Genomic DNA, 56966 nt, shown 5'->3' on the forward strand with positions numbered 1-56966 from the left:
CATGTGAAGCAGGACGGGAAGTGAACGGAACCTTAGCCGATCCTTCTGACAGCGCGTTTGTGACTAAAAGCCAGCCCTAAGAGCACTAGATCACCAACCAAAGCAAAATCATCACCACGACCAGCGCAATCAACGCCAGCCCCGGTCTCGCGCTCAGCGCCTTTATCGGCTCAATAATTGCGCTGAACATTGGGTTGTAGATCGGCTGAATATCACGCACTTCAAGGGTGGCCGGCTGGCGTTCAGCGCGTTTCAAAAACACCTGGTTAAGAATGTCCTGCACCTGCGCGGTGGTCAGTACCGTTTGCGGCGTGGCCTGGAACCGTTGCTGGCTGTAATCCACCATCTCTTTCCACTCCTGCGGCTCAAGTGGCTGCTTCAGTGCGGCCTGCACGCTGTGCAAAGTAGGGGCGGACTGCTGGCTCAGCGTTTGCCTTGCCTGGAGCCAGGTCGTCAGCGAAGCAAAGTGTTTCGCCGGAATGAGCTCGCCGGTTTTCACGCCGGAAAGCTCAAGCATCGACTGCCAGATTTGTTTCCCTGACTCGCCCGTTGCCGCGGCGAGTTTGGTGACAAGCTGGTTCAGGCTGTTGTGCTCGGCCGGCAGAAGCGGGCGGTCGGTTGCCGGGCGCTGCTGCGGCTGAGGAATCGCGAGCTGGTTGTTTTGCAGCAGCGTCAGCACGGTCTTGAGCTGGTCCGGCGTGAGCTGGCTTAGCGCCGTCTGGCCAAACTGCTGGCGGATAAAGTCGCTCACCGCCTGGCGGTTGTTACCCTGTGGCAGTAAATCGCTCAACTGCTGAATGATCTGGCGCGTTGCCAGCGTGGTTTGCGCGCTGGTCAGGCGTTGATTCAGGTTTTGTTCTGCGGCCGGGAAATGGCGAGACAGCAGCGGCGTCTCGCTTTTGAGTCCCAGATCGTGCTTAAGCCCCGCCCACACTTCAGCGCTCTGCTGTTGGCTAAGCGCAATGATCCGGGTGATCAAACGCTCCAGCACGGTACGTTGCTGGGTGGAAAGCGGCTGTTCGCCCGCGGCAGAAGGTGTGGAGGCTGGTTCCCCCGGAGGACGCGGCGTGGCGCCCTGAATGGGTTGCATTATTAAATGATCCTTAAGTACGACAAAACATTCGCAAGTAGTTCGTTATGCCCGGACGTCAGATTATGGCACACTATCCGGCCTTATCTCGACGATTAACAGACAGGTACTCAGGTGAAAATCCTCGTTGATGAAAATATGCCCTACGCCCGCGAACTTTTCAGCCGCCTGGGCGAGGTAACTGCCGTGCCGGGGCGTCCGATTCCGGTGGATGCGTTAACGGATGCTGACGCGCTGATGGTCCGTTCGGTCACCAAAGTGAATGCTGAACTGCTGGCCGGTAAAGGGATTAAATTTGTCGGGACGGCCACGGCCGGAACCGACCACGTTGATGAAGCGTATTTGCAAAGTGCCGGGGTGGCTTTCTCTGCGGCCCCTGGCTGCAACGCGATTGCCGTGGTTGAGTATGTGTTCTCCTCTTTACTGATGTTGGCCGAGCGCGATGGTTTTGCGCTGAAAGATCGCACCGTCGGCATCGTCGGCGTGGGTAACGTCGGTTCCCGTCTTCAGGCTCGCCTTGAGGCTTGGGGTGTACGCACTTTGCTGTGCGATCCGCCGCGTGCCGATCGCGGTGACGAAGGCGATTTCGTTTCGCTGGAAACGCTGGTGCAGGAAGCTGACATCATCACTTTCCATACGCCGCTGTTTAAATCCGGTGAGTACAAAACGCTGCATCTGGCGGACGAGGCGCTGATTAGCCGCCTGAAGCCTGGCGCTATTCTGATTAATGCCTGTCGTGGCCCGGTTGTGGACAACAACGCGTTGCTGAAATGCTTAAAAGCAGGGCAGAATCTCAGCGTTGTGCTGGACGTCTGGGAGCCGGAGCCGGATCTCAACGTTGAGCTGCTGGACAAGGTAGACATTGGCACCGCGCACATTGCGGGCTATACGCTTGAAGGTAAGGCTCGCGGTACGACGCAGGTCTTTGAAGCCTTTAGTGATTTTATCGGCCAGTCTCAGCAGGTCGCGCTGGATTCACTGCTACCTGCACCGGAGTTTGGCCGCATCACGCTGGCCGGTCCGCTCGATCAGCCCACGCTCAAAAGACTAGTGCATCTGGTGTATGATGTGCGCCGCGACGACGCGCCGCTGCGGAAGGTAGCCGGTCAGCCTGGCGAATTCGACAAGCTGCGTAAGAACTACCTGGAGCGCCGCGAGTGGTCATCGCTTTACGTGCAGTGCGATGACGCGACGGCAGCGAACATGCTGCAAATGCTTGGTTTTAGCGCAATTCATCATCCGCTGAACTAAGTTTTATCTTCTGGCTCCCTGAGGCGCTGTCTCAGGGAGCATCTGTTTTATTTTCTGGAGTAAACCAACATGTCTGAAGGCTGGAATATTGCCGTTTTAGGCGCCACCGGTGCCGTGGGCTCAGCTTTGTTTGAACTGCTTGCTGAACGTCAGTTCCCGGTTGGTGAATTGTATGCCCTGGCGCGGAGCGAGAGCGCCGGTGAAAACCTGCGTTATGAAGGCAAAACCATCATGGTGCAGGACGCGGCAGAGTTCGACTGGACTCAGGCCCAGCTTGCATTCTTCGTCGGGGGCGTGGAAGCGTCTGCTCAATATGTGGAAGAAGCAACCAACTCTGGCTGCCTGGTTATCGACTCCAGCGGCCTGTTTGCTATGGAGCCGGACGTGCCGCTGGTGGTGCCGGACGTGAATCCGTTTGTGCTGAGCGATTATCGCAACCGTAATCTGGTTGCCGTGGCGGATAGCCTGACCAGCCAACTGCTGAGCGCGTTAAAACCGCTGATTGAGCAGGGCGGCCTGTCGCGTATTCAGGTGACCAGCCTGCTGTCTGCTTCTGCGCGCGGCAAAGTGGCCGTAGACGCGCTGGCCGGGCAAAGCGCCCGCCTGCTGAACGGCATTCCTATTGATGAAGAAGATCTGTTTGGCCGCCAATTGGCGTTCAACATGTTGCCGCTGGTGCCGGACGCCGAAGGTAGCGTGCGGGAAGAGCGTCGCCTGGTGAATGAAGTGCGTAAAGTGCTGCAGGATGACGGCCTGATGATCTCCGCCAGCCTCGTGCAGTCGCCGGTGTTCTACGGCCACGCCCAAATCGTTAACTTTGAAGCTCTGCGCCCGCTGGCGGCAGAGGAAGCCCGCGATGCGTTTACCCAGGCGGAAGATATCGAGCTGTCTGAAGAGGGAGAATTCCCGACTCAGGTTGCGGATGCGTCCGGCAGCGGCCATCTTTCTATCGGTTGTGTGCACAACGATTACGGCATGCCGGAGCAAATTCAGTTCTGGTCGGTGGCCGATAACGTTCGCTTTGGCGGCGCGCTGATGGCGATAAAAACCGCTGAGAAACTGGTGCAGGAGTATATGTACTGATGTCCGAAGTGCTAAGCGAAATTCCGCTTCATAAAATCGCGCTCGGCATTGAGTACGACGGCAGTAAATATTACGGCTGGCAGCGCCAGAACGAAGTGCGCAGCGTGCAGGAAAAGCTGGAAAAAGCGCTGTCTCAGGTGGCTAATGAGCCGATTAACGTGTTTTGCGCGGGGCGTACCGATGCTGGCGTTCACGCCACAGGTCAGGTGGTGCATTTTGAAACCAGCGCCGTGCGCAAAGATGCAGCCTGGACAATGGGCGTAAATACGAATTTACCTGGCGACATCGCCGTTCGTTGGGTGAAAGATGTGCCGTCTGAGTTTCATGCCCGGTTTAGCGCCACGGCCCGACGTTATCGCTACGTGATTTATAATCATCGCCTGCGTCCGGCCGTTTTACAGCAGGGAGTAACCCATTTTCACCTGCCTCTGGATGCGGACATAATGCACCGTGCCGCCCAGAGCCTGTTGGGGGAGAATGACTTTACCTCGTTCCGTGCGGTGCAGTGCCAGTCCCGCACTCCGTGGCGCAATATGATGCACATTACGGTAAACCGCTACGGCGCTTACATTGTGGTGGACATTAAGGCCAACGCGTTTGTTCACCATATGGTGCGCAATATCGTCGGCAGCCTGATGGAAGTCGGCTGCGGTAACCAGGCTGAAACCTGGATGGCTGACCTGCTGGCAATGAAGGACCGCACCAAGGCCGCGGCCACCGCGAAAGCAGAAGGGCTGTACCTGGTGTCGGTGGATTACCCTGACCATTTTGCACTGCCGCGTCTCCCGATGGGGCCGCTTTTTTTAGCCGATTGATTGCTGCTTAAGAAAGGAAACTTTGATGGATTTCATCCGTTTTATCATCGACTTCATTTTGCATATCGACGTGCATCTGGCCGAGCTGGTGGCACAATACGGCGTCTGGGTTTACGCTATTTTGTTCCTGATTTTGTTCTGCGAAACCGGGCTGGTAGTGACGCCGTTTTTACCGGGTGATTCGCTGCTGTTTGTGGCGGGCGCGCTGGCTTCGCTGGAAACTAACGACCTGAACGTGCATTACATGGTCATTTTGATGGTGATTGCCGCCATCATCGGCGATGCGGTGAACTACACTATCGGGCGGCTGTTTGGCGAGAAGTTGTTCAGTAATCCGAATTCAAAAATCTTCCGCCGCAGTTATCTTGATAAAACTCATGCTTTTTACGAGCGTCACGGCGGAAAAACGATTATCCTCGCGCGCTTCGTGCCGATTGTGCGAACCTTCGCACCGTTTGTCGCCGGGATGGGGCATATGTCCTATCGCCATTTTGCGATCTATAACGTCGTCGGCGCACTGCTGTGGGTCTTGCTGTTCACCTACGCGGGCTACCTGTTCGGTAACCTGCCGGTGGTACAGGAAAACCTGAAGCTGCTGATTGTGGCAATTATCGTGGTTTCGATACTGCCCGGCGTGGTGGAAGTTATCCGCCACAAACGCGCGGCGTCGCGGCAGTCAAAATAATACGCGGCAGCGGTTCGACCACTTTTTTATCCAAAGTCGCGGGCCGTTGTGTTTTAATGAGCACCATTTATGGTCTGGGGCAGGGAAAACTGCCACAGAAAAGCTGGTATCGACCAGGTTCAAGCAGAAAGGTCATCAATGAGCTGGATTGAACGAATTCTCAATAAGAGCAATATCACTCCCACCCGTAAGGCGAGCATCCCTGAAGGGGTGTGGACCAAGTGCGATAGCTGCGGCCAGGTCCTGTACCGCGCCGAGCTGGAACGCAATCTTGGCGTCTGCCCTAAGTGCGATCACCACATGCGTATGTCGGCCCGCGATCGCCTGCATAGCCTGTTAGATGAAGGCACAATGGTGGAATTGGGGAGCGAGCTTGAGCCAAAAGATTTGCTGAAGTTCCGTGACTCCAAGAAGTACAAAGATCGTCTGGTTAGCGCGCAGAAAGAGACCGGCGAGAAAGACGCGCTGGTAGTAATGAAAGGTACCCTGCACGGTATGCCTGTTGTTGCGGCGGCCTTCGAGTTCTCCTTTATGGGCGGCTCAATGGGTTCTGTGGTCGGCGCGCGTTTTGTTCGTGCCGTTGAGCAGGCGCTGGAAGACAACTGCCCGATGGTGTGCTTCTCCGCCTCCGGCGGGGCGCGTATGCAGGAAGCGCTGATGTCGCTGATGCAGATGGCGAAAACCAGCGCTGCGCTGGCAAAAATGCAGGAACGCGGTCTGCCGTACATCTCCGTGCTGACTGACCCAACCATGGGCGGCGTTTCTGCAAGCTTCGCGATGCTGGGTGACCTGAATATCGCCGAGCCGAAGGCGCTGATCGGCTTTGCCGGTCCACGCGTTATCGAGCAAACCGTTCGTGAAAAACTGCCGCCGGGCTTCCAGCGCAGTGAGTTCCTGATCGAAAAAGGCGCTATCGACATGATCGTTCGTCGCCCGGAAATGCGCCTGAAACTGGCGAGCATCCTGGCGAAGTTTATGAATCTGCCGGCGCCAAACCCGGAAGCCCCGCGTGAGCCCATCGTGGTTCCGCCAGCACCGGAACAGGGTCAAGAGGCCTGATTCGCAACTAAGGGCAGGCCGGCAGGTTCTGCCCTTTTTCTTTATGTGCATGTTAAGTGGGCATCATGGACAAAGACCTTATTCCTCAAGCCACGTCGCCCCTGGCCACGTGGCTTTGCTATCTTGAAAACCTTCACTCCTCCACCATCGATATGGGCCTTGAGCGCATCAGCAACGTTGCGCGCAAGCTCGATGTACTGAAACCTGCGCCAACGGTGTTTACCGTAGCCGGCACCAACGGGAAGGGCACCACATGCCGTACGCTTGAAACCGTGTTGATGGCGGACGGCTATCGCGTAGGGGTTTACAGCTCGCCGCACCTGGTGCGTTACACCGAGCGAGTGCGGATTCAGGGTGAAGAATTACCCGAAGCCCTGCATACCGCCTCGTTTGCCGAAATAGAGGCCGCGCGCGGAGATATTTCCTTAACCTATTTTGAATACGGAACGCTCTCGGCCTTGCTATTGTTTAAGCAGCAGGCAGTAGACGTGGTGATTCTTGAAGTGGGCCTTGGCGGGCGTCTGGATGCCACCAATATTGTGGATTCCGATGTGGCCGTGGTGACCAGCATCGCGCTCGATCACACCGACTGGCTTGGCCCGGATCGTGAGAGCATTGGCCGTGAAAAAGCCGGTGTCTTCCGCAGAGATAACCCGGCGATTGTGGGCGAGCCGGATATGCCGCATACGATTGCCGATGTTGCTCAGGAGAAAGGCGCGCTGCTGCTGCGTCGCGGAGTTGACTGGGATTATGAGGTGAACGCCACGGGCTGGATGTTCCGGGATGCTAACGGCGAGCTGCGCGATCTGCTGTTGCCGCTGGTTCCACAGCCAAATGCCGCCACGGCGCTCGCCGCTTTGCGCGCAAGTAAACTGAACGTGAGTGAAAACGCGATACGCTATGGCATTGAGCATGCCACGCTGCCCGGGCGCTTCCAGATAGTTTCTCAGGCACCTCGCGTTATTCTTGACGTGGCCCATAATCCACATGCGGCGGCTTACCTTGCCGGTCGCCTGGCGGCGTTACCGAAACAGGGGCGAGTGCTGGCGGTGATTGGCATGCTTCACGATAAAGACATTGCCGGAACGCTTGCCTGTTTGTCGCCTCAGGTCGATAGCTGGTATTGTGCTCCGCTGGAGGGGCCGCGAGGCGCAAGCGCTGAGCAGCTGATCGCCCATCTTGGTCACGGCAGGACGTTTGCAAGCGTAGCGGACGCCTGGCACGCGGCGATGGCAGAAGCGACGGCTGAAGATACCGTGTTGGTGTGTGGTTCGTTCCACACGGTGGCCCATGTAATGGAAGTACTGGACGCGGGGAGAGCAGGTGGCGAGTAAGTTTCAAAACCGATTAGTCGGAACCATTATTCTGGTCGCACTGGGCGTTATTGTGCTGCCAGGTTTGCTGGACGGGCAGAAAAAACATTATCAGGACGAGTTCGCCGCCATTCCTTTGGTGCCAAAACCAGGGGACAGCGACGAGCCTGATATGCTGCCTTCGGCCACCCAGGCGCTGCCTTCGCAGCCACCGGAAGGGGCCGCAGAAGAGGTGAGAGCCGGGGCCGCAGTGCCGCCGGGGCTGAATAACGGCGCCATTCCGGACGAAGGAACTGCGGGTGCTGACGAAGTACCTGCGGCACGTGAACAGCCTAAGCCACAGCCGGTGCAGGAAAAACCAAAGCCGAAGCCCGTGGAGAAACCGCAGCCTAAACCTGTGGTTGATAACCAGGCCGAGCAGCCAGCGAAGACGGAAAAACCAGCCGACAAAGCACCGACCGGGCAAGCGTATGTGGTGCAGCTTGGCGCATTGAAAAATGCGGACAAAGTGAATGAAATTGTTGGTAAACTGCGCGGGGCCGGATTCAAGGTTTACACCTCACCGACAACGCCTGTGCAGGGGAAAATCACCCGTATTCTGGTTGGGCCTGATGCCTCGAAAGATAAGCTGAAGTCCTCGCTGGGCGAGCTGAATTCTCTGTCTGGCCTGAACGGCGTGGTGATGAACTACTCGCCGCGGTAGCGGTTTGTGACCCTCACCCCGGCCCTCTCCCTGGAAGGGAGAGGGGGAAAGTCATCACTCCTAACGATTCCCTCGCCCCTTTGGGGAGAGGGTTAGGGTGAGGGGAAAAACGACGCCATACCGCCACTTCGCCTCTAAAAGGTGAGGGCAAAACAGGCACTTTTTTAATGGCGTTGATGCTTTTTTCAACGCCATTATTTATTTACGCGGGGGAAGGAAATCCCTACGCAAACGTTTTCTTTTTCTGTTAGAATTCGCCCCGAACTGGACGTCAGGGCAATTTATCACGAGATTTTTTCATGGTCTGGATAGATTACGCCATCATTGCGGTTATCGGTTTTTCTTGTCTGGTAAGCGTAATACGTGGGTTTGTGAAGGAAGCGTTATCGCTTGTGACCTGGGGATGTGCTTTCTTTGTCGCCAGTCATTACTACACTTATCTGTCAGTCTGGTTCACTGGCTTTGAAGACGAACTGGTACGTAATGGGATAGCTATCGCGGTGCTGTTTATCGCGACGCTGATTGTCGGTGCGATAGTCAATTATGTGATTAGCGCGCTGGTGCAAAAAACCGGCCTGTCGGGTACAGACAGGGTGTTGGGGATCTGCTTTGGCGCCTTACGTGGCGTGCTGATCGTCTCCGCCATTCTGTTCTTCCTGGATACCTTTACCGGTTTTTCAAAAAGCGATGACTGGCAAAAGTCGCAGCTTATCCCGCAATTCAGTTTCATCATCAGATGGTTCTTTGACTATCTGCAAAGCTCGTCAAGTTTCTTGCCCCGCTAATCGTAGCGGGGGGTGTGGCTTAATGAGGAAAAGACAACATGTGCGGTATTGTCGGTATCGCCGGTTTCATGCCGGTAAACCAGTCGATTTATGATGCGTTAACGGTGCTTCAGCACCGTGGCCAGGATGCCGCAGGCATCGTCACCATCGACGCTTTAAATTGCTTCCGTCTGCGTAAAGCGAATGGCCTGGTGAGCGATGTGTTTGAAGCCCGCCACATGCAGCGTCTGCAGGGGAATATGGGCATCGGCCACGTGCGTTACCCAACCGCAGGCAGTTCCAGCGCTTCTGAAGCTCAGCCTTTCTACGTTAACTCTCCTTACGGGATAACCCTGGCGCATAACGGTAACCTGACCAATGCCCACGAGCTGCGTAAAAAGCTGTTTGAAGAAAAACGCCGCCACATCAACACCACCTCTGATTCTGAAATCCTGCTGAATGTTTTTGCCAGCGAGCTGGATAACTTCCGCCATTATCCGCTGGAAGCAGACAACATTTTTGCCGCCATCGCCGCCACTAACCGCCAGATTCGCGGTGCTTATGCCTGCGTAGCGATGATTATCGGTCACGGCATGGTTGCCTTCCGCGATCCGAACGGCATCCGCCCGCTGGTTATCGGCAAGCGTGACCTGGGCGACGGCCGTACCGAATACATGGTGGCCTCCGAGAGCGTGGCGCTGGACACCCTGGGCTTTGAGTTCCTGCGTGATATCGCGCCGGGCGAAGCGGTCTACATCACCGAGAAAGGCCAGCTGTTTACTCGTCAATGCGCCGATAACCCGGTCAGCAATCCGTGCCTGTTCGAGTACGTTTATTTTGCTCGTCCGGACTCATTTATCGACAAGATCTCCGTTTACAGCGCGCGCGTTGAGATGGGGAAAAAGCTTGGCGAGAAGATTGCCCGCGAATGGGAAGACCTGGATATCGACGTGGTCATTCCAATTCCTGAAACTTCCTGTGACATCGCGCTGGAAATTGCCCGTATTCTGGATAAACCGTATCGCCAGGGGTTTGTGAAAAACCGCTACGTGGGCCGCACGTTTATCATGCCGGGCCAACAGCTGCGTCGTAAGTCCGTGCGCCGCAAGCTGAACGCCAACCGTGCCGAGTTCCGTGATAAAAACGTGCTGCTGGTGGATGACTCTATCGTGCGTGGGACTACGTCCGAGCAGATTATCGAGATGGCGCGTGAAGCCGGAGCCAAAAAGGTTTACCTGGCTTCTGCCGCACCGGAAATTCGCTTCCCTAACGTTTACGGCATCGACATGCCAAGCGCCAACGAGCTGATTGCTCACGGCCGTGAAGTGGATGAAATTCGCCAGATCATCGGCGCCGACGGCCTGATTTTCCAGGATCTGGACGACCTGATCGAAGCGGTACGCGTGGAAAACCCGGACATCACTCAGTTCGAATGCTCCGTCTTTAACGGCATCTACGTGACTAAAGACGTTGATCACAAATACCTGCAGTATCTCGAGTCCCTGCGTAACGACGACTCCCAGGCACTGGCGCGTCAGAACGAAGTGGAAAACTTAGAGATGCACAACGAAGGCTAATCGGCCTTTGCCTCTCTCCTGCAAAGGGGAGAGGCTCGTTCTTCCCCTCCCGGTTCCGCCAGCCTTGCATCCCATCTCATCTTGCGGCAAAGTCAGCCCAGGTATTCTTAGGGGCAAATTCAATGAAACGACTGATCGTCGGTATTTCCGGGGCCAGCGGCGCCATTTACGGGGTGCGTTTACTGCAAATCCTGCAGCAGTTGCCTGAGGTAGAAAGCCACCTGGTAATGAGCAACGCGGCTCGCCAGACGCTGGCGCTGGAAACCGATTACTCGCTGCGCGACGTTCAGGCGCTGGCGGACGTCGTGCATGACGCTCGTGATATTGCCGCCAGCATCTCCTCCGGCTCATTTAAGACCCTGGGCATGGCGGTGCTGCCGTGCTCGATTAAAACGCTGTCCGGCATCGTACACAGCTATACGGATGGGCTGTTGACCCGTGCGGCGGATGTGGTGCTGAAAGAGCGCCGCCCGCTGGTGTTGTGCATTCGTGAAACGCCGCTGCACCTCGGGCACCTGCGCCTGATGACCCAGGCCGCCGAGCTGGGCGCGGTGATTATGCCGCCGGTGCCGGCGTTTTATCATCGGCCGCAAACGCTGCAGGATATCGTGGACCAGACGGTCAACCGGGTGCTGGATCAGTTTGACCTTGAGCTGCCTGAAGACCTGTTCGTCCGCTGGGGCGAGCACAAGTAATGCACTGGCGCGGTGCATCACAAAGTGGTTGCCTCATAATGGGGCAATTCTGCAACGCCGATCGCTTTTAGAAGATTTAATCCACGAAAACCGCGTTCACCTCTAGTCCCGCTTCCCAGAACTGCTATCTTTCAAACTAACGCGAAGTTGCAACGTTTTATTAACATAAATCAGCGGCTTTTTTCCACGCAGGGAAAAGTGGCATGAGAACTGCAACTCTCCGTATGCAAAGGCATTACCACACAACAAGACATCACAAATAAGAAAGCCAAACTTGAGGGTATCGTATGAAGAAGTCGGTTCTTGCACTGTCTTTACTGCTCGGCCTGTCCAGCGCAGCCAGCGTGTTTGCAGCGATTCCGCAAAACGTCCGCATTGGTACCGACGCGACCTATGCGCCATTCTCTTCGAAAGACGCGAAAGGGGATTTTGTTGGGTTTGATATCGATTTGGGTAACGAACTTTGCAAACGTATTCAGACTAAATGTACGTGGGTTGGCAGCGACTTTGACTCCCTGATCCCATCGCTTAAGGCGAAGAAAATTGACGCCATTATCTCGTCGCTGTCGATCACCGAAAAACGCCAGCAGGAAATCCTCTTCTCAGACAAGCTGTACGCGGCTGACTCTCGCCTGATTGCGGCCAAAGGCTCTCCGATTCAGCCGACGCTCGAATCGCTGAAAGGCAAGCATGTTGGGGTGCTGCAGGGTTCTATCCAGGAAACCTATGGCAACGCAGAATGGCGCCCGAAAGGCGTTGATGTGGTGGCCTACGCCAACCAGGATTTGATTTACTCTGACCTGGCCGCAGGGCGTCTGGATGCGGCATTCCAGGACGAAGTGGCCGGGAGCGAAGGCTTCCTGAAACAGCCTGCCGGGAAAGACTATGCCTTTGCCGGCCCATCGGTGAAGGACAAGAAGTACTTTGGTGACGGCACAGGCATCGGTCTGCGTAAAGATGATACCGAGCTGAAGGCCGCATTCGACAAAGCGTTGGGCGAAATGCGCAAAGACGGCACTTACGACAAATTAGCGAAAAAGTACTTCGACTTTAATGTTTACGGCGAATAAGTTTATCCCTTAGTCTGTAGCCCGGTTTTGAATATATTCTTAACCGGGCAGGATAACTATGCAGTGGTGTAGCCCCGTTCCGGCTGCACCCTTATGGTGCGAAAGCAGTTTGTTCGCAACGTGTTGCGTAAGTTTTCCCTGTTTGTAGTGGGTGTGAGCCTTAAGTAACGGACAGTCTATTGAGGATAATTATGAAAAAGCTGGTTTTGTCTCTTTCTCTGGTGCTGGCGTTTTCCAGCGTGACCACAGCATTCGCTGCCATTCCAAAAAACCTGCGGATTGGCACGGACCCAACCTATGCGCCATTTGAATCCAAAAATGCTCAGGGCCAGCTGATCGGTTTTGATATCGATTTGGCTAAAGAGCTCTGTAAGCGCATTAACACCCAATGTACTTTTGTTGAAAACCCATTGGATGCGCTGATCCCATCGCTGAAGGCGAAGAAGATCGACGCCATCATGTCTTCTCTGTCCATCACCGAGAAGCGCCAGCAGGAAATCGCGTTTACCGACAAGCTGTACGCGGCAGATTCTCGCCTGGTGGTAGCCAAAGGTTCTACTATTCAGCCGACCATTGAGTCGCTGAAAGGCAAACGCGTCGGCGTGCTGCAGGGTACCACGCAGGAAACCTACGGCAATGAACATTGGGCGCCTAAAGGCATCGAAATTGTCTCCTATCAGGGGCAGGATTCGATCTACGCCGACCTGGCTGCCGGGCGTATCGACGCCGCATTCCAGGATGAAGTGGCCGCCAGCGAAGGCTTCCTGAAACAGCCTGTGGGCAAAAACTATCAGTTCGGCGGCCCGTCCATCAAAGACGACAAGCTGTTTGGCGTCGGCACCGGCATGGGTCTGCGTAAAGAAGATAACGAGCTGCGTGAAGCGCTGAACAGGGCCTTTGCTGAGATGCGCAAAGACGGCACGTATGAGAAGTTAGCGAAGCCGTACTTTGATTTTAATGTGTATGGTGAATAAGCCTTACCGGTGACAAAGGCCCCGCGTCAGACGGGGCCCAATAAGTAGCAGCAAACACTGACGACAGGATACGCACCATGTTGTATGGCTTTTCCGAAGTAATTTTTAAAGGGGCTCTGGTTACGCTTGAGCTGGCGCTCGCCTCGGTTGTCCTTTCCGTACTGATTGGGCTTGCCGGTGCAGGCGCAAAACTATCCAAAAATCGCCCGCTCGCTTTGCTGTTTGAAGGCTACACCACGCTGATTCGCGGCGTGCCGGACCTGGTGCTGATGCTGTTAATCTTCTACGGGCTGCAGATGCTGCTCAACAGTATTACCGACGCGTTGGGTATGGCGCAGTTTGATATTGATCCGATGGTGGCGGGTATTATCACCCTCGGTTTTATTTACGGCGCTTATTTTACCGAAACCTTCCGTGGCGCATTTCTGGCGGTGCCAAAAGGCCATATTGAGGCGGCCACCGCCTTTGGCTTTACCGGCTCTCAAACTTTCCGCCGTATTCTGTTCCCGGCTATGATGCGTTACGCGCTGCCGGGGATCGGTAATAACTGGCAGGTTATCCTGAAAGCAACCGCGCTGGTTTCTTTGCTTGGTCTCGAAGATGTGGTGAAGGCCACGCAGCTCGCCGGGAAAAGCACCTGGCAGCCGTTCTACTTCGCCATCGTCGCCGGGATTATCTACCTGGTCTTTACCACGGTTTCAAACGGAGTGCTGCTCTGGCTTGAACGCCGCTATTCCGTTGGCGTGAAGAGGGCCGAGCTATGATCGATATTATTCACGACTACTGGCAGTCCCTGCTGTGGACCGACGGTTACCGCTATACGGGCGTGGCGATCACGCTATGGCTGCTGATTTTGTCAGTGGTGATGGGCGGGATTCTGGCGCTGTTCCTTGCCATCGGGCGCGTGTCCAGCAACAAGTTTATCTCGTTCCCAATCTGGCTCTTTACCTACATTTTTCGCGGCACGCCGCTCTACGTACAGCTGCTGGTTTTCTACTCCGGGATGTACACGCTGGAGATAGTTAAAGGCACTGAACTGCTGAATGCGTTCTTCCGCAGCGGCCTTAACTGTACCGTGCTGGCGCTGACGCTGAACACCTGCGCCTACACCACGGAGATTTTCGCCGGTGCTATTCGCTCTGTTCCGCATGGTGACATTGAAGCGGCGCGCGCTTACGGCTTCTCAAAAGTAAAAATGTACCGCTGCATTATTCTGCCTTCCGCACTGCGTATTGCGCTGCCAGCCTACAGCAACGAGGTGATCCTGATGCTGCACTCCACGGCGCTGGCGTTTACCGCCACGGTGCCGGATCTGCTCAAGATTGCCCGTGATATTAACTCCGCAACTTACCAGCCGTTTACCGCGTTTGGCATCGCGGCCGTGCTGTATTTGATTATCTCTTATGTGCTGATAAGCCTGTTCCGCAAAGCGGAAAAACGCTGGCTGCAGCACGTTAAACCCGCTTCGCACTGAGTGACTTCTGATGGCTGAAATTAAATTAAACGTAACGGATCTGCACAAACGCTACGGCGAACATGAAGTGCTCAAAGGGGTGTCTCTGAAGGCTAACGCCGGGGATGTGATCAGCATTATCGGTTCGTCTGGCTCGGGCAAAAGTACCTTTTTGCGCTGCATTAACTTCCTCGAAAAACCGAGCGAAGGCACGATTGTGGTCAGCAACCAGAACATCAATCTGGTACGCGACAAAGACGGCCAGCTCAAAGTGGCCGATAAAAACCAGCTGCGCCTGCTGCGCACCCGGCTGACGATGGTGTTCCAGCACTTTAACCTGTGGAGTCACATGACGGTGCTGGAAAACGTGATGGAAGCGCCTATTCAGGTACTGGGGCTGAGCAAGCAGGAATCGAAAGAGCGGGCGATTAAGTACCTGGCAAAAGTCGGCATCGACGAACGCCAGTACGTTAAATACCCGGTGCATCTGTCCGGTGGCCAGCAACAGCGTGTTTCCATCGCCCGTGCGCTGGCGATGGAGCCGGAAGTGCTGCTGTTTGATGAACCAACCTCGGCGCTCGACCCGGAGCTGGTGGGAGAAGTCCTGCGCATTATGCAGAAGCTGGCGGAAGAGGGGAAAACGATGGTCGTTGTGACACACGAGATGGACTTTGCCCGTCACGTGTCCAGCCACGTTATCTTCCTGCATCAGGGCCGTATTGAAGAAGAAGGCCCGCCGGCCGAGCTGTTCGGCAGCCCGAAAAGCGCTCGCCTGCAGCAGTTCCTTTCCGGATCGCTGAAGTAATCCCTCACCCTAACCCTCTCCCAAAGGGAGAGGGCCGGAGTGAGGGTGAAGAATGCATCACTCCTCGCCCAACAACCTCACCGCCGTACTCTCATCCGTCACCAGGCCTGACATCCAGCGGCCGGTCAATGCCGCTTTGATAGCAGCAAACTTACGCTCTCCGCCGGAAAAGGCGATGATCTTACGCGGGTTGTCGCTTTGCAGCGGCACGCTGGTCAGCAGGGCATCAAGCTCGCTGTAGACGCGCTGGCCGTCGTGGTTAAAGAAATGTCCCAGCATTTCACCGGCAACGCCCTGGCCGTGCAGCATGTTGACCTGCTCGTCGGTAATAAATCCTTCGGCATTTAGCGGGCAGCCGATGTCCACTTCGCCAACGCCGAGAAACGCGACGTTGGCCGCCAGCGCCCGGTCGGCCACGCGCTGGTACACTTTGTGGCGGCACCACATGTCGCGGTCTTCTTCGCTATCGGCATACAGCGGGGCGGGGATGAAAAAGTATTTACCCTGCATTTTCTCAGCCATTTTTAGCGGCATGTCATAGCGCGTCCCCGAGTCATCACGCGCAATTGCCCCAATCATCGATACGCAGTGGTGCTGAGGGCGTTCGACCCACGGCAGCACGTCGATGATTGAGCGCAGCGTTTTGCCGGAGCCAATGCCGAAGACCTGCGGCTGCTCGTCGGCGATAAACTGCGACATCACTTCGGCGCCTTCCACCGCCAGCATCTGCTGGATGGCCTCATCGTCCAGCCCTTCCGAGGGCACCACGCGGCAGATTTCCAGCCCGAAACGTTCCCGGACCTGCTGCGCCAGCTTCAGGCAGCGGGCAACCGGATGGGCGATTTTCACCGTCACCATACCCTGCTCGCGGGCGGAAGAAACCAGCCGCTGGGCGACCTGACGAGAAATCCCCAGCTCACGGGCGATATCCTGCTGCGTCATGCCCGCCACGTAATACATCCAGGCGACGCGCGCGGCTTGTTCTTGTTTTTTCTCTTCTCTGCTCATGGCGGCACCTTATGGCTCTTTGAGACGCATTCTACCCCGTGCGTGCTTCGTTGGTCATTGGGCAAAAGTCATTTTTATGGGCAAATGTTGTCGATGTGAGTTTGATCTCAGAAAGTCGGGGCTGGCCGCAACTAGACTATAACAAACGGGCAAATGCCCTTAAAAATGACAAATGCTTAATTCTGAGGTGAATCATGACGACGAAATCGGTATGGATGCATATTGGCGCAGGTTCTTTTCACCGTGCTCATCAGGCGTGGTATCTCAATCAGCTGATCAAGCAGGGCGATGACGGCTGGAGTATTTCACTGGGCAACATCCGTAATGATGCCAGCGAGTTGCTGAGCCAGCTGGCGGCGCAGCACGGCGAATACGTGCTTGAAACCGTTACCCCGGAAGGCGAGCGTGCCTACGAAAAGATCTCTTCTATCCGCAAAGTACTGCCGTGGGATAAAGAGATTACTGCCCTGGTTGAAGAGGGAGCCAAAGCGTCGACCCGCGTGATTGCCTTCACCGTGACTGAAGCCGGGTATTACCTTACTCCTCAGCATGAGCTCGACGTTAATCAGGCGGACGTCAAAGCCGACCTGGCCGGAGGCATTACTACGCTGTACGGCGCGCTGAGCCGTATTTTGCATCAGCGTATGATCAGCGGCGGTGAGCCGGTAACGTTGCTTAACTGCGATAACCTGCGCCACAACGGCGAACGCTTCCGCCACGGTTTCCTGTCGTTCCTGAAGATGAAGGGCGATCGCGCTTTGTTCGACTGGGTGACCAACCATACCGTTTCGCCTAACACCATGGTTGACCGCATTACGCCGCGCCCTACGGCGGATATTGCCCCGCGGGTGAAAGCGGCTACCGGGTTCGACGACAAAGTGCCGGTGATGGGAGAGTCCTTTATCCAGTGGGTTATTGAGGATGATTTTATTAACGGCCGTCCGGCGTTAGAGAACGTTGGTGTCGAAATGGTGAAATCCGTGCTGCCGTATGAAGAAGCAAAAATCCGCATTCTGAACGCCAGCCACAGCTGCATTGCCTGGGCGGGGACGCTTACCGGCCTGAGCTACATTGATGAAAGCACCGTGCAGCAGCCGATTAAGCAGATGGCGTGGGACTACGTCACGGAGGATGTCATTCCTTCGCTGTCGCCCAGCCCGCTGGACCTGGCCGGGTATCGTGACGTTGTGCTGGCCCGCTTTAGCAATCCGTATATCAAAGATACCAACCAGCGCGTGGCGGCCGACGGCTTGTCCAAGATCCCCGGTTTTATCACGCCAACGTTGATTGAGTGCTACCAGCGAGGTGAGGAACCTGCGGCAACGGCGGTTCTGCCCGCCCTGTTCTTCCTGTTCCTGCAGCGTTGGGCACAGGGCCAACTGCCTTACCAGTACCAGGACGGCGTCATGCAGGGCGACGCTATTCGGGCGCTGTTCGCTTCTTCTGAGCCGCTTAAGGCCTTTGTAAGCGATGAAACCTTGTTTGCCGAACTCGCCCATTCCTCAGCTTTCCATGAGCTGATGGCGCGGACGGTCGCTCGGCTGGAAGCGTGGATCGCCTCTGTGCAGCAGCCGCTGGCGACAGCTTAAGGGGGCGCTATGTATCTTGGAATCGATATCGGCACGTCTGAACTAAAGGCTTTGCTCATCGACGGGCAGGGTGAAATCCTGGGCTCTGCTCACGCGGCACTTACCGTTCAGCGCCCGCATCAGCACTGGGCTGAACAGGATCCTGAGGCCTGGTGGCAGGCGACGCAGCAGGTGGTTTCTACTCTGCGCCAGCAAATACCTGATGCCTGGGCGCAGATCCGCGCTATTGGCCTGTCCGGGCAGATGCACGGCGCGGTGCTGCTGGATGGCCAAGGAGAAGTGCTGCGCCCCTGCATTCTGTGGAACGACACGCGTAGCGCCGAAGAATGCGCTCGACTCACCGAAGAACATCCGGAGTTTCTGACCATTAGCGGCAATCTGGTGATGCCCGGCTTTACCGCCCCGAAGCTACGCTGGGTGGCGGAGCATGAACCGGAGATCTTTTCCCGCGTGGATAAGGTACTGCTGCCGAAAGATTACCTGCGCTGGCGGCTGAGCGGTGAGTTTGTCTCTGACCCGTCAGACGCCGCTGGAACGCTGTGGCTGGACGTGGCAAAGCGCGACTGGTCAGACAAATTGCTGGCGGCTACCGGGCTAACCCGCAGCCAGATGCCGCGGCTGGTGGAGGGCAGCGAAGTCAGCGCTGTTTTACGTTCAGCTCTGGCGACCGAGTGGGGACTTAGCTCCGGCGTCAAAATCGCCGGCGGCGGGGGCGATAACGCTACCTCGGCAGTAGGCGTTGGCGCGGTGAATAACGGCGACTCGTTTATTTCGCTCGGCACGTCCGGCGTTATCTTCGTGGTTAACGACGAGCTGCAAACCCGGCCTGAATCCGGCGTGCATGCCTTTTGCCACGCGTTACCTCAGCGCTGGCACCAGATGAGCGTGATGCTCAGCGCCGCCAGCTGTCTGCGCTGGGTGTGCAATTTGCTGTCGGTCACTGAAAGCCAGCTCATGGAGGAGATGGCCGGGCTGAGCGACGAGCAGAAAAAGCATGCGCCTGTTTTCCTGCCTTATCTGTCAGGGGAGCGCACGCCGCACAACGATGCTCACGCCATGGGGAGTTTCTTTGCGCTAAACCATGAAACCAGCCGTGCCTCGCTGGGGTATTCGGTGATTGAGGGCGTGACCTTTGGCCTGGCGGACGGCATGGCGGTGCTGGAGACGTCCCGCAGTCAGATTACCCAATGCAGCCTGACCGGCGGAGGAGCGCGCAGCGCCATCTGGGCGCAGCTGATTGCCGACGTGCTGGATGTGCCGATTGTGACGCATCCGGCCAGCTCTTCCGGCGCGCTCGGCGCAGCTCGTCTTGGCTGGCTGGCCGACGGCGGGGTTGAAGAAGTGGTTTGCCGCAAGCCTCCCGTCCAGCAGCGCTTCACGCCGCGCAAAGCATTGCAGAACGTGCTGCAGCAGCGTTTGTCCGTGTTCCACCTGCTTTACCAACAACAAAAAGCCGCTCGTAAGCTGCTGCCCTGACTGCCCTCCCGGCGGCCTTTCCGCTGCCGGGAACCCTGTACCCGAGAACGAGGAAGAGTGTTATGCAATCTAAACACTACTGGTTTGGTTTACCTAAACATCTGCTGTGGGGATTTATCGCCATCGCTATTTTTATGAGCGGCGATGGTTTCGAGATGGCGTTTTTGTCTAAGCACATTACCGACATGGGCTTTACGCCCGCGCAATCGGCGATGGTGTTTACCATGTATGGTCTTGCGGCAGGCCTGGCGGCCTGGGCTTCCGGCGTAGTGGCTGAGCTTATCACCCCGCAAAAAGCGATGCTGATTGGTTTTGTGACCTGGGTAGTGATGCACGCATTGTTTATGACGCTCGGCCTGGGGATGCGTAACTACCCACTGATGCTGCTGTTCTACGGCATTCGCGGCCTGGCCTATCCGCTGTTTATCTACTCCTTCATGTTGATGCTGGTGCAGGTGGTACCGCGTGAGAGGCTGGCGGCGGCGACCGGCTGGTTCTGGGCTATGTACTCTATCGGTATCGGCGTGGTGGGGAGCTATCTGCCAAGCCTGACTATCCCGGCATTTGGCGAAACGGGCACGCTATGGATGGCCATTGCCTGGGTAACGGGCGGCGGGCTGATTGCCTTCTTCAGCCTGCGTAATGTGCCGGTTGACCGCTCGCGGGTTAATCTGCCGCTGCGCGAGAAGATTACGGAGATGTCGCGGGCGGTGACCATCCTGTTCAGCAACCGTGACGTGTTTTATGCCTGTCTGATCCGCATTATCAACACGCTGTCTCTGTTTGGCTTCGCGATAGTGATGCCGCTGCTGTTTGTTGACCGTCTCGGCTTCACGATTTCTGAATGGCTGCAGATTTGGGCGGTGTTCTTCTTTGTCACCATTTTCACCAATATCTTTTGGGGGATTATGGGGGAGTACATCGGTTGGATCCGCCAGGTGCGCTGGTTCGGCTGTTTAGGCATGGCGATTTCCAGCCTGACGTTTTATTACCTGCCGGTGTGGGTGGGGCATAACTTCTGGGTCGCGCTGATCCCGGCTGTCATGCTCGGCACTTTTGTCGCGGCGTTTGTGCCGATGACGGCGGTGTTTCCAACGCTGGAGCCGCATCATCGCGGAGCGGCCATCTCCATCTATAACCTTTCAGCGGGGATGAGCAACTTTGTGGCGCCGGCTATCGCCTCGCTGATCCTGCCGTTCTTCGATATTGTGGGCGTGGTCTGGGCGTATACCGGGCTGTATCTGTTTGCGGGCATACTGACGTTTATTATCAAAGTCCCGCAGCCGAAGCGAGAAAAGAACAAAACCAGCTCAGGGGAAATGAGCCCCGTGGAGCAGTAAAATGAAAAGCCGGGGATGAGCCCGGCTTTTTGCTGTTAGCGAATTACATCAGCCAGCGCTTCGTCTAAGTCGAACCAGCGGAAGCCAAAGCCGGATTCTTCCAGGCGTTTAGGCAGCGCCCGCTGCCCGCCGAGCACCAGGACAGAAGATTCCCCCATCAGCAGACGAATTGCCGTGGCCGGAGCGCGAAGTATCGCCGGGCGTTTGAGCGCGTGGCCCAGGGCGTGAGAAAACTGTTCGTTGCGCACCGGGTAAGGGGAAACCATATTAAACGGACCGCGCAGGTCGTTATCCAGCAGCCAGAGAATGCCGTTCACCATATCGTCGATGTGGATCCACGCCAGATACTGGCGGCCATTGCCGATGGGGCCGCCCAGCCCGAGCCGGAACAGCGGCAGCATTTTGGCCAGAATCCCGCCTTTGGGAGCTAAAACAACGCCGGTGCGTAACAGGCAAACTCGCGTCTTTTCGCTTTGCGCGCCGCAGGCAATTTGCTCCCAGCGGGCACAAAGCTTGTGGGTAAATTCGTTGTGGGGCGGTTCATCTTCGGTGACGACCACTTCGCCAAGGTCGCCATAGTAGCCGGTGGCTGAGCCGGAAATAAACGCTTTGGGAGGCTGCTGGCTGGCCTTAAACAGTTCGACCAGCCGCTCGGTGATTTGCCAGCGACTCTGGCACAGGCGCTGCTTTTGCTCCTCGCTCCAGCGTTTATCGGCAATCGGCTCCCCGGCCAGGTTAATAACCGCGTCGAAGGCGTCGAGATTCTGTAAGCCGTCGAGCCCTTTGAGCAGCGCGACGCGATTATCCAGCCGCTTGCGGGCCTTTTCCGGCGAACGTGTGACAACCGAAACAGTATGGCCCAGCTCAAGCAGGCGAGCTGTCAGGTGGCGGCCAATTAATCCGCTGCCGCCGGTAATCAGGATCTCCATACTTTCCTCCCACCAGGAAGCGCTTATCGCCGCCAGCTCAGGGTCATGGATACCGAGTCGGCGTAGCGGAGCGCGTGAAGTTTATCGATCTCCACTTCAGCATATGTCACCCAGGGATGAGTACATGCGATATTCAGCACATCCTGAGTTAATTTTTCCAGCAGCGAGAAGCGGTTATTCTCGACCAACTGGATGATCTCTTTAGTGACGGTGCGGTAGTTCAGCGCGTCGTTGATGTCCTCACTCTCCCTTGCTTTGCCCGCAGGGTAGTGGAGGGCGACGTTAATCACGATGTCCTGCCGGTTGGCGATCTCTTCTTCTTTGATACCAATAAAAGTCCGCAGGCGCAGGTTTTTAATGCGAATAATGGCGTCTGGTTGCATGGATGACATTGCAGGTTCCTTATTAGTCTTTTCCCGCCACAGGATACACCAGCGCGGGAAAAAACCTGAACCGGGGATTACGTCTTCTCTGCCTGCTGATAAGCCTTCACGGTAGCAGGTCGGGTGCGGATCCGTTCAAACCAGTTTCGTACCGCTGGGAAATTGGCCAGGTCAACGCGCTGGCGCTCATGGGACACCACCCAGGGATAAGTCGCGATATCCGCAATGCTGTAATCGTGGCCGCCAAGCCACGGGGCTTTCTCAAGCTGTTTATTAAGTACGCCGTAAAGGCGTTGGGTTTCGACCTGATAGCGCTCAATAGCATAAGGGACAGGCTGCGGAGCAAAGTGGTTGAAATGGTGGTTCTGACCCAACATCGGCCCAAAGCCGCCGACCTGCCAAAACAGCCACTGCAGCGTAGCGTGGCGGGCGCGCAGTTCTTTGCTGAGAAGTGACCCGGTTTTATCAGCCAGATAAAGCAAAATTTCGCCGGACTCAAAGAGGCTTAAAGGCTCCCCACCGTCGGCCGGTTTGTTATCGACGATGGCTGGGATTTTGTTATTCGGTGAAATAGCCAGAAAATCCGGGCGAAACTGTTCACCTTTGCCGATATCGACCCGGTGGATTTTGTAATCCAGGCCAGCTTCTTCGAGAAACAGGGTGATTTTATGGCCGTTTGGGGTAGGCGCATAATAAAGTTCGATCATGGTCACTCCAGGGGTTAGTCCATTTTGGCAAATGTTTCGAGTATAGAAGTTTTTGCTATTTCTGCACCGGAATGGTGCGTTTTAAGCGGATGACAAAATATTTTTTTCGCTCTATGTTCAATAACCTGTCGCGCGAATTAGTGAGGATATGATGAGCCAGCCTGCCATTACGTTGTGGACCGATAGCCAGTGTTTCAGCCCCTATGTGCTTTCCGTTTTTGTTGCGCTGAAAGAAAAAGGGCTCGCCTTTTCTTTGCAAACCATCGACCTTTCCAGTGGCCAGAATTTAAAGCCGGGCTGGAAAGGTTTTGATCTGACTCGCCGCGTGCCGGTGCTGGCCGTCGGGGATTTTGTGCTCAGCGAATCCTCCGCCATTGATGAATATTTGGAAGAGCGTTTTGCGCCGCCGACGTGGGAACGCATTTATCCTCATAACATTGAAAAACGTGCCCGGGCGCGGCAGGTGCAGGCGTGGCTGCGCAGTGACTTAATGCCCATCCGTGAAGAGCGCTCCACGGCCGTTGTCTTTGCCGGCGAGAAGAAACCCGCGCTAAGCCCCGCAGGCCAACAGGCCGCAGAGAAGTTAATCGCCACCGCAGAACGCATGCTCCCAGAAGGGCAGCAAAATTTATTTGGTGAATGGTCTATTGCCGACACCGATCTGGCGCTGATGCTCAACCGCCTGATTATGAACGGGGATGAAGTGCCTGAGCGGCTGAAAGAGTATGCCAGCTTCCAGTGGCAGCGCGCGTCGGTGCAGCTTTGGCTGGCACAGTCGGCCAAAAACGCAGGCTGATAGCGGGCGGGGAATTCGTTATCATTGGTTGATTGTCATTACTGGAGCCAGGGATAAATGAAGCTGATGTTTGCCTCGGACCTTCACGGTTCGCTACCCGCCACGGAAAAAGTGCTGGAACGCTTTGCGCACAGCGGCGCGAAATGGCTGGTCATTCTGGGCGATTTACTGAATCACGGCCCGCGAAATGCGCTACCTGAAGGCTACAATCCTTCAGCGGTAGCGCAGAGCCTGAATAGCGTCGCCGATAAAATTATTGCGGTGCGTGGAAACTGCGACAGCGAAGTGGATCAAATGCTGCTTCAGTTTCCCATCACCGCGCCCTGGCAGCAGGTTTTGCTGGCACATCAGCGGCTTTTTCTGACCCACGGGCATCTCTATCATCCGGATAACCTGCCGCCGCTGTCCGCTGGCGATGTTCTGATTTTCGGCCATACGCATCTTCCGGTTGCAGAAAAGCACGAACAGATCTATTTGTTTAATCCAGGCTCTGTCAGCATACCGAAGGGCGGTTTTGAGGCCAGTTACGGGATGCTGGATGATGGCGTTCTGACCGTTCGCACGCTGGAGAGTGATGGGGTTATTGCGCAGGTGCGTATTACCCCGTAACGTTGACAGGTTAATCCAATAACGCGCCGTAAGAGCGCCCCTGAATAAGGTTTCCCTGATGGTGGAACAGAGTCATTTTGTCGGCACGGAATGGGTAGATATTGTTAATGAGGACAATGAGGTCATCGCACAGGCAAGCCGCGAGCAAATGCGTGCGCAGCGGCTGCGTCATCGCGCGACTTATATTGTTGTTCACGATGGTATGGGCAAAATTCTGGTGCAGCGTCGCACCGAAATTAAAGACTTCATGCCGGGCATGCTGGATGCCACCGCAGGCGGCGTAGTGCAGGCGGATGAACAGATGCTCGAGTCGGCTCGCCGCGAGGCGGAAGAGGAACTTGGCATTGCCGGCGTACCGTTCGCGGAACACGGTCAGTTCTACTTCGAAGATGATAGCTGCCGCGTTTGGGGTGGGCTTTTTAGCTGCGTTTCCCACGGGCCTTTCGCGCTGCAGGAAGAAGAAGTCAGCGAAGTGAGCTGGATGTCGCCGGAAGAGATCACTGCGCGCTGCGACGAATTTACCCCCGATTCGCTGAAGGCGCTGGCGCTGTGGATGACCCGCAACGCCAAAAATGAGTCACAAACACAAAGCGAAGAGAGCGAGTAATTTTTACCCTCACCCCGATCCTCTTCCTGCAAGGAGGGGACCAGGGTGAGGGAAAATCAGCAACTGTCCCGCATACACAGCGAGGACGCGATAGTCGGGCTCCGATCCCATTCTTCTTCGTTAATTCTTGCCAGCAACGCTCTTCCTGCTTCAATCCCAATCTTACGATGTGGTACCGCAATGGTCGTCAGCGCGGGTTGACACACGCGGCTTACGTCGCTGTCGCCAAAACCGACGATGGCTAAGTCGTCAGGGACTTTGATGCGCCTGCGCTGGCATTCGTACAGTGCGCCGCAGGCCAGCTCATCTGACACGCAGACCAGCGCGTCCAGCTCCGGCCAGGCCAGCAAAAATTCGGGTAACTGTGCTGCCCCGGTGGAGAAATTCGGCGGTGCGGCAGCGTTGATCACCCTGTTGGGCGACATATGGTGGCGCAGCATCGCTTTGTACCAGCCCTGAAGGTGCTGCTGGAAAATCCACTGCTCCTGGTTGGCGCACAGCAAACCGATGTTCTGATACCCGCGGTGGATGAGCATTTCCGTCAGTTCAAACATCGCCGCGACGTTATCAATACCGATGTTCATGTCCAGCGGGTCGGCGCGGGTGGCGCCTATTTCCAGCACGGGAATACTGGCATGCTTCAGCCAACCCCGCACCGTGTCGCTGTGCTCAACGCTGAGTAAAATCGCCGCAGCGATATTGGACGTCAGCAGCGTTTCCAGCAGCTTTTCTTCCTGCTCCAGCCGGTGCTGGGACTCCGCAAGGACTATCTGATACCCCGCTGGCTGAAGCACCTGTTGCAGGCCGGCAAACATTTCGCTGCAGCCGGATTCCGCCAGGCTTGGTACCACCATCGCAATGGTGTACGAGGAAGCGGAGGCCAATGCGCTGGCCGCCAGGTTGGGCATGTAACCCAGTTCGGAAACCGCCGCTTCGATTTTTTCGCGTAATTTGTCGGAAACCTGCTCCGGGGTTCTTAGCGCTCGCGAAACGGTCATCGTACCGACTCCGGCGAGCTGAGCCACATCTGCAAGCGTCACCTTACCGGTACTTCGCCGCTTTCGGGTTATGGACATTATGATTCCTGATTCTCGGCCTGAAAAACGCCAGGCTGACGTTGGCCCCTGAAAAAGAAGGGGAAATATCGCTCAAGTATACGCCTGAAATCGTGTGTCTTAATGCGATTTAACACAATGATTGCAATTTGATAGCGCTATCACAAAATCGAGTGATAGTTATTGGTAGCGCTATCTTTGTGATATCAATCACGGTTAAACCCGAGGTCGTTGAATAAAGTTTGCCCATCATCAACGTCGATTTCGAGAGGGTATCGTGCTTAATCAATGGCTGCATCAGGGGACTATTCAGCTTCACGACAACGCCACTAGCTGGCAGCAGGCGCTGGAAATTAGCGCCCAGCCGCTGCTGAGTGCGGGAATTATTTCTCCGCATTACCTGACGGCCATCATGCAACAGCATCAAAAGCTAGGGCCTTATTATGTGCTGGCGCCGGGCCTGGCGATGCCGCATGCGCGGCCAGAAGAAGGCGCGACCGGGCTTGGGCTGTCGCTGTTAAAGCTGAGGCAGGGCGTCAGTTTTCATTCCGAAGGCAACGATCCGGTAGACGTTATTATTATGCTGGCGGCGCCGGACAGCCATAGCCACATTGAAATGATTTCCGCGCTCGCCGAGCTATTTTCCAGCGACGAAGATATGGCACTACTGCATCAGGCCAATAACCTGGAGGAAATACAAAAAATAATTAATCGATTCTAGTTTTTAATTTAACACCATGGTTTTTTACGTTGCATTGAAAAATGCGATGCGCTTGTACTCTACTAAAAATATAAGGTAAACACGATGAAGATAATGGCAATCTGCGGTTCCGGCCTGGGCAGTAGTTTTATGGTCGAAATGAATATTAAAAAGGTGCTTAAAAAACTCAATATTGAAGCGGAAGTTGAGCACTCTGATTTATCCTCCGCCACGCCGGGGGCGGCTGATGTATTTGTGATGGCGAAAGACATTGCCGCCAGCGCAAGCCTGCCCGACAGTCAGCTGGTGGTTATCAACAACATCATCGATATCAATGAGCTGGAAAATAAGCTGAGCGCTTATTTTGCTGGTCGTTAATCATAATAATATAGCCAAAATAATTCGAATTGCAGGAAGGCGGCAAGCTCAGGCATTCCAGGAGTTTACATCAAGTAAATGACTGGTAGGCGTGAGCGCAGTCAACGCGCCTGCGGCTCGAAGTATGACGGATATAAGCGGAGGCGGATATGTTTATCCTTGGCACGCTGAATTTTATTGTTGATATTCTAAAGGTCCCGGCCATTCTCGTCGGGTTGATAGCATTAATTGGCCTGGTGGCACAAAAGAAATCATTTTCTGATGTGGTCAAAGGCTCAATTAAAACCGTATTAGGTTTTATTGTTCTGGGCGGCGGCGCCACCGTATTAGTGGGGTCTTTGAATCCACTGGGCGGTATGTTTGAGCACGCCTTTAATATCCAGGGCATTATTCCGAATAATGAAGCGATTGTTTCCATCGCGCTGGAAAAATACGGGGCATCCACGGCGCTGATTATGGCCTTCGGGATGGTGGCGAACATCATTGTGGCTCGCTTTACCCGCCTGAAGTACATCTTCCTGACCGGGCACCACACGTTCTACATGGCGTGCATGATAAGCGTCATCCTGACCGTGGCAGGCTTTGAAGGCGTGGCGCTGGTGTTTACCGGGTCGCTGATCCTTGGCCTGATTATGGCGTTCTTCCCGGCGATTGCTCAGCGCTACATGCGTCGTATCACCGGTACCGATGATATCGGCTTTGGTCACTTCGGCACGCTGGGCTACGTCCTGTCCGGCTGGATCGGCAGCAAGTGCGGGAAAGGCTCGCGTTCAACGGAAGAGATGAACCTGCCGAAGAACCTCAGCTTCCTGCGCGACAGCTCAATCTCTATCTCCCTGACCATGATAATCATCTACATGATCCTCGCGATTTGTGCGGGTCAGGCTTATGTAGAAGAGAAGCTCAGCGGCGGCCAGAACTTCCTGGTTTACTCCATTATTCAGGCGATTACCTTTGCGGCCGGGGTGTTCATCATCCTGCAGGGTGTGCGTTTGATTCTGGCAGAAATCGTCCCGGCGTTTACCGGTTTCTCCGAGAAGCTGGTGCCTAATGCTCGCCCGGCGCTTGACTGCCCGGTGGTTTACCCTTACGCGCCGAATGCCGTGCTGGTGGGCTTCCTGTTCAGTTTCCTCGGTGGCCTGGTCGGCCTGTTCCTGCTGGGGCAGATGAAGCTGGTGCTGATTTTGCCGGGCGTAGTGCCTCACTTCTTTACCGGGGCTACCGCTGGCGTGTTTGGTAACGCTACCGGCGGTCGTCGCGGGGCAATGGTGGGGGCTTTTGCCAACGGACTGCTGATTACCTTCCTGCCTGTCTTGCTGCTGCCTGTGCTGGGGGCGCTGGGCTTCGCCAACACTACCTTCTCCGACGCTGATTTCGGCGTAGTGGGGATTATCCTCGGCAACCTGGCACGCTTCCTGTCACCTGCGGCGATTACCGCAGTAGTGGTCGCCGTGTTTGCGGTACTGGTCGGGTTCAACTATCTGGGCAAAGGAAAAGGCACTCCTGCCGTACACACTGAAGACAATACGGGGGCTAAATAATGAATGAACTGGCAGACGTCACGCGGTTTGCGCGCGACATCCGGGTCGAGACGCTGAAGGCGCTCACCCAACTGGGGTTTGGCCATTACGGCGGCAGCATGTCGGTGGTTGAGACGCTGGCAGTGCTGTACGGCGAGGTGATGAATATCGATCCGGGCGATCCCGACTGGTCTGAACGCGATTACTTTGTGCTGTCGAAAGGGCATGCTGGCCCGGCGCTGTACAGCACGCTGGCGCTTAAGGGATATTTCCCGGTCGAGCAGTTGGCCACTCTGAATGAGAATGGGACCAGCCTGCCGAGCCACCCCGATCGCCTGAAAACTCGCGGCGTGGACGCCACTACAGGTTCGCTGGGGCAGGGGATTTCGATTGCCGCAGGTATTGCGCTGTCCCACAAGCTGGCGCAACGCCGTAACCGGGTATTCAGCATCGTCGGCGACGGCGAGCTGAACGAGGGGCAGTGCTGGGAGGCTTTCCAGTTTATTGCTCATCACCGCCTCAATAACCTGACGGTCTTCGTGGACTGGAACAAGCAGCAGCTGGACGGCGAGCTGGACGAAATCATCTGCGCTTTCGATCTGGCAGAGAAGTTTAGCGCCTTCGGTTTTGACGTCGTGCAGGTGAAAGGGGATGACATCGCCGGCTTGCTGGCGGCGGTGAAGCCTGTGCGCAGCGGCGAGCAGCGTCCTCTGCTGGTGGTTCTCGACAGCGTGAAGGGGCAAGGCGTGCCGTATCTTGAACAGCTGGGTAATTCTCATCATCTTCGCCTGACGGAGCAGTCAAAACAGGCGCTGGAGCAGGCCATCGCGCAACTGGAGGCGGCACATGATTAAGGTAAACCAGACGGGCGGCCAGGACGCCGTTGAAATGCGGAAAATCTATGCCGGGTTTGTTCAGCAGCAGATTAGCGAAGACAGCGGGATCATCGCGCTGGAAGCCGACCTGATGAGTTCGATGGCGATGGACGGCGTACAGCGAGATAACCCGCAGCATGTGATTAACTGCGGCATCATGGAGGCCAACGTGATTGGCGTGGCGGCAGGCCTGTCGCTGACCGGGCGTAAGCCGTTCGTGCATACCTTTACCGCCTTTGCCAGCCGCCGTTGTTTTGACCAGCTGTTTATGTCGCTGGATTACCAGCGCAATAACGTCAAGGTCATCGCTTCTGACGCCGGGGTAACGGCCTGCCATAACGGCGGGACCCATATGTCGTTCGAAGATATGGGTATTGTTCGTGGGCTGGCAAACTCCATTGTGCTGGAGGTGACCGACGCGGTGATGTTTAAAGATATTTTGCGTCAGCTTATCGAGCTGGAAGGTTTCTACTGGGTGAGGACTATTCGCAAGCAGGCGGCTACCGTTTATGAGGAAGGCTCGACCTTCACCATCGGCAAAGGCAACGTGCTGCGTGAAGGCACGGACATTACGCTGATAGCCAACGGGATTATGGTTGCAGAAGCGCTAAAAGCGGCTCAACAGCTGGAGCAGGAGGGGGGCAGCGCGGCGGTGATCGACATGTTCACCCTCAAGCCTATCGACCGCATGCTGGTGAAGAACTATGCCGAAAAAACTGGCCGGATTGTGACCTGCGAAAACCACAGTATTCACAACGGGCTGGGGTCGGCGGTGGCGGAAGTTCTGGTTGAAACTTGCCCGGTGCCGATGCGCAGAGTGGGCGTGAAGGAACGTTACGGCCAGGTCGGGACCCAGGCGTTCCTGCAGCAGGAGTATGGCCTTACGGCGGTAGATATCGTGAAAGCGGCGAAAGAGCTACTGTAGCGGGTTATAGCAATAAAAAAGGCAGCCACCTGGCTGCCTTTTTGCGTCTCGGCTTGCTTACGCCTGCTGAGCGGACTGAATCGCGGTCAGAGCGATGGTGTAGACGATATCGTCAACCAGCGCGCCACGGGACAGGTCGTTAACCGGCTTGCGCATACCCTGCAGCATTGGCCCGATAGAGATCAGGTCTGCAGAACGCTGTACCGCTTTATAGGTGGTGTTACCGGTGTTCAGGTCAGGGAAGATGAACACGGTCGCACGGCCCGCAACAGGAGAGTTTGGTGCCTTAGACTTAGCCACGTCAGCCATTACCGCAGCGTCATACTGCAGTGGGCCGTCGATGACCAGGTCAGGGCGTTTTTCCTGAGCGATACGGGTCGCTTCACGCACTTTCTCAACGTCGCTACCTGCGCCGGAGTTACCGGTGGAGTAGGAGAGCATTGCAACGCGCGGGTCGATACCGAAAGCGGCAGCGGAGTCAGCGGACTGAATCGCGATCTCTGCCAGCTGTTCTGCGGTTGGATCCGGGTTGATCGCACAGTCGCCGTAAACGTAAACCTGTTCAGGCAGCAGCATGAAGAACACGGAAGACACCAGAGAACTGCCTGGTGCGGTTTTGATCAGCTGCAGCGGTGGACGGATGGTGTTGGCGGTGGTGTGAACTGCGCCGGAAACCAGGCCGTCAACTTCGTCCTGCTCAAGCATCAGGGTGCCCAGCACAACGTTGTCTTCCAGCTGCTCGCGAGCAACGGCTTCGGTCATGCCTTTGCTCTTACGCAGTTCAACCAGACGGGCAACGTAGCTTTCGCGAACCACTTCTGGATCGACGATTTCGATGCCTGCGCCCAGCTCAACGCCCTGCGCCGCAGCAACACGGGTGATTTCATCCGGGTTACCAAGCAGCACACAGGTCGCGATACCACGTTCAGCACAGATAGCTGCTGCTTTAACGGTACGCGGTTCGTCGCCTTCCGGCAGCACAACACGTTTACCGGCTTTACGAGCCAGTTCGGTCAGCTGGTAGCGGAACGCTGGAGGAGACAGACGACGGCTGCGCTCGGAGGTCGCGGTCAGGGATTCGATCCAGTTAGCATCGATGTGGCTGGCCACATATTCCTGCACTTTTTCGATACGCTGATGGTCGTCGGTTGGGACTTCCAGGTTGAAGCTCTGCAGGCTCAGAGAGGTCTGCCAGGTGTTGGTATCAACCATGAACAGCGGCAGGCCGGTGGCGAAAGCACGTTCGCACAGCTTGCTGATGCGTGGGTCCATTTCGTAACCGCCGGTCAGCAGGATTGCGCCGATTTCAACGCCGTTCATGGCGGCCAGGCAGGCGGCTACCAGCACGTCCGGGCGATCTGCGGAGGTGACCAGCAGAGAACCAGGGCGGAAGTGTTCCAGCATGTGCGGAATGCTGCGCGCACAGAAGGTCACGGACTTCACGCGGCGAGTATTGATGTCACCTTCGTTAATGACGGTCGCGTTCAGGTGGCGAGCCATGTCGATAGCGCGGGTAGCAATCAGTTCGAAGCTCCACGGCACACAGCCCAGAACCGGCAGCGGGCTGTCGGCAAACAGCTGCTTAGGATCGATGTTCGCGATGCTCGCTTTGCTGGAGTCGTCGAAGATCTCGGACAGGTCAGGGCGGGTGCGGCCTTGCTCATCAACCGGTGCGTTCAATTTGTTAATGATAACGCCGGTGATGTTGGTGTTTTTGCTGCCGCCGAAGCTGCTGCGGGTCAGTTCGATACGCTCTTTCAGCTGCTCCGGAGAGTCATTGCCCAGAGACATTACGAAGACGATTTCCGCGTTCAGGGTTTTGGCGATTTCGTAGTTCAGCGCCTGAGCAAACTGGTGTTTGCGGGTCGGCACCAGGCCTTCAACCAGCACGACTTCAGCATCTTTGCTGGTGGCATGGTAGTTGGCGATAATCTCTTCCATCAACACGTCCTGCTGATTGCTGGACAGCAGGGACTCTACGTGGCCCATGTTCAGCGGCTCGGCGGCCGGGATGGTGGAGTTAGCACGAATGATGCTGGTGGTCTGGTCCGGGCTATCGCCACCGGTACGCGGCTGGGCGATAGGTTTGAAGACGCTCAGACGAACGCCTTTTTGTTCCATAGCACGGATAACGCCAAGGCTTACGCTAGTAAGGCCGACGCTGGTTCCGGTAGGGATCAGCATAATAGTACGGGACACGGTATAACCTCTTTCGTTTTCGCGAGCAGGGATGCTCACTCGACTCAGAAAACAACACCGCCAGCTAAGGCTGGCGGTGAGGGAATCAGGCGGTCAGGCGGGATGCATCCTGAGCGATGACCAGCTCTTCGTTGGTGGTGATAACCACCGCCGGGCGGGTGCCTTCCTTGTTGATGAAGCCAGACTTGCCGAAACGTGCAGCCAGGTTGCGCTCGTGATCAACGTCGAAGCCCAGTACGCCCAGTTTGCCCAGGGACAGTTCGCGCACCATCGCGGCGTTTTCACCGATACCGCCGGTGAAGACAACGGCGTCCAGACGGCCATCCATCAGCGCGGTGTAAGAACCGATGTATTTCGCCAGACGGTGGCAGTAAACGTCCATCGCACGTTTAGCGTCTTCTTTAGTCGCGTAGTTGTCTTCAACATAGCGGCAGTCGCTGGTGACTTCGGTCAGACCCAGCAGGCCAGACTCTTTGGTCAGCATCTTGTTGATGTCTTCCACGCTCATGCCCAGGGCATCGTGCAGGTGGAAGATGATAGCCGGGTCGATGTCGCCGGAGCGGGTACCCATGACCAGACCTTCCAGCGGGGTCAGACCCATGGAAGTATCAACGCATTTGCCGTTACGGATTGCAGAAACGGAACCGCCGTTGCCCAGGTGGCAGGTGATGATGTTCAGTTCATCAACCGGCTTGTTCAGCATTTTTGCGGCTTCCTGAGTCACATAGAAGTGGCTGGTGCCGTGTGCGCCATAGCGACGAACGCCGTGCTCTTTGTACAGTTTGTACGGCAGAGCGTAGAGGAAAGATTCTTCCGGCATGGTCTGATGGAACGCGGTGTCGAACACGGCAACGTTTTTATCAGCCAGGTTAGGGAAGGATTTCAGGGCTTCAGCGATACCGATCAGGTGAGCCGGGTTATGCAGCGGTGCAAAAGAGGCAGAATCTTTGATACCCTGAATAACGGAATCATCGATAACAACGGAGCTGGTGTATTTTTCACCGCCGTGTACGATACGGTGACCAATTGCGGTCAACTGAGCGGACAATTCTGGTTTTTCTGCCAGAATTTTATTAACGATGAAGTTAAGAGCTTCGCTGTGAGCGGCACCTGCACCCAGAGCCGCTTCTTGTTTAGCGCCGTCCAGCTTCCATTTGATACGGGCTTCAGGAAGGTGGAAACACTCTGCTAAACCAGAAAGGTACTCTTCACCGTTTACAGCATCGATAATTGCGAATTTCAGTGATGAGCTACCGCAGTTCAGAACCAGTACTAGCTTACTCGACATGGAAGTACCTATTTTTGATACGTGGCTAAAAAAACGTCAGTGAGTCTATCAGCGTAGCGCATGATGACGCGGACATTTATGATTAACGTCATGCCAAAAGCGTTTTTCGGCATGGCGAATAAAATTACTCAGAGTTTACGCCATATTCCTGAAGCTGCAGGTCACGGCGATGTAAAAGAATGTTTGACAGCGTGTGGTTTCCCAACTACGGCCATCAAAGGCCGGCACAGGGTAGCAGATAGCGGCTCGGAAAGACAAAATTTTTTGAACGATGTCATTTAGAGTTGTTGAGTTGCAATATTATTTTATTTTTTATATGTAGAGTTGAGGTATGAGCCATGTCGACACCCCAGAATAGCCATGTTAGCTGGTTTAGCCTGTTCGGACGTGGGCAGCACTACTCAAAGACCTGGCCGCTGGATAAGCGGCTGTCACCGGTATTTATCGAAAATCGTGTGATTCGTGCCACTCGGTACGCCATACGTTTTATGCCGCCGCTGGCGGTGTTTACCCTAACGTGGCAAATCGCATTGGGCGGTCAGCTTGGCCCCGCTGTGGCCACGGCACTTTTTGCCTGTAGCCTGCCGATGCAAGGACTGTGGTGGCTCGGCAAGCGCTCGGTCACGCCATTACCGCCTTCAACCTTACAGTGGTTTTATGAAGTTCGTATGAAACTGCAGGAAGCTGGCCAGGCTTTGGCCCCGGTTGAAGGCAAGCCGGACTACCAGGCACTGGCGGACGTGCTGAAGCGCGCGTTCAAACAGCTGGATAAAACTTTCCTGGATGATTTGTAATTACCCTGCGGTTGCGCATATAAAGGAAGGCACACTTTCTTACAGGTTATCCTAGCCGTAACCTGTATTTTTCCATGTACCAAAGGAGCCAGGAAATGGAAATGACCCACGCGCAACGTCTGATTTTATCGAACCAGTATAAGATGATGACGATGATGGATCCGGATAACGCCGAGCGCTATCGTCGTCTGCAGACCATCATCGAACGCGGCTATGGCCTGCAAATGCGCGAGCTGGACCGCGAGTTTGGCGAGCTAAAAGAGGAAACATGCCGCATCGTCATCGACATCATGGAAATGTATCACGCGATGCATGTTTCCTGGACCAACCTGAAAGACAGCAAAGAAATCGATGAGCGCCGCGTCACCTTTATGGGCTTTGATGCCGCCACCGAAGCTCGCTTCCTCGGCTATGTTCGCTTTATGGTGAATATTGAGGGCCGCTATACCCATTTCGATGCCGGCACCCACGGTTTCAACGCCCAAACCCCAATGTGGGACAAATATCAACGAATGCTGAAGGTGTGGCATGCCTGCCCGCGTCAGTATCACTTAAGCGCCAACGAGATTGCGCAGATTATTAACGCCTGAGGAGAGACGCGTAGTGAAGTGTAAAGGTTTCTTGTTTGATTTGGATGGTACGCTGGTTGACTCCCTTCCTGCCGTCGAGCGCGCGTGGGTAAACTGGGCAAAGCGTTTTAATATTTCCCCGGAAGAGGTCTTGGGCTTCATCCACGGCAAGCAGGCGATTACCTCACTGCGCCACTTTATGGCCGGTGCCTCCGAGGAAGAAATTCAGCAGGAGTTCCTGCGCCTCGAGAAGCTGGAGTCTGAAGATACCGACGGTATCGTTGCCCTGCCTGGGGCCGCGGAGCTTTTGGCTCACCTTAACGAAGCCGGTATTCCGTGGGCTATCGTCACTTCAGGTTCCGTGCCGGTAGCATCCGCTCGTCGCCTGGCCGGTGGCCTACCCGAGCCGGAAGTGTTTGTGACGGCTGAGCGAGTGGCGCGCGGGAAACCTGAACCTGACGCCTATTTGCTTGGCGCTCAGCTGCTTGGGCTAGAGCCGGAAGAGTGCGTAGTCGTTGAAGATGCGCCAGCGGGCGTACTTTCAGGGCTGGCTGCCGGCTGCCACGTGATTGCGGTTAACGCCCCGGCGGATACGCCACGGCTTGAACACGTGGATTATGTCCTCACCTCCCTTACCGAGCTGCTGGTCCAGAAATCGCCGGACGGCACGGTCGAAGTGTTAAGAAAACACTAATCCCATGATTTAACCCCGCATTTGCGGGGTTTTTTTATGGCATTCTTGTCTACATTCAATTCACCAATATTCAGCCATTCAGGGACTCGTTTTGAATTCGGAACTCATTTGGGTGTTGTCGTTGCTGGGGATTGCCGTCCTGCTGTTCGCTACCGGGAAGATGCGTATGGACGCGGTGGCGCTGTTGGTGATTGTCGCTTTTGTCCTCAGCGGTACGTTAAGCCTGAGCGAAGCCTTTTCCGGGTTCAGCGATCCCAACGTTATCCTGATTGCTGCATTATTCATTATTGGTGACGGGCTGGTGCGTACCGGCGTAGCAACCAAAATGGGCAGTTGGCTGGTGGACGTGGCGGGCAGCAGCGAAACCAAAATGCTGATCCTGCTGATGGTGACGGTAGCCGGGCTGGGTGCATTCATGAGTTCTACCGGCGTGGTGGCCATTTTTATTCCGGTGGTTATCAGCGTTTCAATGCGCATGAAAATTTCCCCCTCCAGATTGATGATGCCGCTCAGCTTTGCCGGGCTTATCAGCGGCATGATGACCCTCGTTGCCACGCCCCCCAATCTGGTTATTAATAGTGAGTTGCTGCGTGAAGGGCTGGAAGGCTTCCAGTTCTTTAGCGTAACGCCGATTGGCCTGGCGGTATTGGTGCTTGGCATCCTTTATATGCTGGTGGTGCGTTTTGCGCTTAAAGGGCAGGGCGATGAGGCGGGAAAAGAGAGCTGGAAGCGCCGTTCTTTCCGCGATTTGATTAAAGAATATCGCCTGACCGGGCGGGCGCGACGGCTGGCTATTCGTCCCGGTTCGCCGATGGTCGGCCACCGGCTGGATGATTTGAAGCTGCGCGAGCGCTACGGGGCTAACGTTATCGGTCTTGAACGGTGGCGCAAGTTCCGCCGCGTTATCGTCAATGTGACCGGCGTGACCGAGTTCCGTGCGCGTGACGTTCTGCTGATCGATATGTCCGCCTCGGACGTTGATTTACGTGAGTTTTGCAGCGAGCAAATGCTGGAGCCGATGGTGCTGCGCGGCGAGTATTTCTCGGATCAAGCGTTGGATGTGGGTATGGCAGAAGTGTCGCTTTTGCCTGAATCAGAACTGACCGGGCAGACTTTGCGAGAAATCGCCTTCCGAACCCGCTACGGTCTTAACGTTGTTGGCCTGCGGCGAGACGGTAAGGCAATGGAAGGGCTACTGGTGGATGAGCCCATTCAGCTGGGGGATATTATTCTGGTGGTCGGCGACTGGAAGCTGATTAACCAACTTTCACAGCAAAACCGTGATTTCCTGGTGCTCAATCTGCCGGTGGAAGAGCGGGATGCTTCCCCGGCACACAGCCAGGCGCCGCACGCAATTTTCTGTCTGGCGCTAATGGTCGCCCTAATGCTAACCGACGAGATACCCAACCCTATTGCCGCGATCATCGCCTGCCTGCTGATGGGCAAGTTCCGCTGTATTGATATGGAAAGCGCCTATAAGGCGATTCACTGGCCGAGCATTATTCTGATTGTCGGGATGATGCCTTTTGCGCTGGCGTTGCAAAAAACCGGCGGGGTGGATTTAATCGTTCATGGGCTGATGGAGTTTGGCGGTGGATATGGGCCTTACATCATGCTGGTGTGCCTCTTTGTGATGTGCGCAACCATCGGGCTGTTTATCTCTAATACCGCGACGGCGGTACTGATGGCGCCTATCGCGCTGGCCGCCGCTAAATCAATGGGCGTTTCGCCTTACCCGTTCGCGATGATTGTGGCGATGGCGGCCTCTGCGGCGTTTATGACGCCGGTATCATCGCCGGTCAACACGCTGGTGCTGGGGCCGGGGAACTATAAATTTAGCGACTTCGTGAAGCTCGGCGTGCCGTTTACCGTCATTGTGATGATCGTGAGCGTAGTGATGGTGCCAATGTTATTCCCGTTCTGATATTTACCCTCATCCCGGCCTTCTCCCTGTAAGGGAGAAGGGGAGAACATTATCCTGATTTCGCTTCGGCAGAGGGAAAGTGTTTAAAGCGGTGAATCCTGGCTTATCTCATCCAGTGAAAGCTGGAAGCTTGGCACAAAGACCTGCATAAAATAATCCATCTCCGGGCTATGGCGGTCGGCCAGCGTTTTTTCCAGGCGACTTTTAGCCAGCAGAAACTCGTTGTTCCCCGCCGACAGTTCCTCCAGGCATTTCAGATAAGCACAGAGCGCATCCGCCTGTTTTACCAGCGCTTTCTCTTCTTCACTGTAGCTATGCTCATCAATCAGCGGCGCCCAGATATCGCGCAGCTCTTCCGGCACCATGTCAATCAGCTTCTGCTGCGCAATCTTTTCAATAGCTTTGTATTCGTGCGCGATTTGCGAATTGAAGTATTTTACCGGCGTGGGTAAATCCCCGGTCAGCACTTCGCTGGCGTCGTGGTACATCGCCAGAAGCGCAATTCTCTCAGCGTTAACGTTGCCGTTAAACTTGCGATTCTTGATGGCGGCGAGCGCGTGGGCAACCATGGCGACCTGCAGGCTGTGTTCGGACACATTCTCGGTGCGGACGTTGCGCATCAGCGGCCAGCGGTTGATCAGTTTCAGGCGGGAGAGGTGGGCAAAAAAATGGCTCTGATTCATGACGTTCTCGCGGTTACAACTTGGTGACGCCATTGTGGGGGGAGAAGGGGGACATTGCAAATGCCCCCCGAACGGCTTACTGGTGGTAATGGCCGAGGAAACGGCCCAGCTTGGCTATAGACATTTCCAGGTCATCAATGCGCGGCAGAGTCACAATACGCACATGATCCGGCCACGGCCAGTTAAATGCCGTACCCTGAACCAGCAGAACTTTTTCCTGCAGCAGGAAGTCCAGCACCATTTTCTGGTCGTCATGGATATTGAAGCGCTTCGCGTCAATTTTCGGGAACATGTACAGCGCGCCGCGAGGCTTGACGCAGGAGACGCCGGGAATTTCGTTGATCAGTTCCCATGCCCGGTTACGCTGTTCGTACAGGCGGCCGCCGGGCACGATAAATTCGCTGATGCTCTGGTAGCCTCCCAGCGCGGTTTGAATCGCATGTTGCGCCGGAACGTTGGCGCACAGGCGCATGGAGGCCAGCATTTCCAGGCCTTCTATATAGCCTTTAGCATGCTTCTTCGGCCCGTTAAGCACCATCCAGCCCTGACGGAAACCGGCAACGCGGTAGGTTTTTGACAGGCCGTTAAAGGTAATCGTCAGCAGATCCGGTGCCAGCGCGGCAATGGAGTGATGTTCGGCATCGTCATAGAGAATTTTGTCGTAGATCTCATCGGCAAAGATGATCAGATTATGCTGGCGCGCAATTTCGACAATCTCTAACAGCAGCTCTTTGGAGTAAACGGCGCCGGTAGGGTTGTTCGGATTGATAATCACAATGCCGCGCGTGCGTGGAGTGATTTTAGCCCGAATATCGTCGAGATCCGGGAACCAGTCTGAACTCTCGTCACACAGGTAATGCACCGCTTTACCGCTGGAGAGGGAAACGGCCGCTGTCCAAAGCGGATAGTCCGGCGCGGGAACCAGCATTTCATCCCCGCTGTTTAGCAGAGCCTGCATAGACTGAACGATCAATTCGGAAACACCGTTACCGATGTAGATATCTTCCGTGGTGACATCCCGCATCCCGCGAGCCTGATAGTGCTGCATGATGGCTTTACGGGCAGAAAAGAGCCCTTTGGAGTCGCAATATCCCTGGGCTGTCGGAAGATTACGGATCACATCAACAAGGATCTCATCCGGCGCTTCGAAACCGAACGGCGCGGGGTTACCGATGTTGAGTTTAAGCACTTTGTTGCCTTCTTCTTCAAGGCGTTTTGCCTCTTTGAGTACCGGGCCACGGATGTCATAACAGACATTATCAAGTTTGCTGGATTTTTCGATGGGGGACATGAAGCTTCGACCTTTGTTGTTAATTTCGCGTCCTGCCGTGGAAGCGCACCGCCACAATGTACTCCTGCTGCAGCAAGATTTGAAGGATGAGGCTTTAAGAAACGCAATTTATCTTTGCAGCACAATGTATAAGTCGCAATGCGATCTTAAAAACATTGATAGTTAAATAATCTTATTATTTATTTTATTGCAGATTAATAATCTGCAATATTGTTTTGGTGTAATGTTATTCGCTGCTTCGTGCTCAGTACTAAGCGAGAGGTTCTGTGGATGTAAATGCGTTGTCGCTAAACATAAGGAAAAATTAATATTCATGCCTGGAACATTAAGGGATTAATGAAAAGGTAGTTAAAGAGATGTATATCAAAAGATTGGTTAATGTAATAGATAAATACCTCGGCAATAATTAAGTGTCTTTTATTATAGTTTGCGGCTGACTTCAAAAAACGTTGTAAATAATCAACAAGGTGGAAACCACAAAAAGAGAATAAGATCAGATAATTCGTAATAAGTGTTATAAAACATCATGTTTTACTGTAAGATGGGCTACGAAAAATGGTAGGTTTTGGATGCCAATGGCTGCGTTAAACGCGTGCTTTAGTCGGTGTCTTAAAATATTTCTATTATTATTCAACTGGTTGTGTGTTTTGGCCGGTTTAAGCCTGCCGCTATACTCCAGCCCGTTAAATAATCATATAAAAGCTTATTAAAAGTCGTTTTTCGGAGCTGATTTACCTTTATTACTCAGTTTTAAAATAGCTGACTGGTAGGATGAGTGGGTGAGTTTTTTCTTATCCGGGCCTGCCTAATATCCCGTTAGGGCGTGTTTCAGATAATTGTGACATGCCGGGGAATACAAAAATAACAAACAGAAGCGTCGCTAACGTATGCGGCCAAGACTACCGGAGACATTCGGTAAAAGGAATTGCTTTATCTCTTTGATAAATCATAGCAATACAACCAGGGCAGACTCGAAAGAGCAACCTATTAGTGAATAAATTATGATTAACGCAAATCGTCCGATACTGAACCTCGACCTCGATCTGCTGAGGACCTTCGTTGCGGTCGCCGATCTCAATACCTTTGCGGCCGCTGCAGCGGCAGTGTGCCGTACTCAATCCGCTGTAAGCCAACAGATGCAGCGACTTGAGCAATTAGTCGGGAAAGAGCTTTTTGCCCGACATGGCCGCAATAAACTGCTCACCGAGCACGGCATTCAACTGCTGGGCTATGCGCGTAAAATCCTTCGCTTCAATGATGAAGCTTGCTCTTCACTGATGTTTAACAACCTGCAAGGGTCGCTTACCCTTGGCGCCTCTGATGAAACGGCCGATACCATCTTGCCGTTCCTGTTAAACCGTATCAGTTCGGTGTACCCCAAGCTGGCGCTGGACGTCAGGGTCAAACGCAACCCATTCATGATTGAAATGCTTAATCAGCATGAGGTCGATCTGGTGGTGACAACCTCAAACCCTTCTAACTTTGATGCCCTTGTCCTGCGAACTTCGCCCACGCTCTGGTACTGTGCCGCTGATTATGTCTTTCAGAGTGGGGAAGCGCTGCCGCTGGTCATGCTCGATGATCCAAGCCCGTACCGCGATATGATGCTCGAGCATCTCGATGCCAGCCAGACGCCATGGCGTATTTCTTATGTTGCCTCTACGCTTGCCGCCGTTAGGGCTGCGGTAAAAGCGGGCTTAGGCGTGACGGCCCGGCCGGTTGAAATGATGAGTCCGGAACTTCGTGTCCTGGGGGCGTCAGAAGGGCTGCCAGTTCTCCCTGAAACCCGATATCTGCTGTGTAAAAACCCTGAAAGCGGTAATGAGTTGGCGCAGGCGATCTTCAGTGCGCTGGCGACGCCAGAGAATCCTTACCGCTATAACACGGCGGGAAGTGAAGGGGACGACACGCTGCTGGTTGAGGGAGATTTTGAGTAGCAGCAGGCTGACTAGTTAGTAACAAAATATTAAAGATAAAAAATGGGCCGTTGGTGGTTTTTATTACACCAACGGCCCATTTTTTATACCTGATTTTCATTAAACCGCGTGGGCTTTCATCTTTCCTAACAAATTCAATGTATTGGTTATGCGTTTATTTTTGTTCGTTTTGTGAGCGAAAACTTCGCGCAAAGGCCAGGTAATGTTAAAAAACGCATAACAATGTTGCTTCTTTTTGAAGTGGATTAACAAAAGCGTGTCTCAGATCAAGAAAATACTCCCTCTTGGGGGGAGGAATAGTTGAGATTTCCTGCCAAAATATAGGGGCTGTTTATTTTTTCACACGGAACGGACACGATTCACCCTCATCTAAATCTGGTCTTTACGCGAGTGTTGATGAGTTTTAACGCATTAAATGTTAATGAATTGCTGTCGGTGTAAATTAATGTGTGGATACTTTTGTTAAAGTTGACAAAAGGTTATAGAAAGGAGTAAAAAACCCCATCAATTGGCTGCCTACGCATTATTTCCGGTAGTTATTGTACGGTTGATTGTTCCTCCCCATGAATCGATGTGGCGTTCATCTGCCAACAAGAGCAGAGACTTTGGCGCCACTTTTGATGAGTAAGCAATGAGTATGTCAACATCCACTGAAGTTATCGCTCATCACTGGGCGTTCGCTGTCTTTCTTATTGTCGCCGTTGGCCTGTGCTGTCTGATGCTTGTCGGGGGCTGGTTCCTTGGCGGAAGAGCTAAGGCACGGCACAAAAATACCCCCTTCGAGTCGGGCATCGACTCCGTTGGTACGGCGCGTCTACGTCTCTCCGCCAAGTTTTACCTGGTCGCCATGTTCTTCGTTATCTTTGACGTGGAAGCCTTGTATCTCTACGCGTGGTCAACTTCTATCCGTGAAAGCGGCTGGATTGGCTTCGTCGAGGCCGCAATTTTCATTTTAGTGCTACTGGCTGGTCTGGTTTATCTGGTGCGTATTGGCGCTCTGGATTGGACTCCTGCGCGTTCGCGTCGTGAGAAAATCAACCCGGAAACAGACAGTCTCACTAACCGTCATACGCAGTAATAGCGAGGCAATAAGATGGACTATACGCTCACCCGCATAGACCCCAACGGTGAGAATGACCGTTACCCCCTGCAAAAGCAGGAGATCGTAACCGATCCCCTCGAACAAGAGATTAACCGCAGCGTTTACATGGGCAAGCTTGAGCATGCCATGCACGATGTGGTGAACTGGGGTCGCAAAAATTCAATCTGGCCATACAACTTTGGCCTTTCCTGCTGCTATGTAGAGATGGTGACCTCGTTTACCGCTGTGCATGACGTGGCGCGTTTCGGTGCAGAAGTTTTACGTGCTTCTCCTCGTCAGGCTGACCTGATGGTAGTGGCCGGTACCTGCTTCACCAAAATGGCTCCGGTAATTCAGCGCCTTTACGATCAGATGCTGGAACCTAAATGGGTGATTTCCATGGGGGCCTGCGCTAACTCTGGCGGCATGTACGACATCTATTCCGTTGTGCAGGGCGTCGATAAGTTTATCCCGGTTGATGTTTATATCCCTGGTTGCCCACCGCGTCCGGAGGCTTACATGCAGGCGCTGATGCTGCTGCAGGAGTCTATCGGCAAAGAGCGTCGCCCGCTGTCGTGGGTTGTTGGCGATCAGGGCGTTTACCGCGCCAATATGCAGTCCGAGCGCGAGCGTAAGCGCGGCGAGCGTATCGCGGTAACCAACCTGCGGACGCCGGACGAGATTTAATTAGCGCCTGCGGTCAGTAAGCGTCTTTGTATATCAATACTATAAAAGCAAAGGCACTGAGCGCAGTCACCACAGAACCATTTGCAATGGTGAGAACTATGACCGATTTAACCGCGCAAGACGCCGCTATGCCAGCCTGGCAGACAAGGGATCACCTGGATGATCCGGTCATTGGCGAATTGCGTAACCGTTTTGGGCCGGATGCCTTTACCGTTCAGCCAACCCGCACCGGGGTGCCCGTAGTTTGGGTTAAGCGCGAACAGTTACTGGAAGTGGTCGATTTCCTTAAGAAATCACCAAAACCCTACGTTATGCTGTTCGACCTGCATGGCATGGATGAGCGTTTACGCACACACCGCAACGGATTACCGGCTGCGGATTTTTCCGTTTTCTACCACCTGATTTCCATTGAACGCAATCGCGATATCATGCTCAAGGTGGCGTTGTCTGAAAACGATCTCAACCTGCCGACGCTGACGAAAATCTTCCCGAACGCCAACTGGTACGAGCGTGAAACATGGGAGATGTTTGGCATCACCTTTAATGGCCACCCGCACCTGACGCGCATCATGATGCCGCCGACCTGGGAAGGCCACCCGCTGCGTAAAGACTACCCGGCGCGCGCCACAGAATTCGATCCGTTTATCCTGACTAAACAGAAAGAAGATCTGGAAATGGAAGCGCTGACCTTCAAGCCTGAAGAGTGGGGCATGAAGCGCAGCAGCGAGCATGAAGACTTCATGTTCCTGAACCTGGGGCCAAACCACCCTTCCGCACACGGTGCTTTCCGTATCATCCTGCAGCTGGACGGCGAAGAGATCGTCGACTGCGTGCCGGATATCGGCTACCACCACCGCGGCGCAGAGAAAATGGGTGAGCGCCAGTCCTGGCACAGCTACATTCCGTATACCGACCGTATCGAATACCTCGGCGGCTGCGTCAACGAAATGCCTTACGTGCTGGCGGTTGAAAAGCTGGCCGGCATTGTTGTGCCGGAGCGCGTTGAAGTTATCCGCGTTATGCTTTCCGAGCTATTCCGTATCAACAGCCACCTGCTGTACATCTCCACCTTTATCCAGGACGTGGGCGCCATGACCCCGGTGTTCTTCGCCTTTACCGATCGTCAGAAAATCTACGATCTGGTGGAAGCGATCACCGGCTTCCGTATGCACCCGGCCTGGTTCCGTATCGGCGGCGTTGCACACGACCTGCCGAAGGGCTGGGAGCGTCTGCTGAAAGAGTTCCTCGAGTGGATGCCGAAGCGCCTGGATTCCTATGAGAAAGCCGCGCTGCGCAACACCATTCTGAAAGGCCGTTCTCAGGGCGTTGCGGCCTATACCGCGAAAGAAGCGCTGGAGTGGGGCACCACCGGTGCTGGTCTGCGCGCTACCGGTATCGACTTCGACGTGCGTAAGGCCCGCCCTTACTCTGGCTACCAGAACTTCGACTTCGAAGTACCGGTTGGCGGTGGCATCAGCGACTGCTACACCCGCGTCATGCTGAAAGTTGAAGAGCTTCGCCAGAGCCTGCGCATCCTTGAGCAGTGCCTGAAAAATATGCCAGCCGGCCCGTTCAAAGCGGATCACCCGCTGACCACGCCGCCGCCGAAAGAGCGCACGCTGCAGCATATCGAAACCCTGATCACTCACTTCCTGCAGGTTTCCTGGGGCCCGGTTATGCCGGCCAACGAATCCTTCCAGATGATTGAGGCAACGAAAGGGATTAACAGTTACTACCTGACCAGTGACGCTAGCACCATGAGCTACCGTACCCGTATTCGTACCCCGAGCTTTGCGCACCTGCAGCAAATTCCGGCGGCGATCCGCGGCAGCCTGGTTTCAGACCTGATTGTCTATCTGGGTAGTATCGATTTTGTAATGTCTGATGTGGATCGCTAACTATGCACGATAACCAACAAAACCAGGCTGAGGCTTTTGAGCTGAGTGCGGCAGAGCGTGAGGCGATTGAGCACGAGAAACACCATTACGAAGATGCCCGTGCGGCCTCTATCGAAGCGCTGAAAATCGTTCAGAAACAGCGCGGCTGGGTACCGGATGGCGCTATCTACGCTATCGCTGATGTGCTGGGTATCCCGGCCAGCGACGTAGAGGGCGTGGCCACGTTCTATAGCCAAATCTTCCGCCAGCCGGTAGGCCGTCACGTGATTCGCTACTGCGACAGCGTGGTTTGCCATATCACCGGCTACCAGGGCATTCAGTCGGCTATCGAAGCCAAACTGAACATCAAACCGGGCCAGACCACGTTTGATGGTCGTTTCACCCTGCTGCCAACCTGCTGTCTGGGTAACTGCGACAAGGGGCCGACCATGATGATTGATGAGGACACTCACAGCCATCTGACGCCGGAAGCCATCCCTGACTTGCTGGAGCAGTATAAATGAAGACGATTATTCGTACTGCCGAAACGCATCCGCTGACCTGGCGTCTGCGTGATGACAAACAGCCTGTCTGGCTCGACGAATACCGCAGCAAAAACGGCTATGAAGGCGCGCGTAAGGCGCTGACCGGCATGGCCCCAGATGAAATCGTTAATGCGGTAAAAGACGCCGGTCTGAAGGGGCGCGGCGGCGCGGGCTTTTCCACCGGTTTGAAGTGGAGCCTGATGCCAAAAGACGAGTCCATGAACATCCGTTACCTGCTGTGTAACGCCGATGAAATGGAGCCGGGCACCTATAAAGACCGCCTGCTGATGGAGCAACTGCCACACCTGCTGGTGGAAGGCATGCTGATCTCCGCCTTTGCGCTTAAGGCTTACCGTGGCTACATCTTCCTGCGCGGTGAGTACATTGAAGCGGCTGTTCATTTGCGCCGCGCAATCGCTGAAGCCACTGAAGCAGGCCTGCTTGGCAAAAACATTCTGGGTTCCGGGTTCGACTTCGAGCTTATCGTGCACACCGGGGCAGGGCGTTATATCTGCGGTGAAGAAACCGCGCTGATTAACTCCCTGGAAGGTCGCCGTGCGAACCCTCGCTCCAAGCCACCGTTCCCGGCCTCCAGCGGCGTATGGGGTAAACCGACCTGTGTAAACAACGTCGAAACCCTGTGCAACGTGCCTGCGATTCTGGCGAACGGCGTTGAGTGGTACCAGGGCATTGGCGGCGGCATGAGTAAAGATGCCGGCACCAAGCTGATGGGCTTCTCTGGCCGCGTGAAAAACCCTGGCGTCTGGGAATTACCTTTCGGGACCACAGCACGTGAGATCCTGGAAGAATACGCCGGCGGCATGCGTGATGGCCTGAAGTTTAAAGCCTGGCAGCCGGGCGGGGCGGGGACCGACTTCCTGACGGAAGCGCACCTCGATCTGCCGATGGAATTTGAAAGTATTGGTAAAGCAGGCAGCCGTCTCGGTACGGCGCTGGCAATGGCGGTAGACCATGAAATCGGTATGGTGCCGCTGGTGCGTAACCTGGAAGAGTTCTTTGCCCGTGAATCCTGCGGCTGGTGTACACCGTGTCGCGATGGTCTGCCGTGGAGCGTAAAAATCCTGCGCGCGCTTGAGCGTGGCGAAGGGCAGCCGGGGGATATCGAAACCCTCGAGCAGCTGTGCCGCCACCTGGGACCGGGTAAAACCTTCTGTGCCCACGCGCCGGGTGCCGTTGAGCCATTGCAGAGTGCGATTAAATATTTCCGCGACGAATTCGAAGCAGGCATTGCCAAACAGGATTACGGAAATCTGCGTGCCATTAATGGCATTCAGCCGAACCTGTTAAAAACGCGCTGGTGATATCGCCCCTCACCCCGGCCCTCTCCCCTAAGGGGCGAGGGAGAAAGCGAAAACGGGTGAGGGTGCATTGCACAAGAATTTTTGATTAACGCCTGAAGTTATTCAGGCCAACTGGAAGCATGCTGACTATGGCTACGATTCATGTAGACGGCAAAGAATACGAGGTCAATGGAGCAGACAACTTGCTAGAAGCTTGTCTCTCCCTCGGCCTTGATATTCCTTATTTTTGCTGGCATCCGGCGCTGGGCAGCGTCGGTGCTTGCCGCCAGTGTGCGGTGAAGCAATATCAGAACGCGGAAGACACCCGTGGGCGCCTGGTGATGTCCTGTATGACACCGGCCTCCGACGGGACCTTCATCTCTATTGATGATGGCGAAGCGAAACAGTTCCGTGAAAGCGTTGTGGAGTGGTTGATGACTAACCACCCGCATGACTGTCCGGTCTGTGAAGAGGGCGGTAACTGCCACCTGCAGGATATGACCGTCATGACCGGTCATAGCTTCCGTCGCTATCGCTTTACCAAGCGTACTCACCGCAATCAGGATCTCGGTCCGTTCATCTCTCACGAAATGAACCGCTGTATCGCCTGTTACCGCTGCGTGCGTTACTACAAAGACTACGCAGACGGTAAAGATCTGGGCGTTTACGGCGCGCACGATAACGTCTACTTCGGTCGCCCGGAAGACGGCACGCTGGAAAGCGAGTTCTCCGGTAACCTGGTAGAGATTTGCCCGACCGGCGTATTCACCGACAAAACGCACTCCGAGCGTTACAACCGTAAATGGGATATGCAGTTCGCACCGAGCATCTGCCAGCAGTGCTCGCTGGGCTGTAACACCAGTCCGGGTGAACGTTACGGTGAGCTGCGTCGTATCGAAAACCGCTACAACGGCACCGTGAACCACTACTTCCTGTGTGACCGTGGCCGTTTCGGTTACGGTTACGTCAACCTGAAAGACCGTCCGCGTCAGCCTATTCAGCGCCGTGGCGATGACCTCATTACCCTGAACGCCGAGCAGGCGATGCAGGGCGCTGCGGATATCCTGCGTCAGTCGAAGAAAGTGATCGGCATCGGTTCTCCGCGTGCGAGCGTGGAAAGCAACTTTGCTCTGCGTGAGCTGGTTGGGGCCGACAATTTCTACACGGGCATTGCGGCCGGTGAGCAGGCTCGTCTGCAGCTGATGCTGAAAGTGCTGCGTGAAAGCGGCATTCATACCCCTGCTCTGCGTGAAATCGAATCTTACGATGCGGTGCTGATTCTGGGCGAAGACGTTACCCAGACCGGCGCTCGCGCTGCACTGGCTATTCGCCAGGCGGTGAAAGGGAAGGCTCGTGAAATGGCAGCGGCACAGAAAGTTGCTGACTGGCAGATTGCCGCAATCCTGAACATCGGTCAGAACGCTAAGCACCCGCTGTTCGTGACCAACGTAGACAGCACCCGCCTGGATGATATCGCCGCATGGACTTACCGCGCGCCGGTTGAAGATCAGGCTCGTCTTGGCTTTGCGATTGCCAATGCGCTGGACAGCAACTCTCCGGCCGTTGAGCTGGATCGTGATCTGAAGAATAAAGTCGACGTGATCGTGCAGGCCTTGGCCGGCGCGAAGAAGCCGCTGATTGTTTCTGGAACTAACGCCGGTAGCGAAGCGGTGATTCAGGCTGCGGCCAACGTGGCTAAAGCGCTGAAAGGTCGCGGTGCGGACGTCGGCGTCACCATGATTGCCCGTGCGGTTAACAGCGTTGGCCTCGGCATGATCGGCGGCGGTTCTCTGGAAGACGCCCTGAGCGAGCTGGAAAGCGGCGCTGCCGATGCGGTAGTGGTACTTGAAAACGATCTGCATCGCCACGCTTCTGCCGCTCGCGTAGACGCTGCGCTGAGCAAAGCCCCTCTGGTGATGGTTATCGACCATCAGCGTACGGACATCATGGACAAAGCCCATCTGGTTCTGTCCGCGGCAAGCTTTGCAGAAAGTGACGGTACGGTCATTAACAACGAAGGTCGCGCCCAGCGCTTCTTCCAGGTTTATGACCCGGCTTACTACGACACCAGCGTGACGATGTTCGAAAGCTGGCGCTGGCTGCACTCGCTGCACAGCACCGTGCAGAGCCGCGACGTTGACTGGACGCAGCTTGACCACGTGATTGATGCCTGCGTGAAGGCATTGCCTCAGATGGCCGGTATTAAAGAAGCCGCGCCGGATGCTTCCTTCCGCATTAAAGGTCAGAAGCTGTCCCGTTCTCCTATCCGTTCGAGCGGACGCACCGCAATGCGCGCCAACATCAGCGTGCACGAACCGCGTCAGCCGCAGGATAAAGACACGATGTTCGCCTTCTCTATGGAAGGGAACAACAGCCCGCTGGCCGACCGTCAGCAGATTCCATTTGCCTGGGCTCCAGGCTGGAACTCCCCACAGGCATGGAACAAATTCCAGGCTGAAGTGGGCGGTCATCTGCGCCACGGCGATCCGGGCGTGCGCCTGATTGAAGCCTCTGAAACGGGTCTGGATTACTTCACTTCCGTGCCGGATACCTTCCATGCGGAAGAGGGAAAATGGCGTATCGCGCCGTACTACCACCTGTTTGGTAGCGACGAGATGTCCCAGCGTTCTCCGGTGTTCCAGAAGCGTATGGTTGAGCCTTACATCAAGCTGAACCCGGCCGATGCCGCGAAACTTGGCGTTAACGCCGGGAGCCTGATCTCCTTCAGCTACGAAGGCCAGACGCTGAGTCTACCGCTGCAGCTGTCCGAAGGTTTGGTTGCAGGGCAGGTTGGCTTGCCGATGGGGATGCCGGGAATTGCGCCAGTGCTTGCCGGTGCTCGTCTTGAAAATCTGCAGGAGGCTGCGCAATGAGCTGGCTGACACCGGAAGTTATCGACATTCTGCTGAGCATCCTCAAAGCGGTTGTCATTCTGCTGGTCGTGGTGACCTGTGGCGCATTCATGAGCTTCGGCGAGCGCCGTCTGCTCGGTCTGTTCCAGAACCGCTATGGACCAAACCGCGTAGGCTGGGGTGGTTCACTCCAGCTGGTTGCGGACATGATCAAGATGTTCTTTAAAGAGGACTGGATCCCTAAGTTCTCTGACCGCGTGATCTTTACTCTTGCGCCGATGATCGCGTTCACCTCGCTGCTGCTGGCCTTTGCCATTGTGCCGGTCAGCCCAAGCTGGGTGGTTGCGGACTTGAACATCGGGATCCTGTTCTTCCTGATGCTGGCGGGCCTGGCGGTTTATGCCGTGCTGTTCGCTGGCTGGTCCAGTAACAACAAATACTCCCTGCTTGGTGCGATGCGTGCTTCCGCGCAGACCCTGAGCTATGAAGTGTTCCTGGGACTTTCCCTGATGGGCGTGGTGGCGCAGGCCGGTTCATTTAATATGGCCGACATCGTCAACAACCAGGCGAATCTGTGGAACGTTATCCCGCAGTTCTTCGGCTTCGTGACCTTCGCGATTGCCGGCGTTGCGGTTTGCCACCGTCACCCGTTTGACCAACCGGAAGCCGAGCAGGAACTGGCTGATGGTTATCACATCGAATATTCCGGTATGAAGTTCGGTCTGTTCTTCGTCGGGGAATACATCGGCATCGTCACCGTGTCTGCACTGATCGTGACGCTGTTCTTTGGTGGCTGGCATGGCCCGTGGTTACCGCCGTTCATCTGGTTCGCGCTGAAAACCGCGTTCTTCATGATGATGTTCATTTTGATTCGCGCCGCACTGCCTCGTCCGCGTTATGACCAGGTGATGTCCTTCGGCTGGAAAGTTTGCCTGCCGCTGACGCTTATCAACTTGCTGGTGACCGCCGCGGTCATTCTTTACCAGGCACCATAAGGGGTGAAAAAACCATGACATTGAAAGAGTTAGTGGTTGGTTTCGGCACCCAGGTACGCAGTATCTGGATGATCGGCATGCACGCTTTCGCCAAGCGCGAAACCCGCATGTATCCGGAAGAACCAGTGTATCTGCCGCCGCGCTACCGTGGCCGTATCGTGCTGACGCGCGACCCGGACGGTGAAGAGCGCTGCGTAGCCTGTAACCTGTGTGCGGTAGCCTGCCCGGTAGGGTGTATCTCCCTGCAGAAAGCCGAGATGAAAGACGGTCGTTGGTATCCGGAGTTCTTCCGCATCAACTTCTCTCGCTGCATCTTCTGCGGCCTGTGTGAAGAAGCCTGCCCGACCACCGCGATTCAGCTTACCCCGGACTTCGAGCTGGGTGAGTACAAGCGCCAGGATCTGGTGTATGAGAAAGAGGATCTGCTGATCTCCGGTCCGGGCAAATACCCGGAATATAACTTCTACCGGATGGCAGGTATGGCAATCGACGGCAAAGATAAGGGCGAAGCGGAAAACGAAGCCAAGCCTATCGACGTCAAAGGCCTGTTACCTTAAGGAGTCAGGAATGGAATTCGCTTTTTATATCTGCGCCATTGTGGCCGTCCTGACGACCCTTCGGACGATTACTCACACCAATCCGGTGCATGCGCTGCTGTACCTGATCATCTCGCTGCTGGCGATCTCCGGGGTATTTTTCTCCCTCGGGGCTTACTTCGCCGGTGCGCTGGAGATCATCGTCTACGCCGGGGCTATCATGGTGCTGTTCGTCTTCGTGGTGATGATGCTCAACCTCGGTAACGCGGTTCAGCAGCAGGAACGCGAGTGGCTGAAGCCGCAGCTGTGGATCGGGCCTGGTATCCTGTCTGCAGTCCTGTTGGTGGTTCTGATTTACGCAATCCGCACCGTTAACGACCAGGGCATCGACGGCACGTCTATCGATGCGAAACAGGTCGGTATCGCGCTGTTCGGGCCTTACGTTCTGGCGGTGGAGCTGGCCTCCATGCTGCTGCTCGCAGGTCTGGTCGTTGCGTTCCACCTGGGTCGTGAAGACCGTGTCGGCGAGGTGCTGAGCAATCGCCCTGCTGACATGGCCGTGAGAAGAAAAACGGAGGAGAACGTATGATCCCGCTGCAACATGGACTGATCCTCGCCGCCATTTTGTTCGTGCTGGGTCTGACCGGTCTGGTCATTCGCCGCAACCTGCTGTTCATGCTGATCAGCCTGGAAGTGATGATTAACGCCGCCGCGCTGGCCTTCGTGGTTGCCGGCAGCTACTGGGGCCAGGCTGACGGTCAGGTGATGTATATACTCGCGATTAGCTTAGCTGCTGCCGAAGCCAGTATTGGCCTCGCGCTGTTACTGCAGCTCCATCGTCGTCGCCAGAATCTGAATATCGATTCAGTAAGTGAGATGCGTGGATGAACCTTCTCTGGTTAACCATTGTTCTGCCATTGATTGGCTTTTTACTGTTGGCATTCTCCCGCGGCCGCTGGTCAGAAAACCTGTCCGCAACCATCGGGATGGGCTCAGTAGGTCTGGCGGCGGTTGTCACCGCTATTGCCGGGGTTGATTTCTTTAACAACGGGCAGCAGGCGTTTACTCAGCCGCTGTGGACCTGGATGGCGGTCGGTGACTTTAACATCGGCTTCAACCTGGTGCTGGACGGCCTGTCCCTGACCATGCTTTCTGTGGTTACTGGCGTCGGCTTCCTGATCCACATGTTCGCGTCCTGGTACATGCGCGGCGAAGAGGGTTACTCCCGCTTCTTCGCCTACACCAACCTGTTCATCGCCAGCATGGTGGTTCTGGTTCTTGCCGATAACCTGCTGCTGATGTACCTCGGCTGGGAAGGCGTGGGCCTCTGTTCTTACCTGCTGATTGGTTTCTACTACACCGATCCGAAGAACAACGCGGCGGCAATGAAAGCGTTCGTGGTGACCCGCGTGGGCGACGTGTTCCTGGCCTTTGGCCTGTTCATTCTCTACAACGAACTGGGTACGCTGAACTTCCGCGAAATGGTTGAACTGGCGCCGCAGCACTTTGCTGCCGGTAACCAGATGCTGACCTGGGCAACCCTGATGCTGCTGGGCGGTGCGGTTGGTAAATCTGCACAGCTTCCGCTGCAAACATGGCTGGCGGATGCGATGGCGGGTCCAACCCCTGTCTCTGCACTGATTCACGCGGCCACCATGGTTACCGCAGGCGTCTATCTGATTGCCCGTACCCACGGTCTGTTCCTGATGACTCCGGAAATTCTGCATCTGGTGGGTATCGTTGGTGCCGTTACGCTGGTGCTGGCAGGCTTTGCCGCGCTGGTACAGACAGACATCAAACGCGTACTCGCTTACTCCACCATGAGCCAGATTGGCTACATGTTCCTGGCGCTGGGCGTGCAGGCGTGGGATGCGGCAATCTTCCACTTGATGACCCACGCGTTCTTTAAAGCGTTGCTGTTCCTGTCATCCGGCTCGGTGATTCTGGCGTGCCATCACGAACAAAACATCTTCAAGATGGGTGGCCTGCGTAAGTCCATTCCGCTGGTGTATGTCTGCTTCCTGGTTGGGGGCGCGGCGCTGTCCGCTCTGCCGCTGATTACCGCAGGCTTCTTCAGTAAAGATGAAATTCTTGCCGGTGCGATGGCGAACGGCCACATCAACCTGATGGTTGCGGGCCTGGTCGGGGCGTTCATGACTTCGCTCTACACCTTCCGCATGATTTTCATTACGTTCCACGGTGAAGAAAAAATTCACGCTCACGCAGGGAAGGGGATTACCCACCACCTGCCGCTGGTTGTTCTGCTGGTGCTGTCCACCTTCGTTGGCGCAATGATTGTGCCACCGCTGCGCGGCGTACTGCCGGAAACCACTGAACTTGCGCACGGCAGCGTGCTGACCCTGGAGATTATCTCCGGCGTCGTCGCCATTGCCGGTATCCTGATTGCCGCCTTCCTGTGGCTGGGTAAACGTACTCTGGTGACGTCGCTTGCGAACAGCGCACCTGGGCGTTTCTTCGGTACCTGGTGGTTCAATGCCTGGGGCTTCGACTGGCTGTACGACATGATTTTCGTCAAGCCGTTCCTCGGTATTGCGTGGCTGCTGCGCCGTGACCCGCTGAATGCTTTGATGAACATTCCGGCAGTTCTCTCCCGCTTCGCTGGCCGCGGCCTGCTGGTGAGCGAGAACGGTTATCTGCGCTGGTATGTTGCGTCTATGAGCATCGGGGCCGTTGTGGTGCTCGGCCTGCTGCTGGTTCTGCGTTAACAGGATTTCTTCCATCCCCCTCTCTCTGATGAGAGAGGGTCGGAGTGGGGCTTAATACCTCCTCTGGCGCTGGGAAGTGAGCGATGTTTAAGAATTATTTTGACTTAGGGACTCAAACGCCATGCTATTACCCTGGCTAATACTAATCCCCTTTATCGGCGGCTTCTTCTGCTGGCAGACCGAACGCTTCGGCGTGAAAGTGCCTCGCTGGATAGCGCTGATTACCATGGGGCTGACACTGGCTCTCTCTCTGCAATTGTGGTTGCAGGGTGGCTACTCACTGACGCAGGCGGCGGGTTTACCGCAGTGGCAGTCTGAATTTGTTCTGCCGTGGATCCCACGTTTTGGCATCGAAATTCACCTGGCGCTCGACGGTCTGTCGCTGCTGATGGTGGTACTGACCGGCCTGCTCGGCGTGCTGGCGGTACTTTGTTCCTGGAATGAAATCGAAAAATATCAGGGCTTCTTCCACCTCAACCTGATGTGGATCCTCGGTGGCGTTATCGGCGTGTTCCTTGCCATCGATATGTTCCTGTTCTTCTTCTTCTGGGAAATGATGCTGGTGCCGATGTACTTCCTGATTGCGCTGTGGGGCCACAAAGCCTCCGACGGGAAGACGCGTATTACCGCTGCAACCAAGTTCTTCATCTATACCCAGGCGAGTGGTCTGGTGATGTTGATTGCCATCCTGGGTCTGGTGTTTGTGCACTACAACGCAACCGGCGTCTGGACCTTCAACTATGAACTGCTGCTGAAAACGCCGATGTCCCACGGCGTGCAGTGGCTGCTGATGCTGGGCTTCTTTATTGCCTTCGCGGTAAAAATGCCGGTGGTTCCTCTTCACGGCTGGCTGCCGGATGCGCACTCTCAGGCACCGACGGCGGGTTCCGTTGACCTGGCGGGTATCTTGCTGAAAACCGCGGCCTACGGCCTGCTGCGCTTCTCTCTGCCGCTGTTCCCTGAAGCGTCTGCGGAGTTCGCGCCGATCGCCATGTGGCTGGGTGTCATCGGCATCTTCTACGGCGCGTGGATGGCCTTTGCTCAGACTGATATTAAACGCCTGATTGCTTATACCTCCGTTTCCCACATGGGCTTCGTGCTGATTGCTATCTACACCGGCAACCAGCTGGCTTACCAGGGCGCGGTGATTCAGATGATTGCCCACGGTCTGTCCGCAGCGGGTATGTTCATCATCTGCGGTCAGCTTTATGAGCGTCTGCACACCCGTGACATGCGCATGATGGGCGGCCTGTGGAATAAAATTAAATGGCTGCCGGGCCTGTCGATGTTCTTCGCTGTTGCCACCCTGGGTATGCCTGGGACCGGTAACTTCGTCGGTGAATTTATGATCCTGTTCGGCAGCTTCCACGTTGTGCCGGTCATTACCGTGATTTCAACCTTCGGTCTGGTCTTCGCTTCTGTTTACTCCCTGGCGATGCTGCACCGTGCTTACTTCGGGAAAGCTAAGAGCGAAATCAGCGATAAACAGCTGCCTGGCATGTCCATGCGCGAGTTCTTTATCATTCTGTTGCTGGTGGTGCTGTTAGTTCTGCTGGGCTTCTTCCCGCAGCCGATTCTGGATACCTCGCATTCTGCGATGAGCAATATTCAGCAGTGGTTTACCAGTTCACTTTCTACTACAAGGCCGTAATTCGCCATGACAATAACTCCTCAACACTTGATCGCGCTGCTACCGCTGTTGATCGTCGGATTGACGGTGGTGGTTGTGATGCTCTCCATTGCGTGGCGACGCGACCATTTTCTGAATGCTACGCTGTCGGTTATCGGCCTTAACGCCGCGCTGATTTCACTGTGGTTTGTGGGTCAGGCAGGGGCGATGGACGTCACCCCGCTGATGCGCGTTGACGGCTACGCCATGCTTTACACCGGGCTGGTGCTGCTGGCGAGCCTGGCGACCTGTACCTTTGCTTACCCGTGGCTTCAGGGCTACACCGACAACCGCGAAGAGTTCTACCTGCTGGTACTGATTGCCGCCCTCGGCGGTATTCTGCTGGCTAACGCGAACCACCTCGCGGCACTGTTCCTCGGCATTGAGCTGATCTCTCTGCCGCTGTTCGGCCTGGTCGGCTATGCCTTCCGCCAGAAGCGTTCTCTGGAAGCCAGCATCAAGTACACCATTTTGTCAGCGGCGGCATCGTCCTTCCTGCTGTTCGGTATGGCGCTGGTTTACGCTGAGTCCGGTAGCCTGTCGTTTGTTAGCCTCGGTAAGAGCCTGGCGGACAACATGCTGCACGAACCTCTGCTGCTGGCGGGTCTGGGCCTGATGATTGTCGGTCTTGGCTTCAAGCTGTCTCTGGTGCCGTTCCATCTGTGGACCCCAGACGTTTACCAGGGCGCACCTGCCCCGGTCTCCACCTTCCTGGCAACCGCCAGCAAAATCGCCATTTTTGGCGTGGTGATGCGTCTGTTCCTCTACGCGCCGGTGGGCAACAGCGAAGCGGTTCGTGTGGTGCTGGGCATTATCGCCTTCGCCTCCATCCTCTTCGGTAACCTGATGGCGCTGAACCAGTCCAACATCAAGCGTCTGCTGGGCTATTCGTCCATCGCTCACCTTGGTTACCTGCTGGTGGCGCTGATTGCGCTGCAGACTGGCAATATGTCGATGGAAGCGGTAGGGGTTTATCTGGCCGCTTACCTGTTCAGCAGCCTGGGTGCGTTCGGCGTGGTTAGCCTGATGTCCAGCCCGTACCGTGGCCCGGATGCCGACTCACTGTTCTCCTATCGTGGTCTGT

General features: G+C 55.3%; 55 protein-coding genes (1 of these 55 running past the window's edge). 45 read left to right on the forward strand and 10 right to left on the reverse strand.

Features of this window, described 5'->3' with window-relative positions:
* Window positions 1-85: 85 nt before the first annotated feature.
* On the reverse strand, window positions 86-1090 hold the full coding sequence (flk, locus tag CNE01S_RS07825; protein ID WP_061274901.1) for a flagella biosynthesis regulator Flk: 1005 nt from the start codon (window positions 1088-1090) through the stop codon (window positions 86-88).
* Between the two features lie 114 nt (window positions 1091-1204).
* Here flk and pdxB point away from each other — a divergent pair, with 114 nt between their 5' ends.
* The 15 genes from pdxB to hisP all read left to right on the forward strand — a co-directional run bounded on the left by pdxB (window position 1205) and on the right by hisP (window position 15337).
* Entirely contained in the window at window positions 1205-2341 is a 1137-nt protein-coding gene (pdxB, locus tag CNE01S_RS07830) for a 4-phosphoerythronate dehydrogenase PdxB (protein ID WP_061274903.1), read from the forward strand.
* Between the two features lie 69 nt (window positions 2342-2410).
* Window positions 2411-3424 (forward strand): aspartate-semialdehyde dehydrogenase, encoded by a 1014-nt coding sequence (locus CNE01S_RS07835; RefSeq protein ID WP_061274906.1) that lies wholly within the window; start codon window positions 2411-2413, stop codon window positions 3422-3424.
* Window positions 3424-4239: a tRNA pseudouridine(38-40) synthase TruA gene (truA, locus tag CNE01S_RS07840; RefSeq protein WP_061274908.1), complete on the forward strand. Its 816-nt coding sequence runs from the start codon at window positions 3424-3426 to the stop codon at window positions 4237-4239. Before CNE01S_RS07835 ends, truA begins: the two co-directional genes overlap by 1 nt.
* A gap of 25 nt (window positions 4240-4264) precedes the next feature.
* On the forward strand, window positions 4265-4924 hold the full coding sequence (locus CNE01S_RS07845; protein ID WP_039295583.1) for a DedA family protein: 660 nt from the start codon (window positions 4265-4267) through the stop codon (window positions 4922-4924).
* Window positions 4925-5062: 138 nt separating this feature from the next.
* Window positions 5063-5983 carry an acetyl-CoA carboxylase, carboxyltransferase subunit beta gene (gene accD, locus CNE01S_RS07850; RefSeq protein WP_039305152.1) on the forward strand — a complete coding sequence of 307 codons (921 nt, stop codon included), beginning with the start codon at window positions 5063-5065 and terminating at the stop codon, window positions 5981-5983.
* Between the two features lie 65 nt (window positions 5984-6048).
* A complete protein-coding gene (folC, locus tag CNE01S_RS07855; RefSeq protein WP_061275103.1) occupies window positions 6049-7317 on the forward strand; it encodes a bifunctional tetrahydrofolate synthase/dihydrofolate synthase in 1269 nt (422 codons plus the stop codon).
* Window positions 7307-7999 carry a cell division protein DedD gene (gene dedD / locus CNE01S_RS07860; protein ID WP_061274911.1) on the forward strand — a complete coding sequence of 231 codons (693 nt, stop codon included), beginning with the start codon at window positions 7307-7309 and terminating at the stop codon, window positions 7997-7999. Before folC ends, dedD begins: the two co-directional genes overlap by 11 nt.
* Window positions 8000-8298: 299 nt before the next feature.
* Entirely contained in the window at window positions 8299-8784 is a 486-nt protein-coding gene (gene cvpA, locus CNE01S_RS07865; protein ID WP_039295575.1) for a colicin V production protein, read from the forward strand.
* 38 nt (window positions 8785-8822) lie between these two features.
* The gene (gene purF, locus CNE01S_RS07870; protein WP_038480767.1) at window positions 8823-10340 is read left to right on the forward strand and encodes an amidophosphoribosyltransferase; all 1518 of its coding nucleotides are present in this window, start codon (window positions 8823-8825) and stop codon (window positions 10338-10340) included.
* A 122-nt stretch (window positions 10341-10462) separates the two neighbouring features.
* The gene (locus CNE01S_RS07875; RefSeq protein WP_061274913.1) at window positions 10463-11035 is read left to right on the forward strand and encodes a UbiX family flavin prenyltransferase; all 573 of its coding nucleotides are present in this window, start codon (window positions 10463-10465) and stop codon (window positions 11033-11035) included.
* A 287-nt stretch (window positions 11036-11322) separates the two neighbouring features.
* Window positions 11323-12105 (forward strand): lysine/arginine/ornithine ABC transporter substrate-binding protein ArgT, encoded by a 783-nt coding sequence (gene argT, locus CNE01S_RS07880; protein ID WP_061274915.1) that lies wholly within the window; start codon window positions 11323-11325, stop codon window positions 12103-12105.
* Between the two features lie 191 nt (window positions 12106-12296).
* Window positions 12297-13079 carry a histidine ABC transporter substrate-binding protein HisJ gene (hisJ, locus tag CNE01S_RS07885; RefSeq protein ID WP_061274917.1) on the forward strand — a complete coding sequence of 261 codons (783 nt, stop codon included), beginning with the start codon at window positions 12297-12299 and terminating at the stop codon, window positions 13077-13079.
* Between the two features lie 77 nt (window positions 13080-13156).
* Complete coding sequence (locus tag CNE01S_RS07890) at window positions 13157-13843, forward strand: histidine ABC transporter permease HisQ (protein WP_038480779.1); 687 nt, start codon at window positions 13157-13159, stop codon at window positions 13841-13843.
* A complete protein-coding gene (locus CNE01S_RS07895; RefSeq protein ID WP_061274919.1) occupies window positions 13840-14553 on the forward strand; it encodes an ABC transporter permease in 714 nt (237 codons plus the stop codon). The genes CNE01S_RS07890 and CNE01S_RS07895 overlap by 4 nt, the downstream gene beginning before the upstream one ends.
* 10 nt (window positions 14554-14563) lie before the next feature.
* Window positions 14564-15337 carry a histidine ABC transporter ATP-binding protein HisP gene (hisP, locus tag CNE01S_RS07900; RefSeq protein WP_008459737.1) on the forward strand — a complete coding sequence of 258 codons (774 nt, stop codon included), beginning with the start codon at window positions 14564-14566 and terminating at the stop codon, window positions 15335-15337.
* 57 nt (window positions 15338-15394) lie between these two features.
* On the opposite strand, the gene CNE01S_RS07905 is transcribed toward hisP, so the two are convergent.
* Window positions 15395-16345 (reverse strand): sugar-binding transcriptional regulator, encoded by a 951-nt coding sequence (locus tag CNE01S_RS07905; RefSeq protein WP_061274921.1) that lies wholly within the window; start codon window positions 16343-16345, stop codon window positions 15395-15397.
* 194 nt (window positions 16346-16539) lie between these two features.
* Here CNE01S_RS07905 and dalD point away from each other — a divergent pair, with 194 nt between their 5' ends.
* The 3 genes from dalD to CNE01S_RS07920 all read left to right on the forward strand — a co-directional run bounded on the left by dalD (window position 16540) and on the right by CNE01S_RS07920 (window position 20750).
* Window positions 16540-17934 (forward strand): D-arabinitol 4-dehydrogenase, encoded by a 1395-nt coding sequence (gene dalD, locus CNE01S_RS07910; protein WP_061274924.1) that lies wholly within the window; start codon window positions 16540-16542, stop codon window positions 17932-17934.
* 9 nt (window positions 17935-17943) lie between these two features.
* Window positions 17944-19410, forward strand: coding sequence for a xylulokinase (gene xylB, locus CNE01S_RS07915; RefSeq protein WP_061274926.1), 1467 nt, complete (start codon window positions 17944-17946; stop codon window positions 19408-19410).
* A 62-nt stretch (window positions 19411-19472) separates the two neighbouring features.
* The gene (locus CNE01S_RS07920; RefSeq protein ID WP_061274928.1) at window positions 19473-20750 is read left to right on the forward strand and encodes an MFS transporter; all 1278 of its coding nucleotides are present in this window, start codon (window positions 19473-19475) and stop codon (window positions 20748-20750) included.
* Window positions 20751-20785: 35 nt separating this feature from the next.
* On the opposite strand, the gene CNE01S_RS07925 is transcribed toward CNE01S_RS07920, so the two are convergent.
* The 3 genes from CNE01S_RS07925 to yfcG form a co-directional block, all read right to left on the reverse strand.
* The gene (locus CNE01S_RS07925) at window positions 20786-21679 is read right to left on the reverse strand and encodes a TIGR01777 family oxidoreductase (RefSeq protein WP_061274930.1); all 894 of its coding nucleotides are present in this window, start codon (window positions 21677-21679) and stop codon (window positions 20786-20788) included.
* Window positions 21680-21702: 23 nt separating this feature from the next.
* Window positions 21703-22062 (reverse strand): dihydroneopterin triphosphate 2'-epimerase, encoded by a 360-nt coding sequence (folX, locus tag CNE01S_RS07930; RefSeq protein WP_174522177.1) that lies wholly within the window; start codon window positions 22060-22062, stop codon window positions 21703-21705.
* 77 nt (window positions 22063-22139) lie between these two features.
* The gene (yfcG, locus tag CNE01S_RS07935; protein WP_061274934.1) at window positions 22140-22769 is read right to left on the reverse strand and encodes a GSH-dependent disulfide bond oxidoreductase; all 630 of its coding nucleotides are present in this window, start codon (window positions 22767-22769) and stop codon (window positions 22140-22142) included.
* A gap of 151 nt (window positions 22770-22920) precedes the next feature.
* Here yfcG and yfcF point away from each other — a divergent pair, with 151 nt between their 5' ends.
* The 3 genes from yfcF to yfcD are packed head-to-tail and all read left to right on the forward strand — an operon-like array spanning window position 22921 to window position 24781.
* Window positions 22921-23565 carry a glutathione transferase gene (gene yfcF / locus CNE01S_RS07940; protein ID WP_061274936.1) on the forward strand — a complete coding sequence of 215 codons (645 nt, stop codon included), beginning with the start codon at window positions 22921-22923 and terminating at the stop codon, window positions 23563-23565.
* Window positions 23566-23622: 57 nt separating this feature from the next.
* Complete coding sequence (gene yfcE, locus CNE01S_RS07945) at window positions 23623-24174, forward strand: phosphodiesterase (protein WP_061274938.1); 552 nt, start codon at window positions 23623-23625, stop codon at window positions 24172-24174.
* 58 nt (window positions 24175-24232) lie between these two features.
* The gene (gene yfcD / locus CNE01S_RS07950; RefSeq protein WP_061274940.1) at window positions 24233-24781 is read left to right on the forward strand and encodes an NUDIX hydrolase YfcD; all 549 of its coding nucleotides are present in this window, start codon (window positions 24233-24235) and stop codon (window positions 24779-24781) included.
* Between the two features lie 56 nt (window positions 24782-24837).
* Here the strand turns inward: yfcD and CNE01S_RS07955 are convergent, their stop codons facing one another.
* Window positions 24838-25857, reverse strand: coding sequence for a LacI family DNA-binding transcriptional regulator (locus tag CNE01S_RS07955; RefSeq protein WP_061274942.1), 1020 nt, complete (start codon window positions 25855-25857; stop codon window positions 24838-24840).
* A gap of 256 nt (window positions 25858-26113) precedes the next feature.
* Between CNE01S_RS07955 and CNE01S_RS07960 the strand changes: the two genes are divergently transcribed.
* From CNE01S_RS07960 to CNE01S_RS07980, 5 genes are all read left to right on the forward strand, one after another.
* Window positions 26114-26557, forward strand: a complete 444-nt coding sequence (locus CNE01S_RS07960; protein ID WP_061274945.1) for a PTS sugar transporter subunit IIA — start codon at window positions 26114-26116, stop codon at window positions 26555-26557.
* Window positions 26558-26641: 84 nt separating this feature from the next.
* On the forward strand, window positions 26642-26914 hold the full coding sequence (locus tag CNE01S_RS07965) for a PTS sugar transporter subunit IIB (protein WP_038480825.1): 273 nt from the start codon (window positions 26642-26644) through the stop codon (window positions 26912-26914).
* Window positions 26915-27063: 149 nt separating this feature from the next.
* Window positions 27064-28455, forward strand: coding sequence for a PTS ascorbate transporter subunit IIC (locus CNE01S_RS07970; RefSeq protein WP_061274947.1), 1392 nt, complete (start codon window positions 27064-27066; stop codon window positions 28453-28455).
* Entirely contained in the window at window positions 28455-29288 is an 834-nt protein-coding gene (locus CNE01S_RS07975; RefSeq protein WP_061274949.1) for a transketolase, read from the forward strand. Before CNE01S_RS07970 ends, CNE01S_RS07975 begins: the two co-directional genes overlap by 1 nt.
* On the forward strand, window positions 29281-30234 hold the full coding sequence (locus tag CNE01S_RS07980) for a transketolase family protein (protein WP_061274951.1): 954 nt from the start codon (window positions 29281-29283) through the stop codon (window positions 30232-30234). The genes CNE01S_RS07975 and CNE01S_RS07980 overlap by 8 nt, the downstream gene beginning before the upstream one ends.
* A gap of 57 nt (window positions 30235-30291) precedes the next feature.
* On the opposite strand, the gene pta is transcribed toward CNE01S_RS07980, so the two are convergent.
* Together pta and ackA are read right to left on the reverse strand one after the other, a co-directional pair.
* Complete coding sequence (gene pta / locus CNE01S_RS07985) at window positions 30292-32433, reverse strand: phosphate acetyltransferase (RefSeq protein ID WP_061275106.1); 2142 nt, start codon at window positions 32431-32433, stop codon at window positions 30292-30294.
* Window positions 32434-32518: 85 nt separating this feature from the next.
* Window positions 32519-33721 (reverse strand): acetate kinase, encoded by a 1203-nt coding sequence (gene ackA, locus CNE01S_RS07990; RefSeq protein ID WP_008459758.1) that lies wholly within the window; start codon window positions 33719-33721, stop codon window positions 32519-32521.
* A 78-nt stretch (window positions 33722-33799) separates the two neighbouring features.
* On the opposite strand from ackA, the gene CNE01S_RS25210 reads away from it, so the two are divergent.
* The 5 genes from CNE01S_RS25210 to CNE01S_RS08010 all read left to right on the forward strand — a co-directional run bounded on the left by CNE01S_RS25210 (window position 33800) and on the right by CNE01S_RS08010 (window position 37702).
* On the forward strand, window positions 33800-34003 hold the full coding sequence (locus CNE01S_RS25210; RefSeq protein ID WP_138089246.1) for a hypothetical protein: 204 nt from the start codon (window positions 33800-33802) through the stop codon (window positions 34001-34003).
* Between the two features lie 56 nt (window positions 34004-34059).
* Window positions 34060-34515, forward strand: a complete 456-nt coding sequence (gene yfbV, locus CNE01S_RS07995) for a terminus macrodomain insulation protein YfbV (RefSeq protein ID WP_038480841.1) — start codon at window positions 34060-34062, stop codon at window positions 34513-34515.
* Between the two features lie 95 nt (window positions 34516-34610).
* Entirely contained in the window at window positions 34611-35105 is a 495-nt protein-coding gene (locus CNE01S_RS08000) for a YfbU family protein (protein WP_008459766.1), read from the forward strand.
* Window positions 35083-35778: a sugar phosphatase gene (locus CNE01S_RS08005; protein WP_281258555.1), complete on the forward strand. Its 696-nt coding sequence runs from the start codon at window positions 35083-35085 to the stop codon at window positions 35776-35778. Before CNE01S_RS08000 ends, CNE01S_RS08005 begins: the two co-directional genes overlap by 23 nt.
* Before the next feature lie 91 nt (window positions 35779-35869).
* Complete coding sequence (locus CNE01S_RS08010; protein ID WP_061274954.1) at window positions 35870-37702, forward strand: SLC13 family permease; 1833 nt, start codon at window positions 35870-35872, stop codon at window positions 37700-37702.
* 83 nt (window positions 37703-37785) lie between these two features.
* On the opposite strand, the gene yfbR is transcribed toward CNE01S_RS08010, so the two are convergent.
* Both yfbR and alaA read right to left on the reverse strand, forming a co-directional pair.
* Entirely contained in the window at window positions 37786-38385 is a 600-nt protein-coding gene (gene yfbR, locus CNE01S_RS08015) for a 5'-deoxynucleotidase (protein WP_061274955.1), read from the reverse strand.
* A 76-nt stretch (window positions 38386-38461) separates the two neighbouring features.
* The gene (alaA, locus tag CNE01S_RS08020) at window positions 38462-39676 is read right to left on the reverse strand and encodes an alanine transaminase AlaA (protein WP_008459770.1); all 1215 of its coding nucleotides are present in this window, start codon (window positions 39674-39676) and stop codon (window positions 38462-38464) included.
* A gap of 1001 nt (window positions 39677-40677) precedes the next feature.
* Between alaA and lrhA the strand changes: the two genes are divergently transcribed.
* From lrhA to nuoN, 14 genes are all read left to right on the forward strand, one after another.
* On the forward strand, window positions 40678-41613 hold the full coding sequence (gene lrhA / locus CNE01S_RS08025) for a transcriptional regulator LrhA (RefSeq protein WP_061274957.1): 936 nt from the start codon (window positions 40678-40680) through the stop codon (window positions 41611-41613).
* Between the two features lie 631 nt (window positions 41614-42244).
* On the forward strand, window positions 42245-42691 hold the full coding sequence (gene nuoA, locus CNE01S_RS08030) for an NADH-quinone oxidoreductase subunit NuoA (protein WP_061274959.1): 447 nt from the start codon (window positions 42245-42247) through the stop codon (window positions 42689-42691).
* Between the two features lie 15 nt (window positions 42692-42706).
* Window positions 42707-43381: an NADH-quinone oxidoreductase subunit NuoB gene (nuoB, locus tag CNE01S_RS08035; protein ID WP_008459774.1), complete on the forward strand. Its 675-nt coding sequence runs from the start codon at window positions 42707-42709 to the stop codon at window positions 43379-43381.
* An 86-nt stretch (window positions 43382-43467) separates the two neighbouring features.
* A complete protein-coding gene (nuoC, locus tag CNE01S_RS08040) occupies window positions 43468-45279 on the forward strand; it encodes an NADH-quinone oxidoreductase subunit C/D (RefSeq protein ID WP_096753965.1) in 1812 nt (603 codons plus the stop codon).
* A 2-nt stretch (window positions 45280-45281) separates the two neighbouring features.
* Window positions 45282-45782: an NADH-quinone oxidoreductase subunit NuoE gene (gene nuoE / locus CNE01S_RS08045; protein ID WP_008459776.1), complete on the forward strand. Its 501-nt coding sequence runs from the start codon at window positions 45282-45284 to the stop codon at window positions 45780-45782.
* Window positions 45779-47125 carry an NADH-quinone oxidoreductase subunit NuoF gene (nuoF, locus tag CNE01S_RS08050; protein ID WP_045783300.1) on the forward strand — a complete coding sequence of 449 codons (1347 nt, stop codon included), beginning with the start codon at window positions 45779-45781 and terminating at the stop codon, window positions 47123-47125. Before nuoE ends, nuoF begins: the two co-directional genes overlap by 4 nt.
* Before the next feature lie 128 nt (window positions 47126-47253).
* Window positions 47254-49977: an NADH-quinone oxidoreductase subunit NuoG gene (gene nuoG, locus CNE01S_RS08055; protein WP_061275109.1), complete on the forward strand. Its 2724-nt coding sequence runs from the start codon at window positions 47254-47256 to the stop codon at window positions 49975-49977.
* Window positions 49974-50951, forward strand: a complete 978-nt coding sequence (nuoH, locus tag CNE01S_RS08060; protein ID WP_038480872.1) for an NADH-quinone oxidoreductase subunit NuoH — start codon at window positions 49974-49976, stop codon at window positions 50949-50951. The genes nuoG and nuoH overlap by 4 nt, the downstream gene beginning before the upstream one ends.
* A 14-nt stretch (window positions 50952-50965) precedes the next feature.
* Window positions 50966-51508: an NADH-quinone oxidoreductase subunit NuoI gene (nuoI, locus tag CNE01S_RS08065; RefSeq protein WP_008459780.1), complete on the forward strand. Its 543-nt coding sequence runs from the start codon at window positions 50966-50968 to the stop codon at window positions 51506-51508.
* A gap of 10 nt (window positions 51509-51518) precedes the next feature.
* The gene (gene nuoJ, locus CNE01S_RS08070; protein WP_061274963.1) at window positions 51519-52076 is read left to right on the forward strand and encodes an NADH-quinone oxidoreductase subunit J; all 558 of its coding nucleotides are present in this window, start codon (window positions 51519-51521) and stop codon (window positions 52074-52076) included.
* Window positions 52073-52375: an NADH-quinone oxidoreductase subunit NuoK gene (nuoK, locus tag CNE01S_RS08075; protein ID WP_008459783.1), complete on the forward strand. Its 303-nt coding sequence runs from the start codon at window positions 52073-52075 to the stop codon at window positions 52373-52375. The genes nuoJ and nuoK overlap by 4 nt, the downstream gene beginning before the upstream one ends.
* Complete coding sequence (nuoL, locus tag CNE01S_RS08080) at window positions 52372-54213, forward strand: NADH-quinone oxidoreductase subunit L (RefSeq protein WP_061274965.1); 1842 nt, start codon at window positions 52372-52374, stop codon at window positions 54211-54213. Before nuoK ends, nuoL begins: the two co-directional genes overlap by 4 nt.
* Window positions 54214-54334: 121 nt before the next feature.
* Window positions 54335-55864 carry an NADH-quinone oxidoreductase subunit M gene (gene nuoM, locus CNE01S_RS08085; RefSeq protein ID WP_038480887.1) on the forward strand — a complete coding sequence of 510 codons (1530 nt, stop codon included), beginning with the start codon at window positions 54335-54337 and terminating at the stop codon, window positions 55862-55864.
* Between the two features lie 6 nt (window positions 55865-55870).
* Window positions 55871-56966, forward strand: partial view of an NADH-quinone oxidoreductase subunit NuoN gene (gene nuoN, locus CNE01S_RS08090; RefSeq protein ID WP_038480890.1) — the 5' portion only. It continues 362 nt past the right edge of the window; the window shows 1096 of its 1458 coding nt (coding positions 1-1096); its start codon is at window positions 55871-55873; its stop codon lies off the right edge, out of view.

The organism is Cedecea neteri NBRC 105707 = ATCC 33855 (assembly GCF_001571265.1).
Taxonomy (GTDB): domain Bacteria; phylum Pseudomonadota; class Gammaproteobacteria; order Enterobacterales; family Enterobacteriaceae; genus Cedecea; species Cedecea neteri.

Excerpts from the sequence above, each read along its gene's own strand:
- CNE01S_RS08000 (WP_008459766.1), top strand. The coding sequence starts at position 34,611 with ATGGAAATGACCCACGCGCAACGTCTGATTTTATCGAACCAGTATAAG.
- truA (WP_061274908.1), top strand. The coding sequence starts at position 3,424 with ATGTCCGAAGTGCTAAGCGAAATTCCGCTTCATAAAATCGCGCTCGGC.
- yfbV (WP_038480841.1), top strand. The coding sequence starts at position 34,060 with ATGTCGACACCCCAGAATAGCCATGTTAGCTGGTTTAGCCTGTTCGGA.
- yfbR (WP_061274955.1), bottom strand. The coding sequence starts at position 38,385 with ATGAATCAGAGCCATTTTTTTGCCCACCTCTCCCGCCTGAAACTGATC.
- yfcF (WP_061274936.1), top strand. The coding sequence starts at position 22,921 with ATGAGCCAGCCTGCCATTACGTTGTGGACCGATAGCCAGTGTTTCAGC.
- CNE01S_RS25210 (WP_138089246.1), top strand. The coding sequence starts at position 33,800 with ATGATTAACGTCATGCCAAAAGCGTTTTTCGGCATGGCGAATAAAATT.
- CNE01S_RS07925 (WP_061274930.1), bottom strand. The coding sequence starts at position 21,679 with ATGGAGATCCTGATTACCGGCGGCAGCGGATTAATTGGCCGCCACCTG.
- ackA (WP_008459758.1), bottom strand. The coding sequence starts at position 33,721 with ATGTCGAGTAAGCTAGTACTGGTTCTGAACTGCGGTAGCTCATCACTG.
- xylB (WP_061274926.1), top strand. The coding sequence starts at position 17,944 with ATGTATCTTGGAATCGATATCGGCACGTCTGAACTAAAGGCTTTGCTC.
- CNE01S_RS07970 (WP_061274947.1), top strand. The coding sequence starts at position 27,064 with ATGTTTATCCTTGGCACGCTGAATTTTATTGTTGATATTCTAAAGGTC.
- alaA (WP_008459770.1), bottom strand. The coding sequence starts at position 39,676 with ATGTCCCCCATCGAAAAATCCAGCAAACTTGATAATGTCTGTTATGAC.
- flk (WP_061274901.1), bottom strand. The coding sequence starts at position 1,090 with ATGCAACCCATTCAGGGCGCCACGCCGCGTCCTCCGGGGGAACCAGCC.
- CNE01S_RS07980 (WP_061274951.1), top strand. The coding sequence starts at position 29,281 with ATGATTAAGGTAAACCAGACGGGCGGCCAGGACGCCGTTGAAATGCGG.
- nuoM (WP_038480887.1), top strand. The coding sequence starts at position 54,335 with ATGCTATTACCCTGGCTAATACTAATCCCCTTTATCGGCGGCTTCTTC.
- nuoL (WP_061274965.1), top strand. The coding sequence starts at position 52,372 with ATGAACCTTCTCTGGTTAACCATTGTTCTGCCATTGATTGGCTTTTTA.
- yfcE (WP_061274938.1), top strand. The coding sequence starts at position 23,623 with ATGAAGCTGATGTTTGCCTCGGACCTTCACGGTTCGCTACCCGCCACG.
- nuoK (WP_008459783.1), top strand. The coding sequence starts at position 52,073 with ATGATCCCGCTGCAACATGGACTGATCCTCGCCGCCATTTTGTTCGTG.
- hisP (WP_008459737.1), top strand. The coding sequence starts at position 14,564 with ATGGCTGAAATTAAATTAAACGTAACGGATCTGCACAAACGCTACGGC.
- purF (WP_038480767.1), top strand. The coding sequence starts at position 8,823 with ATGTGCGGTATTGTCGGTATCGCCGGTTTCATGCCGGTAAACCAGTCG.
- nuoH (WP_038480872.1), top strand. The coding sequence starts at position 49,974 with ATGAGCTGGCTGACACCGGAAGTTATCGACATTCTGCTGAGCATCCTC.
- argT (WP_061274915.1), top strand. The coding sequence starts at position 11,323 with ATGAAGAAGTCGGTTCTTGCACTGTCTTTACTGCTCGGCCTGTCCAGC.
- nuoG (WP_061275109.1), top strand. The coding sequence starts at position 47,254 with ATGGCTACGATTCATGTAGACGGCAAAGAATACGAGGTCAATGGAGCA.
- nuoE (WP_008459776.1), top strand. The coding sequence starts at position 45,282 with ATGCACGATAACCAACAAAACCAGGCTGAGGCTTTTGAGCTGAGTGCG.
- accD (WP_039305152.1), top strand. The coding sequence starts at position 5,063 with ATGAGCTGGATTGAACGAATTCTCAATAAGAGCAATATCACTCCCACC.
- CNE01S_RS07875 (WP_061274913.1), top strand. The coding sequence starts at position 10,463 with ATGAAACGACTGATCGTCGGTATTTCCGGGGCCAGCGGCGCCATTTAC.
- CNE01S_RS07920 (WP_061274928.1), top strand. The coding sequence starts at position 19,473 with ATGCAATCTAAACACTACTGGTTTGGTTTACCTAAACATCTGCTGTGG.
- CNE01S_RS07835 (WP_061274906.1), top strand. The coding sequence starts at position 2,411 with ATGTCTGAAGGCTGGAATATTGCCGTTTTAGGCGCCACCGGTGCCGTG.
- hisJ (WP_061274917.1), top strand. The coding sequence starts at position 12,297 with ATGAAAAAGCTGGTTTTGTCTCTTTCTCTGGTGCTGGCGTTTTCCAGC.
- nuoA (WP_061274959.1), top strand. The coding sequence starts at position 42,245 with ATGAGTATGTCAACATCCACTGAAGTTATCGCTCATCACTGGGCGTTC.
- cvpA (WP_039295575.1), top strand. The coding sequence starts at position 8,299 with ATGGTCTGGATAGATTACGCCATCATTGCGGTTATCGGTTTTTCTTGT.
- folC (WP_061275103.1), top strand. The coding sequence starts at position 6,049 with ATGGACAAAGACCTTATTCCTCAAGCCACGTCGCCCCTGGCCACGTGG.
- CNE01S_RS07975 (WP_061274949.1), top strand. The coding sequence starts at position 28,455 with ATGAATGAACTGGCAGACGTCACGCGGTTTGCGCGCGACATCCGGGTC.
- nuoI (WP_008459780.1), top strand. The coding sequence starts at position 50,966 with ATGACATTGAAAGAGTTAGTGGTTGGTTTCGGCACCCAGGTACGCAGT.
- nuoB (WP_008459774.1), top strand. The coding sequence starts at position 42,707 with ATGGACTATACGCTCACCCGCATAGACCCCAACGGTGAGAATGACCGT.
- nuoF (WP_045783300.1), top strand. The coding sequence starts at position 45,779 with ATGAAGACGATTATTCGTACTGCCGAAACGCATCCGCTGACCTGGCGT.
- yfcG (WP_061274934.1), bottom strand. The coding sequence starts at position 22,769 with ATGATCGAACTTTATTATGCGCCTACCCCAAACGGCCATAAAATCACC.
- nuoC (WP_096753965.1), top strand. The coding sequence starts at position 43,468 with ATGGTGAGAACTATGACCGATTTAACCGCGCAAGACGCCGCTATGCCA.
- CNE01S_RS07890 (WP_038480779.1), top strand. The coding sequence starts at position 13,157 with ATGTTGTATGGCTTTTCCGAAGTAATTTTTAAAGGGGCTCTGGTTACG.
- CNE01S_RS07895 (WP_061274919.1), top strand. The coding sequence starts at position 13,840 with ATGATCGATATTATTCACGACTACTGGCAGTCCCTGCTGTGGACCGAC.
- CNE01S_RS07965 (WP_038480825.1), top strand. The coding sequence starts at position 26,642 with ATGAAGATAATGGCAATCTGCGGTTCCGGCCTGGGCAGTAGTTTTATG.
- dalD (WP_061274924.1), top strand. The coding sequence starts at position 16,540 with ATGACGACGAAATCGGTATGGATGCATATTGGCGCAGGTTCTTTTCAC.
- CNE01S_RS07955 (WP_061274942.1), bottom strand. The coding sequence starts at position 25,857 with ATGTCCATAACCCGAAAGCGGCGAAGTACCGGTAAGGTGACGCTTGCA.
- folX (WP_174522177.1), bottom strand. The coding sequence starts at position 22,062 with ATGCAACCAGACGCCATTATTCGCATTAAAAACCTGCGCCTGCGGACT.
- CNE01S_RS07905 (WP_061274921.1), bottom strand. The coding sequence starts at position 16,345 with ATGAGCAGAGAAGAGAAAAAACAAGAACAAGCCGCGCGCGTCGCCTGG.
- CNE01S_RS07845 (WP_039295583.1), top strand. The coding sequence starts at position 4,265 with ATGGATTTCATCCGTTTTATCATCGACTTCATTTTGCATATCGACGTG.
- yfcD (WP_061274940.1), top strand. The coding sequence starts at position 24,233 with ATGGTGGAACAGAGTCATTTTGTCGGCACGGAATGGGTAGATATTGTT.
- nuoJ (WP_061274963.1), top strand. The coding sequence starts at position 51,519 with ATGGAATTCGCTTTTTATATCTGCGCCATTGTGGCCGTCCTGACGACC.
- lrhA (WP_061274957.1), top strand. The coding sequence starts at position 40,678 with ATGATTAACGCAAATCGTCCGATACTGAACCTCGACCTCGATCTGCTG.